Source organism: Kitasatospora sp. NPDC088742 (assembly GCF_055584905.1).
On record NZ_JBVJLD010000048.1, the window covers coordinates 1 to 55,294 of the forward strand.

The window sequence follows — 55,294 nt, forward strand, 5'->3', positions numbered from 1 at the left end:
CGGAGTGGAACAGCAGGTGCAGCCCCAGCTGCCCGGCGCCCAGCGCCCCGGCGATCGAGCCGAGCGAACGCTCCCGGCCGCCGAGCGCGGTGGCCACCGCGCAGACCATCACGAAGCCGAGCAGCAGCGCGGGCAGCGCCACCTCGCCGCCGCCGGCCAGGGTGTGGCCGGCCGCCGCGATCAGCGTGCAGACCACCGCGAACGGCACCGCCCGGACCAGCCGCAGATCCCACGCGGCAGCGGGAGCGGCCTCGGTGCCGGGGGCACGGCGGCCCTCGGTGGCGGCTCCCGGCAGCGGGGCGGGCAGGTGGCTGGTCATGGCGGGGCCATCCTCTCACCGCCTACAAGCACGCCTGGGAGAGGGGCGGAAAATACATCACATTGCCCCGTTCGGCCCCGGCGCGCGCGCCGTGCAGTGCGCTGCTCGGCACACCCCGCTGCACCAGTCCATCCGCCGAACGGGCGGTCCCGGGGCTCACGCACGGTTCACCCGCGAATATGCCGGAGATACCTAGTTGTATGTGGAGCCGCAGCCAGGAGGGACCTCCCGTGGATATCTGGTGGACTCTGCACCTCAAGCGCGACCCGGCCAGCGTGCCGCTCGCCCGCCGCATCCTGCTGGGCGCGATGGACTCGGCCGGCGTCGACCCCCAGATCGCCTTCGACCTGGGCATCGCCCTCACCGAGGCCTGCGCCAACGCCGTCGAGCACGCCACCTCCGCCCGCCCCGACGAGGGCTTCCAGGTGACCGCCTCCATCTCCGGCGACACCCTGCGCATCGAGGTCACCGACTCCGGCCCCGGCCTCCCCCCGGCCGCCGCGCCCACCCGGACCCCGCCCCTCCCCGCCGTCCGCCGCACCGCCTCACCCTCCCCCGCCCGCCCGCGCACCCGCTGCCGCACCCGCCGCGGCCGCGCCACCCTCCCGGCCCCCGCCCTCACCCCCCACCGCCCCCGCCCCGACGGCCGCCCCGCCCCCTACGACACCCACGTCCTCCCCGCCGGCCGCCCCACCTCCGCCCGCCCCCTCGATCTCGAAGCCCTCCCCGACCTCTCCGCCGAGAGCGGCCGCGGCCTCTTCCTGATCCACGCCCTCACCGACCACGTCCAACTCCGCAACCACCCCCTCCGCGGCGCCATCGTCAGCTTCGACAAGGTCCTCAAATGGCAGGACGACGCCCTGCTGCGGGCGGCGTCCTGAGATGACTCGGTGGCGCTGAACCCCTGCGGCTTGGCTGCCGTGTCAGGTATCCAGGTGGTTGCTCGCCATGGCGATACGCCATCTGGAAACCGTCGTGACTCAAGCAGCAGCGGCGAGTTCCCGTGCCCGCTCTGCGAAGTCGACGACGAGGCGGTGGCGGCCGAACGGCTCCATGCGTCGCTGGAGATCCTGGACGGCTTCGACACAGCGGGAGGACTGCACCTGCCTGGCGAGCGAGAGCGTGCGGACGCCGGCGGCGTGGGCGGCTTCGAGGTCGCTGCGCTGAAGGTGGGAGACCGCCAGGGCTGCCTGCGACATCGCGCCGCGGCGGGCGCGCTTCTGCTGCCGGGCGTGGTCGATGGAGAGGCGGGCGTGCTCGGCCGCGTGGTCGGGCCGGTCGAGGTCCCGGAAGGTGTTGGCGTGCTCGCCGTGGAGGTAGGCGGCGTCGATGAACTTCGCCCACTCCTGCTCCTGCTCCGGGCGCACCTGCGCGAAGGCGATCTCGGACCGGTTGACGGCCTGGGCCGCAGCGACCTTGTCGCCGAGCTTGGCGAGGGCCCGGGCCTCCAGCGCCCACAGGTCAGCTAGGCAGGCGGGGGAGGACACCCCGGTCAGTCCGGCTCGGCCGGCCTGGGCGAGCCGACGTCCCTCCTCCGGGTGGCCGAGGAGGGTGGCCTGGTCGGCCATCCCGGCCAGTACGTGTGCGCCGAGCGCGGGGTTGCGCGATTCCTCGGCAAGGCGGAGCGACTGGATCAAGTAGCGCTGTGCGGTGCCGTGTTCGCCGTTGTCGTAGGCCATCCAGCCGAGAAGGTAGGTCTGTTCGGCGGCGGCCTCGCACAGCGCCCGCCGAACCGTCTCGGTGTAGGTGCGCCGAAGGAGCGGGTACACGTGGGCGTTCATGTACTCGGCGAGAGCCAGCCGGCCCGAACCGCCGCCCTGGAAGATGTCCATCTGCTGGAAGGCGCCGAACATGTTCCGGACCGCCGAGACGTCCTCCAGCCGTACCTGAGGTCCGGCCACCGGGGCCTGCTCCAGGGTGTTCAGCAGCCAGTCACGCGAGGGCCCGACGCCGGCGACAGCGGCGAACGGGGCTATGGCCAGGAACTTTCGACGGTCCACGTCAGCTCTCCCCAGGTTGGTGACGGCCTCAACGGTAGCCGTGTAGGAGGAGTTGTACACCAGGGAGCGATCGGCGGACGGAGCGTCAGAGAGCCCGAGATCGTAGGTGGTTACCCGGTAGCCGAACTCGGCGGAGAAGACGTCGGCCAGGATGTCCGGCACAGGCTGGCGCGGAATCTCGCCGCCCAGCCAGCGGCGGACGCTCGTCGTGTCCGGCGCGATGTGGGGCTGGCCCCACTCCTTCGCCTTCGCACGAACTCGCCTGCTCAGCTCGCCTCGGCTCACGCCGGACTGCTCCAGCAGCCGCTCGAGTTTGGTGTTCACCGACTTCATTGCCGTGGCCCCCAGCACGATCGGTAGCGGAAGTGACACTCTTCGACACCCCCACCGACAGTACTCCTGACCATGCATCGGCGGTTACCTGGTTGCCCGAAGTGACCTGCACTGCTTGAGGAGTACTCCGCCATGAGAGCCGAGAGCACCGAAACTGACGTGTCGTCACTCGGCTTTCCGGCACGCTGCACCGCTCATGGGGAGCCGATCTGCACGTCCCGGAGTGTCCCGCCGAAGGGCGGAGGTCGCTACCGGCTGATGCTCCCCGACATCCGACCAGAGCACATGGAGCCCATGCGTGAGATCGTCCGGGCGCACCTGCGGCTCTGGCAGAAAGCCGAGTTGAGCTTCGTCGCCGAACTGGGTGTCACGGAGTTGCTCACCAACGTCTACAAGCACGCCCGCGGCGCGTGCGAGCTGGTGCTGTCGGAGACGGCAGCCGGCGTCTTCGTCGGCGTGACCGACCTCGCCGACACTCTGCCCGTGGTCCGTGAACCGACGGACGACCACGTAGACGGACGAGGGCTGTTCCTCCTCGGGGTGATGACGGACGAGCTTGCAGTCGAGCCACGTGGGATCGGCAAGCAGGTCTGGTTCCACCTCAGCTCAAAGATCACGGCCCCCGACGGAGAGGAGCGCAACCCGTGACACCGGCAACCGTGCGCCCCGCCGTGGTCTACCGCTGTGTGGCCCTCGGGATCGGCGGCTGTACGCGGTCCGAACTCCTCGAGCAGGAGGTACTGCTCGACACGGGCACCGCGCACCAGCGCCTACGGCGGGCCGCCATCGCGCTCAGCCAGGCAGTGATCCGCAGCGTGGCCGTGGAACTCGCGGCCTGGCTCGACGACCGCACAGTCCTACCCACGTTGACCAAGGTGCTCGATGCCGGTCAGGGCTACGAACTGGAGTTGTGCGGCCCCGGAGTTCACGCGGTGCTGTCCGCCCACCGCGTCGCCCTGCTGCCGCTGCTCAGCGGGCGCTCGTCCTTCTTGCCCAGCCCTTCTGCTCCACGGACGTCGCACCTGGGCCGCGGCCCGCGACAGGGCGGGATGAACGACCGCCAGACATCACTCCCTTCCGGAACGATCAGCCCCTTCACGACAGGAGTCATGGCCGATGCACGCCCAGCGCCGTTCTCGTGATCCCCGCTCGTTGTTCCCCGCCCGCTACCGCGACAGCCAGTTCGTCGAACTCTGCGGCCGGGCGTTCGGCACACTCGACCGCCTGATGCCCGAGGCCGACCTGCCCCGAGTGCCGAGCCCGCCTGGCCCCCAGCAGACCCACCTCGATCTCCTGAAGCGGTACGGCCGGCTCCCCGACACCGGTGCCGCCGACCCGCACCAGCTGATCGAGGATATGACCGGCGACTTCCTCGCCGGAGCGGTCAACTGGCGCTGTCCGCAGCTCCAGTACAACCTCGGCGCGGCCGTCAACGTGGTGGCTGCGGCGATGTACGCGGTCTCGCTCGACGTGAACGTCTACCTGATCAACGACGGCCTCGCCGGCAACGCCGTCGCGGCTGAGGCCGCCGTCAGCAGTATCCTCGCGGAGCTCACGGACGTGGACCCGCAGCGGGCGTACGGGCTGTTCACGTTCGGGGGCACCGGCACGATGGCGTACGGCATCAAGTCCGGCTTACGGAAGGCGTTTCCAGACTCGGCTCGCACCGGCGTGCCGAACAGCGCTCGCGTCGTCATCACCGAGGACGCCCACTTCTCGCACGCCACCGCAGCGGACTGGCTCGGCCTGGGCGCCGACCAGCTCGTGGTCCTACCCTCCGGCGATGACCGCCGCACCAGGATGCACGGTGTCGAGACCCTGCTGAGGGCCGAACTCGACGCCGGACACCAGATCGCGACCGTCATCATCAACGGCGGCACCACCTACGACCACGCCATCGACGACATCGCCGCGATGGCCGACCTGCGGAACCGCTTGGTCTCGGAGTACAGCCTGCCCTACCGCCCGCACCTGCACGTTGACTCCGTGGTCGGCTGGGCCTGGCTGATGCTCACCGACGAAGCCCTGGACGACCTGGAGCCCGGCTCTCCCGCCGTAGCCGCTCTGCGCGAGCAGCAGCAGCGCATCCAGGGCTTGCGCCACGCGGACTCCTGGGGTGTTGACTTCCACAAGGGAGTCGGGGCCTGCCCCATCGACTGCAGCTTCGTACAGTTCAACGACCGCAGCGACTGCGCGGTGCTCCGGAGGGGTGGCACGGCAGGCGCCGAACTTCACCAGCTCGCCCAGGACTTCAGCGTCTTCTCGCCCGTCGACTACACCCTGGAGACCTCCCGCGCCGGTGGCAAGGCCATCGCCGCACTCGCGAGCCTGCACAGCCTCGGCCACCACGGCTACGGGACGATCCTGGCCCGTCTGGTCGACGCCGCCTTCCTATTCCGCACGTCCGTCGCCCAGCAGGACGGCATGACGGTGCTCAACCCGCATGCGCTCGGCTACCAGACGATGGTCCGCCTCCACCGGCCCGACCGGCCCACGGCCGACTGGCGGCACGAGATCCTCAACTCGTCGGCGGAGACGGCCTCCCTCGTGCAGGACGGCAACCGCTACCTGCGGGCCTTCTTCGAGTGGGACCAGGAGACCCGGATGGACCACAACGCGGGTGGCGTCGTCTACTCGTTCAGCAGCCGCTACGTCACCACCGCCGGCGGAGCCCCGATCTCCGGCCTGAAGTTCTACCCCACCAGTCCCTTGATCGGCCGTGAGCACATGAAGGCCGCCGTCGACCTGCTCGCCGAGCGCAAGGCCACCTTCGACCGGACCGTGTGGCGCAAGTGATCCACACGGCCACGGCCGTTCCGCCGAGCGGGCCCTCAGCTGAGGGCCCGCTCAGCGGTGCGCTCCAGGATCGGGACAAGGAAGCGGTCCGTCAGCTCATCGGCGAAGGCGAACACTTCGCGCGTCACGGCCTGCCGATGGTCCGCCCGCCAGTCCGTGACCAGCTCGGAGAGCTCGGCGGTGACGTCGCCGAAGTACGCGGCGTTACGGGCTACGCGCTCGGGCCTGGTGATGCACTGCTGGAGCAGGTAGTTCTTCACGACGTACCGGCGCAGAGGTGCCATGTCGAGCCGGTCGGCGAAGTGGTCGAGCAGGGCGTGCTGGTCGCCGTTCTCGGAACGGTAGTTCTCGATCTCGCCCGTGTAGCAGCTGCCGCTGAACAGGGCCTCCGGCTCGTGGAGCATGCGGCGGGCGCTCGTCTCGTACGCCGGGTCCTGGACGTACGCGATGTCGATGCCGTCGAACTCGGCCCGGAACATGAACGGCCAGCCCACAGCAGGGATTTCGTGGGTGCCGGCCTCGTCGTAGTACTCGGGCCTGAAGCCGCCGAGGCGCCGGTAGGTCTGAGACTCCATCACGAAGGCGCAGTCGGAGACGGGACGGCCGAAGTCACGGAACACCTGCTCGGTGAACAGCGGCCGGTCGTCGTCGCGGACGTAGCTGTCGACGATGCTCTGCGGGAAGAAGACGGTCCCGACGTGCTCGATGTAGCGCCGGGTCAGGGCCGGACAGCGGCGCCAGAAGTCCGCCTCGAAGAAGCCGGCCGTGGAGACCACGGTCCTCCCCTGCCCGGTCTCCTTCTCGACAGCGGCCAGCCAGGTGGGCGGGAACAGCGTGTCCGAGTCGCCACTGACGATGTACTGCACGGGAGTTGGCCGGTCGAGGAGGTAGTCGATCCCGGTGTTGCGCTGGACGACCATCGAGCGGGTCGTCTCGGTGACCACCGTGCACCGCAGGCCGGGGAACTTCGCTGCGGTGGCCGCCACGACCTCGGCCGTGCCGTCGTCGCCTGGTGCGTCGGCTATGACGATCTCGTACTCGTCCCGCAGGATGGGCCGGCCGTGCTCGTCCTGCTGGTTTGCGATGCTCTCGATCGTGTGGCCGATGTACTCGGCCTCGTTGAGCGTGGGGATGACGAAGCCGTACCGGGTCACCGGGTACCTCCAGGGTGGTTGGCGTCGTGCAGCGATCGGGGCTGGCCCAGGGCTTCGGCCGCGCCCCAGAACTCGTCGTACGAACGGGTGCTGGCCAGACGGCCGAGAGCTCCTTCGTCGCGCCGGAGAACGTCGGCGAGGGCCTGGTGTCGGCAGTCGACCACCCCGGCGCGAAGGCACTGGGCCAGGAAATGCTCAGGGTCGGCGGCTCGCTGGATGGCGCCGGCCAGAGCTCGGGTGTGAGCGTGCTCGGCCTGGCGGCCGTGGAAGTCGTCCGAACTGGCCCACTGCCCGGCTGCGGTGACGAGGGCAGGGAGGGCCGCGGCCAGTCGGCCCATTCCGTCGAGGTCGATGCCGTACTTCGCAGCGAGCCGCACAGCCCGGTTGAGCAGGAGCAGCGGGTTCTCGCTCTCGATCTCGCTCACCAGCCCGGCGTCCCGCACCGGGAGTGAGGCCAGTACATCGTGCGGGTCGACGTAGGTGGCTGAAGGGTGGTGCCAGCGCACGCACTCCACGTCGAAGTGGCCGATGCCGTCGAGCGTCTCCACGAAGTTGAGGTCGAGCACGCGACCCCGCCACTCCACGTCGAACATTACGACCGGCCGGTCGAGCCGGATCCAGTACTCGCGCGGCGCGGAGAGCTCGCTGACCTCGGGCTGGACGAGGAGCCGGGACCGGCACCGCTCGGCCTGGGAGAGCCCGACGATCGCCACATCGACGTCGTGGCCGGCCTGGTGCGGGTCGGCGAGCAGGTCCAAGGCGGCACCGCCGTAGACGACCAGCTCGTCAGTCTGAAGCAAGTCGGCCAGCTCGGTGAGGAGTTCGGCCTGTGCGGGTGGGAGTTGCCGGGGTAGCGCGGGATCGCTCATGCGGATGCTCCGTCTCGACGTGCTGTCGGACTTCCCAGGGAGCAGTAACCCTCCCACGTGCAGGGCCGCCTTGGCGGTAGTTCATCCAGCTTTGGCCTGATATGTCCCCACTGAGGGCGCAGGGATCCCACCGCAGCAGCACAGCAGCAACGCGCGTCACACCAGACGCAGCAAATGACCACCCAGACGGGTGGGTTACATGTGCAGCGGGTGAATTGACGCCAAGCCGACGTCTTCGGCCCCGGCAGCCGCCTTGATCACGGCCTCATGACTCACGACCACGAGCGGCCCCGCTGCCGGGTGGCACGCCACAACCGCCTTCAGACGCGCGGCCATCTCGGCGTCCGTCTCCCATTGCCGGTCCGCCGGCAGCACGTCTGAGGAGCGCCACAGCTCGTACTCGCTGATTGCGCTCCGCACAGCGTCGGCCGTCACCGGAGTCCGGCCGTCGCGGACCGGCAGCCAGTCGTGCAGCGCGGGATCGACCCGGAGCTCACACCCGAAGGCGGCGGCCAGCAGCGCACCGGTCTGCAGCGTGCGCGTGTACGGCGAGGCGACGACCAGCGCCGGCTGGCTACCCCTCAACTCCGCTGCCGCGGCCTGCGCTTGAGCGACACCACGGGCCGTCAGCGGGGCGAAGTCGCGCCGCGCCCCCTCGTAGACAGGGGCGTGCGGCGCGAGCCTGTCGTAGTCGGCCTCCCCATGGCGAACCAGGAAGACCGTCGCGCCGCCGCCCCCACCCATCTCTCCAACCCCCTCGTGCGCTTACTCGCCGCCGAACCGCGTGCGCCAGGTCTCCAGGTCCTCATCGGTGATCTTGGCGAAGAGCACCGGCGGGACGGTGAAGCCGGTACCGGCCGGCACGAAGTCCAGCGCCTGGGCCTCCTGCGCGCTCACCCACGCCTGCGTGCGAGCCGGAGCGTCCTCGGCGAGCGCGAACGACTGGCGGACGGCCTTGCTGCTGGCCGGGATGAACGGCTCCGAGACGATCGAGTAGAGGTAGATCAGGTTCATCGCCGTGCGCAGGGTGAGCGCGGCGGCTTCGGGGTCGGTCTTGACCTGGAGCCAGGGCGCCTTCTCGTCGAGGTAGGCGTTGCCCGCGCTCCAGAGCGCGCGCAGACTCTGCGCCGCCTTACGGAAGTTGAGCGCGTCGAGGTTGTTCTCGTAGTCCGCGAGCAGTTCAGCGATCTGGGCGCCGAGGCGCTCCTCGGCCTCGCCCGCCTCGTGGCCGGCGGGGACGTCGTCGCCGAAGCGCTTGCGACTAAAGGAGAGCACGCGGTTGACGAAGTTGCCGAGGGTGTCGGCGAGGTCCTTGTTGACGACGGAGGCGAACAGGTCCCAGGTGAAGCTGGAGTCGTCGGACTCGGGGGCGTGCGCCATCAGGAAGTAGCGCCAGTAGTCGGCTGGCAGCAGCTCCAGCGCGACGTCGGTGAAGATGCCCAGCTTCTGGCTGGTGGAGAACTTACCCCCGTAGTAGGTAAGCCAGTTGAACGCCTTGACGTAGTCGACCTTCTTCCACGGCTGGCGCGAGCCGAGGATCGTGGCGGGGAACATCACCGTGTGGAACGGGACGTTGTCCTTGGCCATGAACTCCGTGTACCGGACGGTGTCATCGGCCTCGTACCACCAGGACTTCCAGTCCCGGGTCTCGCCGGCCGGGGCCGCGTCCGCCCACTCCTTCGTCGCGCCGATGTACTCGATCGGGGCGTCGAACCAGACGTAGAACACCTTGCCAGCGGCGGCCAGTTCGGGCCACACGTCGGCGGGGACGGGGACACCCCACTCAAGGTCGCGGGTGATCGCGCGGTCCTGCAGGCCCTCGGTCAGCCACTTGCGGGCGATTGAGGAGGCGAGCACCGGCCAGCTGTCACCGTTGGCGGCGATCCATTCCTCGACCTGCTCAGTCAGCTTCGACTGGAGAAGGAAGAGGTGCTTGGTCTCGCGGACCTCCAGGTCCGAGCTGCCGCTGATCGCCGAGCGCGGCTCGAGCAGGTCGGTGGGGTCGAGGACACGGGTGCAGTTCTCGCACTGGTCGCCGCGGGCCTTGTCGTAGCCGCAGTGCGGGCAGGTGCCGACGATGTACCGGTCCGGCAGGAAGCGCTCGTCGGCGACCGAGTACACCTGGCGGATCGACCGCTCCTCGATGAAGCCGTTGGCGTGCAGCTCGCGGGCGATCTCCTGGGTGATCTCCCGGTTCTGGGGCGAGGAGCTGCGGCCGAAGAAGTCGAACGACAGCTGGAAGCCGTCGTAGACGGCTTTCTGCTGGTCGTGCGCCTGCGCGCAGAAGTCGGCGACCGGGAGGCCGGCCTCCTTGGCGGCGAGCTCGGCGGGGGTGCCGTGCTCGTCGGTGGCACAGATGTAGAGGACCTCGTGACCGCGCTGGCGCAGGTAGCGGGAGTACACATCCGCCGGGAGCATCGACCCGACCATGTTGCCCAGGTGCTTGATCCCGTTGATGTACGGAAGGGCGCTGGTGATCAGGTGCCGAGCCATCCTCGGATGCTCCAATTTCTCCCGCACGCACCCCAGTTGGGGGTGCCATGACAGGCGCAGTCTGGGGGCCGCAACGAGGCACTGACGTGAGGTCAGTTCCTCGGGCTGCTACACAGAGCGAAGGTCTACTGTGGGCAGGCCCATCCTACCGGCACTTGTCTGCGCGCCCGTCGAGGTTTTCACCGTGCTCCGACCTACGGGATAGCGGCGGAAGGCAAGTCCGCCGCCCGGAACAGGCGGCCAAGCGAGTTCCGGGCGGCGGCAACACCAGGGTGAATCACCCACGGCTGCGGGAAGTGTAGCGTCTTGAGGGTCTTCCGAGTCGCTCCGCCAACGCGGGCGGTCGGGGCCAGGAAGGCGGTGATCCACCCGAGCGAGTTGGCCTTGGGCGGTCGGCCACCGTCGGCTAGCGGACCCTGAGGCCGGGAACCCCACCGCAGGGCCACGAAATGGTGATGGGGATGCCGGGTCAGCCTGGCGCCAGTTGCTTGAGATTCTGGCTAATTAGAAGCGGACTGCGAGCTGGCCTTTCGCGACACCTCGTTGCACTGGAGTACCCCAAGTGTGCACCTTGGCCGTGCGCCGCCCGACGTTATAGGCGGTCTTGATTACTTGATCTACTCCCTGGACGACGGTACATCCGGTGCTTGTTTTATAGCCACGCCCCTTTCCGAGAACGCTCGCGGCTCCTCCATCGTGCGCTGTGAGCTTCTTGATCAATTCTCCGTGACTAATTCCTGGGCATGACTCCAGCACCGACGCCATTCCCAGCAGCATGTAAGAGCCGACCCCGTCGGGCTCGTAACCCCATGCCTGTGTAATGATGCTCAGGCAATCCCGTAGCAAATCGCCCTGCGGGCTACTGGAGCGGTAGATAGATGTCATTGCCGAGATTGCTCCGATAGTCCGCGGGCCGGTCCCATTGGTGACCGTCCAGCCTAGCCCCTTGGCAATCTTCATAATTGCAACTGCCTCGGGGCGCTTCGCGGTAACCTCGGCCATAAACTTATACATCGGGGTAACGCGACGATTGTCGTTTAGGCCCAGAAAGAGCTCGGCTTCTTGTGCGAGCGACAGTCCGCGAAATGCCTTGACTGTAATCTTTACATGACCCCTCCCGACGGCCTTTGTAAGTGCGGCGCGGTTCTGTCCGTCGAGCCAGATGATAGAGCCGTCTGGCCTGATTGATACTGTCGGCACCCCGAGTCTGTTCTCGTCGAAACCTTCCTTCTTCTGCTTGGCCACCCAGTTCTTGTCTGCAGGGCGCGTGTTGACCCTGGCATCTCTGCCTACTGAGTCTGGTGCGATCATCTCGATGGTCGCCTTGTGGTGAATCTCCATGACTATCGTGCCATTTCTAGATTTTGCAGCTCTCGGTCTTTTTGTCGGAGCACCTGAAAAACCTTTAGCAGCTCTCTGCGGGCGTATCCGAGATCTTCTTCTGAGATCCCAGATGCGTCGATACTTGCCAGGCCAGTGCAGGCACCAGAGATTGCGTCAATTCCGCGCCGAAGGGCATTTTCTCTCTGCTTTGGTGTAGTCCTTTTTCTTCGTGATCCGTCGGCCCACAGCGTGATGGGTCCAGCGGTGCTCTGACCTTCAGAGGGCACCCTGAATACTCTCGGCCGTGTCGATCCAACGGAAAATTGTGCCCCGCCTAGCTGCCGCCAGATGGCGGTGAACTGGGAATGCATTTGGCGAACTGCCTGGTCGCCGGTCAGCCCATTAGGTGGACTTTCAACGGCTTCAATCATCCTGGCAAGAAAGTCGCGTGCGGCCAGGGTTGCCTGATCGCTACCGTCTGTGCCTTCCTGCGACTTTCCTAGTACTGACCGAATGCGCCAGAGGAGAGAGTGTGTAAGGCCTACCGCTGGTCCCGTGTGGATGCTGTAAGAGAATTTTTGCCCCGCATCAATTGGCCGAGGAAGACCGTGGAGAGCTGCAGCCATCTGGATCTTCTCGCGAACAGTCATTGGCACTAGGTAAGTCATCCGTGGATCATTCTTGTGCCTTTCAAGCTCCTCGCACGCCTCAAGGACGTCGGCCGGGAACAGGGCTAGAACTGTCCGAGCATTTAGGCGTCTGCACGCCTCGAGCCTTCTGCGGCCACTGATAAGCATGTGGTCGCCGGGGCGAACGAGCAGTGGAACGCTAATTCCGATGCTTTTTGCTGAGCCGGTCAGTCGATCCAGTTCGTTCGATGTGCCGCGCACGGGGCGGTCCGTGCCAATGTCACATAGGTTAATGCGCTTAAGTTCCAGTATGATCACCCATTGACTTATCTGAGCCATCTTGCCATGGATAGATCTATATGGAGTGGCGAGGATTGGCAAGAGCGGCACGCGATTTCGCGGGTCCCTTCAAGGCGCTTCGGCGCACTGAAAGCCGGTCATAAGAATGCGCCAAATATGCGACAATCGAGTGCCGCTATTAATTCGATCTCATTACCCGAATATTCCAGTATTGGCCGGTTCCCGACTGTTGGCCGCGCTGTCTTGTCGGTCCGATGCGGTAGGGGGCCTGGCTCGTTTTGACGTCGTGAGAGTGAACTGGCGGGGAGCGCGCGGCACTTGTCGCTGTCGATGCAGGGAGCGTCGAGGCTACGGGCGGTGGGAGCGCTGATGGAGTGCCGGGAGCGAGGGCATGTCGGGGCGATGGTCAAGGGTCTTGCTGAAGGTTGTGGCCGACGGGTGGGCGAAGTGGCTTGGAGGCGGAAGCACGATGCCAACCGGCCGTCCGCGCGGCTGGCGGATCGGACAGCGATAGTTACCGGCCGCCGGCCCTCGCGGGCGGCCGGGCAGATGTCACACGTCAGGTGACCTCATCGCGGCCAGCGATAGCTGATCCCCGCAGGGCACATCTGGGTCACATGAGGGTGAGAAACGCCGCCGACCAGTGTCAACTGCCGAAGGTAGCTTTCCCTGGTCAGCGGCATTCCGGCGACAAACCCGCAGGTCACCGGACCATGTCGGTCAATCGGTCCTCAAGTGGCAGGACGACGCCCTCCTCCGCGCCGCCTCCTGAAACTCCCCTGACCGTGCGTCAGCCCGGCCCGTAGGCTGCCCGGATGACGGATGCACAACTGCCCGAGCCCGCAGGCACCCTGGCCCGGATCGGGGAGCGGCTGGCCCGGCTGCCCGGGGTGACCGGGGTGGTGCTGGGCGGCTCGCGGGCCCGGGGTGCGGCCCGGCCGGACTCGGACGTGGACATCGGCCTGTACTACGACCCCGCCGCCGCGCCCGAGTTCGGGCAGGTACTGGCGGCGGCCGCCGAGCTGGACGACCGGGGCGCCCCGGCCGGGCACGGCGGGTACGGCGAGTGGGGGCCGTGGATCAACGGCGGGGTCTGGCTCACCGTGGACGGGCTGAAGACCGATGTGCTGCTGCGCGACCACGCGCGGGTGGAGCGGGTGGTCCGGGAGGCGGCCGCCGGCCGTTTCACCGTCGACTACCAGCCCGGCCACCCGCACGGCTTCGTCTCCACCGTCTACGCGGGCGAGGTGCGGCACAACCTGCCGCTGCACGACCCCGAGGGCCGGCTCGCCGCGCTGCGCGCCCTGGTCGACCCGTACCCGGAGGCGCTGGCGGCCGCGGTGGTGGCCCGGTTCGGCTGGGAGGCCGGCTTCTCGCTGGACGGGGCGCTCTCCCCGGCCCGCCGGGGTGACCTGCACCAGGTCACCGGCCTGCTGCACCGCGCGGTGGCCTGCCTCAACCAGGTGGTCTTCGCCCGCAACGGCCGCTTCCTGCTGAACGAGAAGGGCGCCCTCGCCGAGGCAGCCGCGCTGCCCCGCACCCCGCCCGGCTACCGGCCCCGCGCCGAGGCCGCCCTGAGCGGGCTCTCGGTCGACCCCGGGACGCTGCGCTCCGCCGTGGACGCCGTGCGCGGGCTGCACCAGGAGCTGGTGGAGCAGCAGCCGTAGGAGCTCAGACGGCCCCCTGCCGGAGCACCCCGCCGAGGTCGGCCGTGATCTGACGGACGATCACCTCGCGCTGCTCGCGCAGGTAGAAGTGGTCCCCGGGGTGGAGGTGCAGGCCGGTGAGGTGCGGCAGCCGCCCGGCCAGCTCCGTCACCGCGGTGGCCGGCGTCACGGGGTCGTCCTGGCCGGCGAAGAGCGACTGCGGCAGTTCGGCCAGCGGCGCGCGCAGCGGGGCGGGGGCGGTGTCGACCAGCTGGAAGTCGCCCCGGATCGCGGGGGAGAACATCTTCCACAGCTCCGGCAGGCCCAGCACCTCCGCCGGGGTGCCGCCCATCGCGACCAGCAGCTCCCGCAGCGCCTCGTCGGAGCGCAGGTAGCGCGGCTCCTCCTCGTCGCCGGGCCGGGCCAGGTCCGCCGCCCAGGCCGAGATCCCGAGCCAGCGCGGCCCGGGCTCCCCGGCGGCCCGTATCCGCCGGGCGAGTTCGGTGGCGACCAGGCCGCCCATGCTGTGCCCGAAGAAGGCGTACGGCCCCTCCAGGCGGCCGCGCAGGTCCGCCCGGAAGCGCTCGACCAGCGCGCCCAGCTCGGTGTACGGCTCCTCGCTGCCGCCGAAGCCGCGCCCGGGCGCCTCCATCAGCACCACGTCCCAGTCGGCCGGGAAGAGCGCGCACCACTCCCGGAAGAACAGGTGCGAGCCACCGGCGTGGTGGAAGAGGAAGAGCCGCACGGCGGGCGCGTCGACCGGACGGGGACGGATCACGGTGTGGGCGGGGCGGAGCGCGGCGGTCATGCGTGGGTCCTCCGTGGTCGGGCGGTCGCCGGGATGGCGGGTGGACGGGTACCAGTCTGGCCCCGGGGCCTCCCACGGCCGGGAGCCGGGTCGGCGGTCCTGACGGGCGCTCAGGAATTGCCGGTCCGGGGCGGGCGGAGCAGCCTTGGGGCATGGAGCACCAGATGCGGGCCGAGTACGGCCCTGACGGTCAGTCCGGTGGCGTGAAGAGCTGGCACATCACCACGGTGGGCGCCCCCACCGCGATGTGCGGCCACGAGCTGGAGAGCGACGCGCAGACCCGGGAGCCGACCCGGTGGTCGGAGCAGCCCGACCTCAACTGCCACACCTGCGGAGCCCTCTTCCTCCGCGAGGTGCCGTACCTGCCGGCCGAACACACCTACACCGAGCAGCCCTAGCCCGCCGCCCCCGTGGACCCGTCAGGCGTGGAAGCGGCGCTCGTGGATCCGGAGGGCGTGGTCGAGGAGCTGTGCGCCCGGATCGACCGGCTCGACCCGCTGCTGCGCTCCTTCACCCCGGAGCCCGGCCGCTACGACCGGCTCGCCGCCGAGGCCCGCGCGCTGGCGCACCGGTACGCCGCCCACCCGCCCACCGCCCACCCGCCCACCGCTCACCCACCCACCGCGCACCCGCCCCACCCCGACCGCCCCCCGCTGTACGGGATGCCGGTCGGGGTGAAGGACGTCCTCCACGTGGACGGACTGCCGACCCACGCGGGCTCCGCCCTGCCGCCCGGCGTGCTGGCCGGGCCGGAGGCGACGGCGGTGCGGCGGCTGCGGCGGGCGGGCGCGCTGGTCGCCGGCAAGACCGTGACCGCCGAGTTCTCCCTCGGCGCCCCCGGCCCGACCAGGAACCCGCACGATCCGACCCGCACCCCGGGCGGCTCCAGCAGCGGCTCGGCGGCGGCGGTCGCGGCCGGCCTGGTGCCGCTCGCCCTCGGCACCCAGACCCTCGGTTCGGTGATCCGCCCCGCCGCCTACTGCGGCGTCGTCGGCTTCCGTCCCACGTACGGACGCATCCCCTCGGACGGGATGGTCGCCTGCGCCCCCAGCCTGGACACCGTCGGCGTCCTGGCCTCCGGCCTCGCGGACGTGGCGCGCGCGGCGGCCCTGCTCTGCGACGGCTGGGCACCGGTGGACGGGCCCCTGCCCGCGCCGGTGCTCGGCGTCCCCGAGCCCTACCTCGCCCCGGTGGAGCCGGCCGCGCTGGCGGCCTTCGAAACGGCGCTCCGGGAGCTGGGCCTGACGGTCCGTCGACTCGCCCCGCCCGGTGACCTGGCCGCGCTGGTCGAGGCGGTGGAGATCGTCACCCGGTACGAACTGGCCCGGGTGCACGGCGAGTTGTTCCCCCGCTTCGGCCGCCTCTACCGGCCCGAGACGGCGGCCGCGATCCGGCACGGGCAGGAGATCACCACCGCGGAGTACGCCGCCGCCCAGCACGACCTCACCCGCCACCGCCACCGGCTCACCGAGTTCACCACCACCGAGGGCATCGACCTCTGGGCCACCCCCGCGGCCACCGGCCCGCCCCCACCCGGCCTGGAGTCCACCGGCGACCCCGTCATGTCCACCCCCTGGAGCGCCCTGGGCTGGCCCGCCCTGACCCTCCCCACCACACCCCTCGACGGCCTCCCCCTCGGCCTCCAGCTGATCGCCCCGTCCCACCACGACGAACAGCTCCTCACCTGGGCGGGATCCGTCGCACCGGCGGCCCGCGGCACACGGTGACGTCCCCCGGGGTACGCACTGCCGTCCGTCCGTCCGCAGCGCCCCGCGCCCCGGCACGGCCACCCCGGCACGACCGCCCCGGCGAGCCCCTACCCTGGAGGGCCTGATGCGGAGTGAGGTGGGAGCCGTGGCCGACGGCCGGGTGGAGCGGGGCAACGAGACCCGCCGGGCGGTGCTCGGGCGGGCCGTCGAGGTGGCCTCCGTCGAGGGGCTCGGGGCGCTGTCGATCGGACGCCTCGCCACCGACCTGGGGCTGAGCAAGAGCGGGGTGTTCGCCGCCTTCGGGTCGAAGGAGGAGCTCCAGCTCGCCACCGTCCGGGCCGCCCGCCGGATCTTCTACGACGCGGTGATCGCCCCGAACGAGGAGGCCGCCCCCGGCCTCCCGAAACTCCGTGCCCTCTGCGCCGCCTGGGTCGGCTACGCCCGCGACCGGGTCTTCCCGGGCGGCTGCTTCTTCCAGTCGGTCTCGGCCGAGTTCAACACGCAGCCCGGCCCGATCCGGGACGCCCTCGCCGAGGCCGCCCGCGACTGGGAGGGCCTGCTGGTGGAGCTCGCCCGCACCGCCCGCGCCGCCGGCGAACTGGCCCCCGCGGCCGAACCCGAACAGCTGGCCTTCCTCCTGGTCGCCGCGATGGAGACCGCCAACGCGCAGAGCCTGCTCCTCGACGACCCGGCCCGCTTCGACCGGGCCGCCGCCGTCATCGACCAGTCCCTGAACGCACTCACCGCCTGACGCCTCATCAGCGCTTCCCGAAGCCGGCCTCGTCCCACAAACTGCACGAACGGTCGTGCTAATATATTTCCATCGAGCGGCCGCACGCCCATGCCGCGGCCCGACCGGGGAGTGCCCATGGACCTGTCCGTCGCCCTGATCCGCACCGCCTTGAACGCCACGGCGTCCGTCTCGCCCCGCCTGGCCGGCCGCGCCGCCTTCGCCCTCTTCGTCCGCCCGGTCCACCGCAGCCGCCTCCGCTCCGAGGAGCGCGAGCTGCAGGCCGCCGCCGTCGAGGAGCGCATCGAGGTGCACGGCACCGCCGTCACCACCTACCGCTGGGGCGACGGCGCCCGTCCGGTGCTGCTGCTGCACGGCTGGCAGTCCCGCGCCTCCCGCTACGCCGCCCTGGTGCCCCGGCTGCGCGCCCTCGGGTTCACGGTGCTCTCCTTCGACGCCCCCGGCCACGGCGAGTCGGCCGGCCGGACGGTCACGATCCTCGACTACCGCGAGGCGATCCGTCAGTTGCACGACCGCCACGGGCCGTTCGAGGCGGTGGTCGCCCACTCCCTCGCGGTGCCGGCCGCCGTGCTGGCCCTGCGCGACACCGTCAAGGCCGGCCGCCTGGTGGCCATCGCCGGGCCCGGTGACTTCGACCTCTTCCCGCGCGCCTTCGCGGCCGGCCTCGGGCTCGGTGGCTGGGCGGTACCCGAACTGCGCCGCCGGATCACGGCGGTGCTCCCGCCCGGCCTGGACTACCCGGGCCTCAGCCCGCTGCACCGCCCGGAGGAGCTCGCCCTCCCCCTCCTCCTGGTGCACGACGAGGGCGACCGCGTCATCCCGTACGACCAGTCCGGCCCGCTCCACGCGGCGTACGAGCCGTATGGCGCCCGCCTGCTGACCACCCGTGGGCTCGGCCACAACCGGGTGCTCACCGAGCCGGCCGTGCTCGACAACGTCCTCGGCTTCCTCACGGAGGCCGCCCCCACGCCGTGACGCCACCGGCCGGCGGCAACGCGAAAGGCGGCCCTCCCGGGAGGGGAGAGCCGCCTTCGGCGGGCCGTCAGCCGCCGCTCTTGCGACGGAAGTTCCGCTTGCCACCGGCCGCCGCGTGGGTGCCGTGGATCTTCGACTCGCCGCCCGGGCCGCCGTTGCCGCCGCCCTTGGCGCCCTGCTTGCGGGCGAGCGCTTCGAGGAACTTCGCCTTCTGGTCGTCGGGCTCGGCGACGGGCTCCTCGCCCTCCGTCGGCTCGACGGGTTCGGGTGTGGCGCTCATGTGTGACCTCCAGGAACCGGTACCGGTGTTACGGGGCCACCCTGTCACGCCCGAGGCCCCCCGGCTGGCCATTTCCCCGCCGGGGCGCCGGTTCGGGACGGCCGGTTCGGTGCGGCCGGTTCAGTGCGGCCGGTCCCGGTACTGCGGGCCGCCCATCAGGTAGAGCAGGACGAGGGTCGGGAAGCCGATCGCGGCGATCAGCAGGACGAAGAACTGCAGCACCATCACGTGAGGCTCCTGAAAAGGTCACAGAACAGGACATTCACGACGCTATCCCGCCGGTACCCTGTCCGCTCGTCCGCTCCGCCGCCACACTGTCGGGATGCAGGTAGAGCTCGCGGGCGAACCGCAGAAGCCGGGCCGGGAGAGCGAGGACTTCGCCGCCGCCAGCCCGGAGGCACTGGTACTGCTGGACGGGTCGAGCAGTCCGGAGGACTTCGAGTCCGGCTGCCGGCACGGCACCCCTTGGTACGTACGGCGCCTCGGAGTCCACCTCCTGGCCAGACTCACCGACCGGGCCGACCGCTCGATCGCCGAGTGCCTGTCCGACGCCATCGTGGAGACGGCCGCGCTGCACGGCGGCCGCTGCGACCTGGCCCACCCCAACACCCCGGCCGCCATGGTGGTGGCGGCCCGGGTGCACGGCAGTTCGCTGGAGTACCTGGTGCTCGGCGACTCGCTGCTGGTGCTGGACCTCAAGGACGGCCCGCCCCGGGTGATCGGGGACAACCAGCGCTTCCCGGCCGGTGAGCTGCTGCGGCGTCAGATCTGGTCCACCGTCCCGGGCTCGGCCGAACGGGCGGAGCTGCACCTGCGCTACTCGCTCGCCGTCCGGGCGGCCCGCAACACCGGCCACGGCCCGTGGATCGCCGCCGCCTCCCCGCGCGCGGCCGGCCACGCCGAGACCGGCTTCGTCCGGCTCACCGCCCTGCGCGCCGTCGCCGCGCTCAGCGACGGGGCCTCCCGCTGGACCGAGCGCTTCGGCCTGGGCAGCTGGTCCGACGCCGTCCACCTGCTCGCCGAACAGGGGCCCTCCGAACTGATCGCCCAGGTCCGCGCCACCGAACGGACCGACGCGCACTGCCGCCGCTGGCCCCGAGGCAAGGCCCACGACGACGCCTCCGCGCTCTACGCCCGGATCTAGTGCCGTGCCGGAGGCCCGGCCCCCGAACAGGGAACCGGGCCTCCGAGGTGACGGCGGGTCAGTCCGTCGGCTGCCCGAAGGCGCCCGACTGGAAGTCCCGCATGGCCTGCTCCAGCTCGCGGTGACTGTTCATCACGAACGGCCCGTAGTGGGCCACCGGCTCCCGGATCGGCTGCCCGCCCAGGATGATCACGTCCAGGTTGGGGTGCCGGGAGTCCTGCTTGGCGTCGGCCGCGATGGTGAGGGTGTCGCCCTCGCCGAAGACCGCCGACTGCCCGGTGTGGATCGGCCGGTGCTCGGCGCCGATCGTCCCGTCGCCGTTGAGGACGTACGCCAGCGCGTTGAAGTCCTTCCGCCACGGGATGGTGATCTCCGCGCCGGGCGTCACGGTGGCGTGCAGCAGGGTGATCGGGGTGTGGGTGACGCCGGGGCCCTCGTGGCCGTCCAGCTGACCCGCGATCAGGCGGAGCACCGCGCCGCCGTCCGGCGTGGTGAGCAGCTTGACGTGGCCGCCGTGGATGTCCTGGTACCGGGGCTGGGTCATCTTGTCCGCGGCCGGCAGGTTCACCCAGAGCTGGATGCCGTGGAACAGGCCGCCGGTCAGCACCAGCGACTCCGGCGGGGTCTCGATGTGCAGGATGCCCGAGCCGGCCGTCATCCACTGGGTGTCGCCGCCGCCGAGGTGGCCGCCGCCGCCGTGCGAGTCCTTGTGGATGAACTCGCCGTCGATCAGGTAGGTGACGGTCTCGAAGCCGCGGTGCGGGTGCCACGGGGTGCCCTTGGGCTCTCCGGCGGCGTACTCCACCTCGCCCATCTGGTCCATCATGATGAACGGGTCGAGGTACTTGGTGTTGATCTTCGCGAAGGCCCGGCGGACCGGGAAGCCCTCGCCCTCGAAGCCCTCCGGGGCGGTGACCACCGCGAGCACCGGTCGAGGGGTGTTGGTCGCGGCGTCCGGGGTGGCGACGCGCGGAAGGGTCAGCGGGTTCTCGACGGTCACGGCGGGCATGTCGGCCTCCTTCTTCGGGGTTCTCTGGCCTACGTCGGCCAATGTAGTTCAACTCTCAACAACAATCAAGTTGAAAGTTGAACCATCGGGTCATGGGTCTCCCCTGAGGGGTTCCCGGGGGGTCTCAGCCGTACATCCGCCGCATGGTGAAGTCGACCATCTGCTCCACGGCCTTGGCGTCGAAGACCATCCGGTGCTCGCCCTCCATGTCCAGGGCGAAGCCGTAGCCGGTCGGCAGCAGGTCGAGCACCTCGGCGCCGGAGACGCTGAAGTGCTTGGAGTCCTTGCCCGCGTACCGGCGTAGCTCCTTGAGCGAGCTGAACATCGGGATCACCGGGGTCGGCGTGTTGTGCAGCGCCAGGAAGCCCGGCCGGTCGCCGCGCGGGCAGTGCACCTTGGAGGTGATGAAGATCGCCTGGAAGTCCTCCACCGGCATCGCGCCGGTGGTGAAGGCCCGGACCGCGTCCGCGAGGGATGGCGGCGAGGGTTCCGGGTAGAGAGACTGCTGGGGGGCGGCCTGCGGGGGCTGTTCGCCGTACTGGCCGGGGCCCGGCATGCCGTTCATCCCCTGCTGCTGGGCGTGCTGCTGCTGCGCCTGCTGCTGGTAGGGGTCGCCCTGATACCCGGTCTGCTCGTAGCCGTACACGGGGTCAAGGTTATCGGCGGACGTGACCCTGTTCATAGCCCTTTCGGCTCCAGGGGCTTGAACATGTTACTTACGGGTAGCATCATGGTGCCTACTGGTGGGTAAGTGGGGCGCTCGAAGGCGGCGGACCCCCGGAAGCGACGAACCGGAGAAACGGTCATGGGTCACTACAAGTCCAACCTGCGCGACGTGGAGTTCAACCTCTTCGAGGTGTTCGGTCGTGACCAGGTGTACGGCACCGGTCCGTACGCCGACATGGACGTCGAGACCGCGAAGAACATCCTCAGCGAGATCTCCCGGCTGGCCGAGAACGAGCTCGCCGCCTCCTTCGCCGACACCGACCGCAACCCGCCGGTCTTCGACCCGGAGACCAACACCGCTCCGGTCCCGGAGACCTTCAAGAAGAGCTACCAGGCGTACATGGACGCCGAGTGGTGGCGGCTGGGCATCCCGGAGGCCATCGGCGGCCAGGTCACCCCGTCCTCGCTGATCTGGGCCTACGCCGAGCAGATCCTGGGCTCCAACCCGGCGATCTGGATGTACTCCTCCGGTCCGGCCTTCGCCGGCGTCGTGTACGACGAGGGCACCGAGGAGCAGCACAAGATCGCCAAGCACATGGTCGACCGCCAGTGGGGCGCCACCATGGTGCTGACCGAGCCGGACGCCGGTTCGGACGTGGGCGCCGGCCGCACCAAGGCGGTCAAGCAGGAGGACGGCTCCTGGCACATCGAGGGTGTGAAGCGCTTCATCACCTCGGGCGAGCACGACATGTCCGAGAACATCATCCACCTGGTGCTGGCCCGCCCCGAGGGCGGCAAGCCGGGCACCAAGGGCCTCGGTCTGTACATCGTCCCCAAGTTCGACTTCGACTGGGAGACCGGCGAGCTGGGCGAGCGCAACGGCGCCTACGCCACCAACGTCGAGCACAAGATGGGCCTCAAGGCCTCGAACACCTGCGAGATGACCTTCGGCGCCAAGCACCCCGCCAAGGGCTGGCTGGTCGGCGAGACCGTCGACGGCATCCGCCAGATGTTCAAGATCATCGAGTTCGCCCGGATGATGGTCGGCACGAAGGCCATCGCCACCCTCTCCACCGGCTACCTGAACGCGCTGGAGTACGCCAAGGAGCGCGTGCAGGGCGCCGACATCTCGCAGTTCCTGGACAAGACCGCGCCGCGCGTCACCATCACCCACCACCCGGACGTGCGCCGCTCGCTGCTGACCCAGAAGGCGTACGCCGAGGGCATGCGCGCCCTGGTGCTGTACACCGCCTCGGTCCAGGACGACGTGATGGCGGCCCGCCTGCGCGGCGAGCACGACGACGCGGCCGAGCGCCTGAACGACCTGCTGCTCCCGATCGTCAAGGGCTACGGCTCGGAGAAGTCCTACGAGCAGCTCGCCCAGTCCCTGCAGACCTTCGGCGGCTCCGGCTTCCTGCAGGAGTACCCGATCGAGCAGTACATCCGCGACGCCAAGATCGACACCCTGTACGAGGGCACCACCGCGATCCAGGGCCTGGACTTCTTCTTCCGGAAGATCGTCAAGGACGGCGGCCAGGCGCTCACCGTGATCTCCGAGCAGATCAAGAAGTTCCTGGCGGCCGGCGAGGGCGGCGAGGCCCTGGCGGGCGAGCGCGAGCTGCTCGGCAAGGCGGCCGGTGACCTGGAGGCGATCGTCGGCAAGCTGCTGGCCGACCTCTCCTCGGTCGAGCAGGACGTCAAGAACATGTACAAGGTGGGCCAGAACACCACCCGCCTGCTGATGGCCTCGGGCGACGTGGTGGTCGGCTGGCTGCTGCTCCGTCAGGCCTCCGTCGCGCTGGCCAAGCTGGAGGCCGGTGCCACCCCGAAGGACGTGTCCTTCTACCAGGGCAAGGTCGCGGCCGCGAAGTTCTTCGCCCGCAACGTCCTGCCGACGGTCACCCCGCAGCGCCTGATCGCCGAGGGCATCGACAACGAGATCATGGAGCTGGCGGAGGAGGCCTTCTAGGCCTCGCCCCGATGACTGCCTGACACACCCTCACACCGCGGGGCCCGGTCCGACTGGACCGGGCCCCGCGGTGCGTTCCCGCACCTCGCGCTCGGGGTCAGCCGCCGCCGCGCAGGGCCTTCAGCGGGTCGGTGCGGGCCGCCCGCAGTGACGGGTACAGGCCGGCCAGCAGGCCGATCACCGAGCCGATCAGCGGAGCGGGCAGGGTGGTGGCCGGGTGCATCACCGCCGTCCAGTCCCGGGCGGCCGCCACCACCAGCACCGTCAGCACGCCGACGCTGGTGCCGACCAGGCCGCCGAGGGTGCCCAGCACGGTCGACTCGGTGAGGAACTGGGCCGCGATGTGCCTGGTCCTGGCGCCGAGCGCGCGGCGCAGGCCGATCTCCTCGGTGCGCTCCAGCACCGCCACCAGGGTGGTGTTGGCGATGCCCACCGCGCCCACCAGCAGGCAGATCGCGGCCAGCGCGAGGAAGAGCCCGGTCAGGTCGGAGGTCACCCGGTCGCGCAGGCCGTGCGGGTCGGGCGGCGGGGTGACGGTGAAGGAGCCGGGGGAGTCCGGGCGCAGGGCGGTCGCGACCTGCTCGGCCACCACGGTGGCCGCGCCCGTCCTGGTGGCGATCAGCCCCTGGGCGCTGCGGTCGGGCTCGGTGCCGGGGTTGCCGTACCGCTCCAGCGCCGTGCTGGCCGGGACGATCACCCCGAGCAGGGTGGCGGGCAGCCGCTGGACGTCCGAGTAGATCCCGATCACCGTGTACGGCAGCCCGTCCAGGAAGACGGCCGGCTGGACGTCCAGCCGGCTCACCCCGAGCCGCTTGGCGGCGGCCTGACTGAGCATCACCACCGGCTGCGCGGTCTTCTGCGCGAAGGCGTCCATGGTCACGCCGCTCACCAGGGTGGGCGCCATCGCGGTGACCGCGCCGGGGGTCGCGGCGAAGACGGTGAGGCCGGTGCCGGCGTTCTGCGCGTCGGTGGGGCGGGCCGAGAGCACCGGATTGGCGGGGAGCGGCCACCAGACGCCGGCCGCGGTGACGCCGTCGATCCGGGAGAGCCGGGCGTCCGCGTCCTCGGGGAAGCTCGGCGGCGGATTGGACCCCGGGCGGACGCCCTCCGTCCGCGGGCGGTCGGCGACGTTCACGGTGGTGGCCCTGGTGAGGTCGAACTGCTCGCCGATCTGGCCGGAGGCGGTCGCGGTCAGGCCCAGCACCGCCACGAAGGCGCCGATGCCGAGCACCGTCCCCAGCATGGTGAGGACGGACCGGCCGGGGCGCTGGAGGATGCCGGCCAGGGCCTCGGCGCACAGGTCCCGCGGGCCGAGCCGGGAGCCCGGCTCCGGCAGTACGTGACGGGCCATCAGTGCGCCACCTCCGAGGTCTCGGACAGCACGCCGTCCCGGATCGCCACCTGCCGGCCGGCCCGGGCCGCCACCGCCGGGTCGTGGGTGATGACCACCAGGGTGTAGCCCTGGCCGTGCAGCTCGTCGAACTGCGCGAGCACCGCCTCGGCGTTGGCGGAGTCCAGGTTCCCGGTCGGCTCGTCGCACAGCAGCAGGCTGGGCCGGTTCACCAGGGCCCGGGCGATGGCGACCCGCTGGCGCTCGCCGCCGGACATGGTGGTCGGCAGCGCGTCCAGCCGGTGGCCGAGCCCCACCAGGTGCAGCGCCTCCCGGGCCGCCCCCGCCCGTACGGCGCGGGGCACCCGGTTGTAGACCTGGGCCAGCACCACGTTCTCCTCGGCGGTGCGGTGCGGCAGCAGGTGGAAGGACTGGAAGACGAAGCCGATCCGGCGCCCGCGCAGCGTGGACCGGTCGCGGTCGCGCAGTGCGCCGGTGTCGATGCCGTCCAGCTCGTACCGGCCCTGGCTCGGGGTGTCCAGCAGCCCGAGCAGGTGCAGCAGGGTGGACTTCCCCGAGCCCGAGGGCCCGGTGATGGAGACGTACTCGCCCTGGCGGACCGTCAGGTCGGCGGGCCGGAGCGCGACCACGGGCGGCTGCCCGGGGAAGCTGCGGCCGACCGCGGCGAGCCGGATGACGGGGGCCCCGGGGGTCTCAGCGGTTTCGGTCACGAGCCGACCACCACCTGGTCGCCGGGCTTGAGGGCGCCCTCGAGGTTGGGGACGACGCCGACCAGGCCGTCGGCGGTGACGCCGGTGGTGACCGACACGTTGGTCCGCAGGCCGCCGGCGCCCACGGTGGTGACGGCGGTCCGCCCGCCCGCGTCGGTGAAGATCGCCGCCACCGGGACGGCGGTCACCGGCTGGACGGCGGTGTCCTTGAGGATGGTGATCCGGACGTTCTTCCCGCTCAGCGCGCCGGGCAGCGGGCTGTCGGGGGTGATGGTCACGGGGATGTACGAGGGCCCGGCCGGGGCGCCGCCGCCCTGCGCCGGGGCCGGGGCCGCGCCGCCACCGGCGTTCTGGCCGGCGGCGGCCCCGCCGAGCGAGATCACCTTGCCGGCCGGCGGGGCGGTGGTCGGCGTGCCCAGCTCGGTGACCCTGGCGGTGAGCTTGGTGCCGGTCTCCTCGTCCAGGACCTCCACCGCCATCCCGGCCTTGACCGCGGCTGCCTGAGCGGGGGTCAGCTGGCCGGTGACGGTCAGTCCGCCGCTGGTGAGCGAGAGCAGCGCACCCGAGGCCGGCGCCCCGACCGAGCCGTTCACGGCCGTGACGGTGGCCGGCAGCGCGGGCAGGAAGACCACGTGGGCGCCCGGCACCATCGGGCCGTTCACCGTGACGGCCTGGGCCAGCGCCGCTTGGTCGGCGGTCAACTGCCGTTTGGCGGCCGCGATCTGCTGGTCTATGCCGAGCCCGGCGGGCGGCTGGTCGGGCGAAGTACCGTTCGGCTGGCCGGAGTTCTTCTGGGCCAGCAGGCCCTCCACGGTCTGCTTCCCGGTGTCCACCGCCTTCTGGGCGGCGCTGACCGCCTGTTGGGTGGCCGCCCCGGTGACGGGCACCGGGTAGCCGAGGGCGCGGTAGAAGCCGGTGACCGCCTGCTTGGTGCCGGGGCCGAAGATGCCCTTCTCGTCGGAGCCGCTCGGGTACCCCAACTCCCTCAGGGCATCCTGGAGTTCGACCACGTCGGGGCCGCTGGAGCCCGGCTTCAGGTCGCGGTAGGCGGGTACCGCCCCCTTCAGGACGTACAGCGGCTGGCCCGACACCTCCGCGAGCAGCCGCCCGCTGGCCACCGCGTCGCCGGCCTTGGTGCCCAGCTTCGACAGGAACAGCTGGGTGATTTCGGTCGAGGCGGCGGTGGGCACCACGTCGTACCTGGTCGGCGGGTACACCGAGGCCCGGGCGGTCACTGAGGGGTTGAGCACCCGGCTGACCACCGAGGCGGTGAGCAGGGTCCGCGGCGGCGGGGCCGTCCGGGCCGCGCGCTCCGCCGGGGACTTCACCAGGGTGGTCGCCGCCAGGCCGCCGGTGGACAGCACGGCGGAGACCACCGCGACCACCAGCACGACCCGCTGCCGCCGGGCCGCCCGGGACCGCCCCGGACCCTGTGGCTGTTCACCGTCCTCGGTGGCGTCCAGGAGGTTCTTCCTACGCATCACGAGCACCGTCGTCCCCCCGTGCGGCCGCGGTCGAGTGCGGGCCGTCTCGGGTGAATTGTTGTTGATGGCTTGTCAGTTGGTGGTAAGAGGCCGGGTTTCAGCTGGAGGAAGGCGCGGCGGCGGTGAGCTCCGCGGCCTTGCGGAGCATGTCGTCGGTGCGCTGCCGGTAGGCCGCGAGCTCGGTCGCGTTGGCCTCGACGTACCGCTTCGCGTAGGCGGTCTGGACGGCCACCGCGACGCCCACGGTGTTGCCGGCGAGCTTGCAGGCGATGTCGGCGGAGGCGGTCGCGATCTCCTGCGGGCTGGGCTGCGTGGTCTGCTGCTGCCAGGCCGGGTCGCCGATCGCTGCGCCGGGGTCCTTGTACTCGAACCCCTTCTCCTTCATGCAGGCGGACCACTTGCCGAAGGCCTCGACCAGCCGGGGGTCCGTGGTGGGGACCTTCGGGCCGCCGTTCGGCAGGTCGCCGGCATCGGGGTTGGGGGTGGCACCGCCGAGCGCCTCACGGCTCTTCTGCTGGCACCCGCCCGCCGGAACGGGCCTGCCGTCCAGGGTGGTCACCGGCTGGCCCGTGCGGGGGTCGGCTCCGGTGAGCGCGATGTGGTTGCGATCGGCCGTGGCCTCGTCCAACGGGGCGCCGGGCGGAGGAGGGGGCGTGGTCCGCACCGTCGCGTACCCCTTGGACCCGGCGTTCGCCACGTCGAAGTAGCCGTAGACCGGACTGCGCGTCAGGCGCCCCGCCACCATGTCCTCCAGGCCGACCAGGACGGTCGGCCGGGCGGTGAGCCCGTACCCGCGCAGACACTCCGCCGCGAGCAGGTCCTGGGCCTTCACGATCTGGCGGACCTGGGCGGTGGTCACCAGGTAGTCGTCGATCGGTAGCGCGATCTGGCCCGGCTCCGTGACGGTCGCGACGGCACCGAGCACCGGCGGCGGATCCGCGGGCCGGTCCGCGCCGGAACTGCTGCAGCCGGCCGCGGTCAGGCCGGCCAGGGCCGCGGTGATGACTCGGACTCGGGTCGCCACGACTGTGTCCTCTCGTCCGGTGGTTCGACGTGGCGAACGACCGGGCCGCCGTTGCGCGACCCGGACCGGGCCGCGCAGGAGTTGATCCTCCGTCAGGTGCGGGTCGTGCGGACAGGAACTTAGACCGGAAGTTCTCCGGCCCGCGTGGTCGGCGCCCGCCCGCGGCGGTCTGTCCCCTTGATGTCCATATGGCCCTGTGGCGTGCGTCACATCACCCTTGTGTGGTGGGCGAGTTACCTATGGTGATGGGGTAGCGGATCCATCTGCGTCCGGGGGGACGGATTGATGCACGAGTCGGAGGAGCGGTTCGGCCGACTACTGCGCAGGTCGAGGGAGGCCGCCGCACTGAGCCAGGAGGAGCTCGCCGACCGGTCGGGGCTCAGTGCCAGGGCGATCGGGAACATGGAGCGCGGGCGGAGCCGGCCGAGGGCGGGGTCGGTGCGGCGGATCGTGGTGGCGCTCGGTCTGGACGGGAGTGCCGCGGTGGCGATGACCTTGGCGGCCGGCTGGGCCGAGTGGCCGGGGGAAGTGCCGGAGGAGGAGGGTGTCGGTGCCGGCCGGGTGGCGGCCCAACGGGGCGGTGGGGAGGGGCGGTTGTCCGACACCGAGGCGCTGCTGCTCCTGGGGGTGCTCGGCGGGGTCGACCCGGGCAGCTGGGATCCGGCGGTCAGGAACGCGCTGCTGAGGGCCTGCGCGGGCTCCGCGGCGGCGGTGCGGGTGGCCGGGGCCGTGCTGGCGGTCGAGCCGGGCCTGCCGCTGCGGGAGTTGGCCCGGCGGTTGGACGGTCGCTGCGTCCTCTCCTGACGGGCGGACCGGCGGATTCCGGAGGGCGGTCCGGGGGAAAGGCAACGAGCGCTTCACCGTTGTGTCACCGTTGTTGAGTTCACAGCGTCATGTCCGTGTACGGGCATATGCTCGGGTGCGAAGACCGGTCCCCACCGGGCTTCAGCCCTCCCTCGACCCAGGAGCAGCATGTCGACCGCCGTCCGCCCGGCCTCCTTCGACCGAACGCACACCGACGACCTGATCGCCTTCCTCAGCGCATCGCCGTCGCCGTTCCACGCGGTGGCCAGCGCGGCCGAGCGGCTCGAGAAGGCCGGCTTCCGCCGGGTGGCCGAGACCGACGCCTGGGACGCCGCGGCCGGCGGCCGCTACGTGGTCCGGGGCGGTGCGCTGATCGCCTGGTACGTGCCGGAGGGCGCGGGCCCCGAGACGCCGTTCCGGGTGGTGGGCACCCACACCGACTCGCCGAACCTGCGGGTCAAGCCGGTGCCGGACACCGGCGCCGCCGGCTGGCGGCAGGTCGCGGTCGAGATCTACGGCGGCGTCCCGCTGAACACCTGGCTGGACCGCGACCTCGGCCTCTCCGGCCGGCTCGCCCTGCGCGACGGCAGCGTGACGCTGGTTCAGCTGGACGAGGCGCTGCTGCGCGTGCCGCAGCTCGCCATCCACCTGGACCGTCAGGTCAACGAGGGCATGAAGCTCGACAAGCAGCGCCACCTCACGCCGATCTGGGGCCTCGGCAAGGTCACCGAGGGCTCCCTGATCGAGTACGTCGCCGAGCGGGCCGGTCTGGCCGCCTCCGACGTGATCGGCTGGGACTTGATGACCCACGACGTCCAGCCGCCCGCCTACCTGGGCAAGGACCGCGAGCTGCTGGCCGCGCCCCGGCTGGACAACCTGCTCTCGGTGCACGCCGCCACCGCCGCGCTGGCCGCGGTGGCCACCGCCGGCGGCGAGCCCGGCTGCATCCCGGTGCTGGCCGCCTTCGACCACGAGGAGACCGGCAGCGAGTCCGACACCGGCGCCCAGGGCCCGCTGCTGGGGAACGTGCTGGAGCGCAGTGTCTACGCGCGGGGAGGGACCCCGGAGGACCGCGCCCGCGCGCTGGCCGGCACCGTCTGTCTCTCCTCCGACATGGGCCACGCCGTCCACCCGAACTACACCGAGCGCCACGAGCCCGGCCACCAGCCGATGCCCAACGGCGGGCCGATCCTCAAGGTCAACGTCAACAACCGGTACGCCACCGACGCGCTCGGCCGCGCCGTCTTCACCGCCGCCTGCGAGAAGGCCGGCGTGCCGTGGCAGACCTTCGTCTCCAACAACTCGATGCCCTGCGGCACCACCATCGGCCCGATCACCGCGGCCCGGCTCGGCATCACCACGGTGGACTGCGGCATCGCCGCGCTCTCCATGCACTCCGCCCGTGAGCTCTGCGGCGCCGAGGACCCGTACCTGCTGGCCGCCGCCCTCAAGGCCTTCCTGGAGGGCTGACGGAGCGACAGAACCCCCCTGGAGCCCGGCTCCAGGGGGGTTCCGCGCAGGTGGGATCAGGCGATCGAAGCGGCGATGATCGCGGCCACCGCGAGGTTCATGCTGGCGGTCACCCAGACCGCCGGGTGCGGCTCCGGGTCGACCAGGATGGCGCCCAGCTTGCCCGGCGTCAGCACGTCCAGCAGCCAGAAGGCCACCGCCATCAGCACCAGGCCGAGCACGCCGAACAGCGCGGTGGTGGCCAGGCCCTTGCCGAAGTCGTCGTAGGTGGACATGATCGCGGTGAAGACGATCCCGCCGATCCCGAGCAGCGCGGAGCTGAGCACCACGGCGGCGTTGCGGTTGCGGTCGACCCAGATCTGGTGGCTGAGCTTCCCGGGGGTCAGCACGTCCACCAGGCCGACGCCGAGCAGCAGCAGGACCACGCCCACCGCCCCGAAGACGGCGGCGGCACCGAGGCCGTTGACGATGTCGTTCACTGGGTGGCCCCCGATGGAAGAAGTCGGAATCCCTGCTCAAGGATCGGCAAAAGATATCCCATCAGGTTCCCCTGCGGGCCCTTCCCAGTAGCATCTCCCGCCATGAGCTCCACTCCCGCTCCCGACCGCCGTAGATCGGGCTTCGTCGCGCTGGGCATGGTCGGCACGCTGGCCCTCGCACTGACGAGCTGCTCCTCGAACAGCAGCGCCCCCCGTCGCTGCGTCGACCCGGGCAGCCTCAAGGTGCTGGACAACCACTCCTGCACCGACAGCAAGACCTCGGCCGGCCGCTGGTACTACTGCGGTTCCGGCTCGCTCAGCGCCATCGGCGGCACCTTCGTCAAGGCCGACACCAAGCGCGGCGGCTTCGGCTGCCCGTCCGGCTCCTCCGGCTCCGGCGGCGGGTGAACCACTGATGCGCCGTCACACCCTCACCCCGCGCCCCGACTGGCAGCCCACCGTGGAGTCGCAGGGCCTGATCTACGCCGTCTGCCAGGACCCCTGCAACCAGGGCGGCCCGCACGCGTACTGGGACGAGAGCGCCTACTACGAGTTCTCGCTGCCCGAGGTGGAGGCGCTGGAGGAGGTGGTCGAGGAGCTGCACGAGCTCTGCCTGGAGGCCGCCGACCACGTGGTGCGCACGGAGCGGTACGCCGACTACGGCCTGACCGACCCCCGGGTGACGGCGATGATCGCCGAGTCCTGGCGGCGCCGGGACGAGCAGCCCTCCGTCTACGGCCGGTTCGACCTGGCCTACGACGGCACCGGCCCGGCCAAGCTGTTCGAGTACAACGCGGACACCCCGACCTCGCTGATCGAGGCGGCCGGCCCGCAGTGGTTCTGGATGGAGCAGCTCTTCCCCGGCGCCGACCAGTGGAACTCGCTGCACGAGCGGCTGGTGGCCTCCTGGGAGCGGCAGAAGCACCTGCTGCCGCCCGGCCCGGTGCACTTCGCCCACTCCCGGGGCGACACCGAGGGCGAGGACTGGATGACCACCCTCTACCTCCAGGAGACCGCCGAGCAGGCCGGGCTGGAGACGGTCGGCATCGCGGTGGAGGACATCGGCCTGGACGGCCTGAGCGGCCGCTTCGTCGACCTGGAGCAGCGCTACATCCGCTCGCTCTTCAAGCTCTACCCGTGGGAGTGGCTCACCGAGGAGGAGTTCACCCCGGCCCTGCTCTCCGGCGTCGACCTCGGCGGCTCCACCGGCAACACCATGTGGATCGAGCCGCCGTGGAAGATGCTGCTCTCCAACAAGGCCCTGCTCGCCGTCCTCTGGGAGCTCAACCCCGGCCACCCCAACCTGCTCCCCGCCTACCTGGACGGCCCGCGCGAACTCGCCGCCACCGGCTACGCGATGAAGCCGCTGCTCGGCCGGGAGGGCGCGGGCGTGCGGATCGTCGAAGCCGACGGCCACGAGACCAGGCTGGCCGAGTGGGCGGGCGACCCGGACCGCTACGGCAAGGAGGGTTTCTGCTACCAGCAGCTCTGCCCCCTCCCCGACTTCGACGGCAACCGCCCGGTCCTCGGCACCTGGGTGGTCGACGGCGAGGCCGCCGGCCTCGGCATCCGGGAGACCGACGACTCCCCGATCACCCACCAGGGCGCCCGCTTCCTCCCGCACCTGATCCGCTGACGAGCCGTCACCACCCGCACCGGGAATCCGGCCGTACCCCCATGAGGTTGGATGGGGGCATGGCTACTCGTGCTCGTGTCCGCGCCCCCGAACTCGTGGGGAAGGGCGGCTGGCTGAACACCGGCGGCAAGGACCTGTCGCTGGCTGACTTCCGCGGCAAGATCCTGGTCCTCGACTTCTGGACCTTCTGCTGCATCAACTGCCTCCACGTCCTGGACGAACTCCGGGAGCTGGAGGAGAAGCACCGCGACACCCTGGTGATCGTCGGCGTCCACTCGCCCAAGTTCGTCCACGAGGCCGAGCACCAGGCCGTGGTGGACGCGGTGGCCCGCTACGAGGTGCACCACCCGGTGCTGGACGACCCGGAGCTGGTCACCTGGAAGCAGTACGCGGTGCGGGCCTGGCCGACGCTGGTGGTGATCGACCCGGAGGGGTACGTGGTCGCCCAGCACGCCGGTGAGGGGCACGCGCACGCGATCGCCCGCCTGGTCGAGGAGCTGGAGCAGGAGCACGCCGCCAAGGGCACCCTGCGCCGCGGCGACGGCCCGTACGTGGCGCCGGAGCCGGTCGCCGGAGACCTGAAGTTCCCGGGCAAGGCGGTCCGGCTGCCGAACGGCCACTACCTGGTCGCCGACTCGGGCCACCACTCGCTGGTCGAGCTGGCCGAGGACGGCGAGACGGTGGTGCGCCGGATCGGCGACGGCGAGCGCGGCTTCACCGACGGCGCCGCGCCCCGGTTCAGCGAGCCGCAGGGCCTGGCGCTGGCCCCGGAGGGCCTCGGCTACGACGTGGTGGTGGCCGACACGGTCAACCACGCGCTGCGCGGGGTGAAGCTGGCGGACGGTTCGGTGACCACCCTGGCCGGGACCGGCAAGCAGTGGTGGCAGGGTTCGCCCACCTCGGGCCGGGGCCGCGAGGTCGACCTCTCCTCGCCCTGGGACGTGGCCTTCTTCGACGGCCGGGTCTGGATCGCGATGGCCGGGGTGCACCAGCTCTGGGCCTTCGACCCGGCCTCGGGCGAGGTCGCGGTGGCGGCCGGCACCACCAACGAGGGCCTGGTGGACGGCCCGGTGGCGGAGGCCTGGTTCGCCCAGCCCTCCGGCCTGGCGGTCTCCGCCGACGGCGAGAAGCTCTGGGTCGCGGACTCGGAGACCTCGGCCGTGCGCTGGGTTTCACGTGAAACGCAGACCGTGCACACCGCCGTCGGCACCGGACTCTTCGACTTCGGTCACCGCGACGGCGAGGCCGCCCAGGCCCTGCTCCAGCACCCGCTCGGCGTGACCGTCCTCCCGGACGGCTCCATCGCGATCGCCGACACCTACAACCACGCGCTGCGCCGCTTCGACCCGGCCACCGGCGAGGTCTCCACCCTGGCCACCGACCTGCGCGAGCCCTCCGGCGCCGTGCTGGCCGGCAACGACATCGTGGTGGTCGAGTCGGCCCGGCACCGGCTCACCCGGCTCAGGCTGCCCGAGGAGGCCGTCCGGGTCGAGGCGGTGGCCCACCGCACCCAGCGCGCCGCCACCGAGGTGGCCCCCGGCGCGCTCCGGCTGGACGTGGTCTTCCAGGCCCCCACCGGCCAGAAGCTGGACGAGCGCTACGGCCCGTCCACCCGGCTGCTGGTCTCCTCCACCCCGCCCGAGCTGCTGCTCTCCGGCGCCGGCGCGGAGAGCGACCTCAACCGCGAGCTGGTGCTCAACGGCGAGCTCACCGAGGGCGTGCTGCACGTCTCGGCGATGGCCGCCTCCTGCGACGACGACCCGGAGATCGAGTACCCGGCCTGCCACGTGCACCAGCAGGACTGGGGCGTCCCGGTGAAGCTGGTCGCCGGCGGCGCCACCCGGCTGCCGCTGGTGCTGGCCGGGATGGAGTAGCCGGCCGAGCGGACGGACCGTCAGCCCGCCAGCAGACGGTCCGTCAGCCGGGCCTTCGCGGCGGGCCACTCGCCCGCGAGCATCGAGAACCAGACGCTGTCCCGCCAGCTGCCGTCCCGGCGCTGCCGGGCCCGGCGGAAGGTGCCCTCGTACTGCGCGCCCAGGCGCTTGATGGCGTTCTGCGAGCGCTCGTTGAGGTGGTCGGTCTTCCAGCAGACCGTGCCCGCGCCTAACTCCTCGAAGGCGTGGGTCAGCAGCAGCAGCTTGGCCTCGGTGTTCACCGCCGTCCGCCACACCGCGCGGCCGTACCAGGTGCCGCCGATCTCCAGGGTCTCCTCCCGGGCCGCGACCGCCAGGTAGCAGGTCACCCCGACCGTCTTCCCGGTCTCCGGCAGCACCACCGCGAACGGTACGACGTCGTCCCGGCCGAGGTCCGACCCGACCAGCGCCAGCATCTCGTCCGGGGTGGACGGCACCGGCCCGATGATCCAGCGGAACACCTCCTCGTCGCCCCCGGCCGCCTCGAAGAGGTCGGCCGCGTGCGCGGTGGTGAGCGGCTCCAGCCGGACGTGCCGGCCGGTCAGGACGGTGGGGGAAGGCAGCTTCGCGGTCATGACCCAGTACGTTAGCCCCGCTTTGCACTAGCAGCAAGAGCCATATGCACTAGTACAAAAGCAGAAGGCCCCACCCGAAGGTGGGGCCCTGCGCTCAACTACCCGATCAGATGAAGGAGTTGATCTGGATCGTCTCGGTCCGGCCGGGGCCGACGCCGATCGCGGAGATCGGGGCGCCCGACATCTCCTCCAGTGCCTTCACGTACGCCTGCGCGTTCTTCGGCAGGTCGGCGAAGGTCTTCGCCTTCGAGATGTCCTCGGTCCAGCCGGGGAAGTTCTCGTAGATCGGCTTGGCGTGGTGGAAGTCGCTCTGGTTGTACGGGAGTTCCTCGACGCGCTTGCCGTCGATCTCGTACGCGACGCAGACCGGGATCTGCTCCCAGCCGGTCAGCACGTCCAGCTTGGTGAGGAAGAAGTCGGTCATGCCGTTGACCCGGGTCGCGTAGCGGGCGATCACCGCGTCGAACCAGCCGCAACGACGGTCACGGCCGGTGGTGACACCACGCTCGCCACCGATCCGGCGCAGCGCCTCGCCGTCCGCGTCCAGCAGCTCGGTCGGGAACGGGCCCGAGCCGACGCGGGTGGTGTACGCCTTCAGGATGCCGATGACCCGGTCGATCTTGGTCGGGCCGATGCCGGACCCGGTGCAGGCGCCGCCGGCAGTCGGGTTCGAGGAGGTGACGAAGGGGTACGTGCCGTGGTCGACGTCGAGCAGGGTGCCCTGGCCGCCCTCCAGCAGGACCACCTTGTTCGCCTTCAGCGCCTCGTCCAGGACGAGGGTGGTGTCGGCCAGGAACGGGCGGAGCTTCTCGGCGTAGCCGAGGTACTCCTGCACCACCAGGTCGGCCGGGATGGCGCGGCGGTTGTAGAGCTTGACCAGCAGCTGGTTCTTGTCGTGCAGCGCCGCTTCGACCTTCTGGATCAGGATCGACTCGTCGAAGAGGTCCTGGACCCGGATGCCGACGCGGTTGATCTTGTCCGCGTAGGTCGGGCCGATGCCGCGGCCGGTGGTGCCGATCCGGCGCTTGCCGAGGAAGCGCTCGGTGACCTTGTCCAGGGTCCGGTGGTACGGCGTGATCAGGTGGGCGTTGCCCGAGATCAGCAGCTTCGAGGTGTCGATGCCCCGCTCGTTCAGGCCGTTCAGCTCGGAGAGCAGTACGCCCGGGTCGATCACGACGCCGTTGCCGATCACCGGAACGACGTTCGGGCTGAGGATGCCGGAGGGCAGCAGGTGAAGGGCGTACTTCTGATCGCCGATGATCACGGTGTGACCGGCGTTGTTGCCGCCCTGGTAGCGGACGACGTAGTCGACGGAGCCGCCGAGCAGGTCCGTCGCCTTCCCCTTGCCCTCGTCTCCCCACTGGGCACCAACGATCACGAGTGCCGGCACAGGCGTACACCCCTTCGGGTTGGGGCATCCTGCGTAGGCCGCAGTCTGCTCCGAGATAGACGAAGCCCCTGGCGCAATAGCGCAAGGGGCTCTTGCACCGAGAGATTACCTGAGGAAGGACGGGTCGTGTCGTCGCTGTCCACGCCCGAGGGCCGTGCCGTCTGCCCAGACGCGCCGGGCCAGCTGCTGCTCCTCCTCGACCCGGCCGCCCGGCGGGCCGACGGCGAGTCGGTCCGGATCGCCCGGGACGTGCTCGCCGGGGGAGCGGACGTGAAGCTGGCGCTGCCCGAGAGCCCGTCCGAACTCGACCGGATACTGGCGCACCGTGGCCGCCGACGACCGGTGGTGATCGGTTCCGACCTGGCCCTGCAACGCGTGCTCCAGGCCCTGCACCGCCAGCGCGACCTGGGCTCCGACCCGCTCGGCGTGGTCCCGGTCGGCCGCCCGGAGGCGGTGGCCTCGGCCCGCGCGCTCGGCGTGCCGGCCCAGCCGGTGGCGGCCGCCCGGGCGGTGCTCGGCGGCAGCGCCCGCAAGCTCGACCTGCTGGTGGACGACGGTGGCGGCGTGGTGCTCGGCGAGGTCCGGGTGCGCGGCGGCTGGTCCGGCCGCCCCGGCGCACTGCGTTCGCTATGGGCGAAACTGGCTACGGCCGAGCAGGGGATCTCCCCCGTTCCGGACGCCCACCGCCTGCGGATCGAGGCCGACGGCCGCCTGCTGGCCGACCTCCCGCACGCCGTGCACCGCCTGCGGGTCAGCCTGCCCGCCGGGGCGGGCGAGATGGAGCTCCGCCTGCACACCCCCGAGGGCCCGCACGTCCTGCGCGCGGCCCGCCTCACGGTGGCCGGCCGCGGCTTCGGCTACGAGGCCGACGGCTGCCGGGTCGGCCCGGTCCGCGCCCGGGTCTGGACCGTCCATCCGGGCGTCTGGCAGCTCCTCGTCCCCGCCGCGTGAGCAGCGTCACGTCCGGGCGCCGCCCCGGCGGCCGCGGCGGTGCCCGGGAAAGGCCACGGTCCGCGTACGCCAAGGCGAGCCGCGCATTCAACGAATTGTGCGCGGGAAAAGCCCCACCCCGGTAAGGGGTTTTGTCTACGCGCGTTGCTGTCCGATTCCCCAATAACCACGCCGTCCCTCGTTCGAGGAGGCGTACGGAACTGCCCTAGACTCGTTGACGTGCCACGTGGTGACGGAAGACTCAACCACGATCTTCTTCCCGGCGAGAAAGGCCCTCAGGACGCTTGCGGCGTCTTCGGGGTCTGGGCTCCCGGCGAGGAGGTCGCCAAGCTCACGTACTTCGGCCTCTATGCCCTGCAGCACCGCGGACAGGAATCCGCGGGCATCGCAGTGAGCAACGGCTCCCAGATTCTCGTCTTCAAGGACATGGGGCTTGTCTCCCAGGTCTTCGACGAGACCTCCCTGGGGTCGTTGCACGGGCATATCGCCGTCGGACATGCCCGCTACTCGACCACCGGGTCCTCGGTCTGGGAGAACGCCCAGCCGACCTTCCGGGCGACCGTGCACGGCTCGCTCGCGCTCGGTCACAACGGGAACCTGGTCAACACCGCGGAGCTCGCCGCGATGGTCGCCGAGCTGCCCGGGGAGGAGCACGTCTCGCGCTCCGGCCGGTCCGCCGCGACCAACGACACCGACCTGGTGACGGCGCTGCTCGCGGGCTACCCGGAGCTCTCCATCGAGGAGACCGCGAAGCAGGTGCTGCCCAAGGTCAAGGGCGCCTTCTCGCTGGTCTTCATGGACGAGCACACCCTCTACGCGGCCCGTGACCCGCAGGGCATCCGCCCGCTGGTCCTCGGCCGCCTGGAGCGCGGCTGGGTGGTCGCCTCGGAGACGGCGGCGCTCGACATCTGCGGCGCCTCCTTCATCCGCGAGGTGGAGCCCGGCGAGCTGATCGCCATCGACGAGAACGGCATGCGGACCTCCCGCTTCGCCGAGGCCAAGCCCAAGGGCTGCGTCTTCGAGTACGTCTACCTGGCCCGCCCGGACACCACCATCGCCGGCCGGAATGTGCACCTCTCCCGCGTGGAGATGGGCCGCCGGCTCGCCAAGGAGGCGCCCGTCGAGGCCGATCTGGTGATAGCCACTCCCGAGTCCGGCACCCCCGCCGCGATCGGGTACGCGGAGGCCAGCGGCATCCCGTACGGCTCCGGCCTGGTGAAGAACGCCTACGTGGGCCGCACCTTCATCCAGCCCAGCCAGACCATCCGCCAGCTCGGCATCCGCCTCAAGCTCAACCCGCTGCGCGAGGTCATCCAGGGCAAGCGCCTGGTGGTGGTGGACGACTCCATCGTCCGCGGCAACACCCAGCGCGCGCTGGTCCGGATGCTCCGCGAGGCCGGCGCGGCCGAGGTCCACATCCGGATCTCCTCGCCGCCGGTCAAGTGGCCGTGCTTCTTCGGCATCGACTTCGCCACCCGCGCGGAGCTGATCGCCAACGGCATGACGGTGGAGGAGATCGGCCGCACCCTCGGTGCGGACTCGCTCGCCTACATCTCGATCGACGCCATGATCGAGGCCACCACGATCCCCAAGGACCGGCTCTGCCGGGCCTGCTTCGACGGCGAGTACCCGATGGAGCTGCCGGACCCGGCACTGCTCGGCAAGCTGCTGCTGGAGGCGGAGATCGCCGGCAGCAAGCAGCAGCCGGCCGTCCGGGGCAAGTCCACCGGCTCCGACCTGGACGGCGTCCAGTCGCTGCTCGGCGGCCACGGCGCGGCCGACGCGCTCCGGCGCCCCTGATCCACCTGCCGCCCCGGTCCTCCCAGGCCGGGGCGGTGCGGTTCCCGTACACCCCCACCCCTGACCCGAAAGGGCCACAGCACGTGACCAGCAACCAGAGCGGTGCCACCTACGCCGCCGCAGGTGTCGACATCGAGGCCGGCGACCGTGCGGTCGAGCTGATGAAGCAGTGGGTCAGGAAGGCCGACCGCCCCGAGGTGGTCGGCGGCCTCGGCGGCTTCGCCGGGCTCTTCGACGCCTCCGCCTTCAAGCGCTACGAGCGCCCGCTGCTGGCCTCGGCGACCGACGGGGTCGGGACCAAGGTGGCCATCGCCCAGGCGATGGACAAGCACGACACCATCGGCCGCGACCTGGTCGGCATGGTCGTCGACGACCTGGTGGTCTGCGGCGCCGAGCCGCTCTTCATGACCGACTACATCTGCGTGGGCAAGGTCGTCCCGGAGCGTGTCGCGGCGATCGTCAAGGGCATCGCCGAGGGCTGCACGCTGGCCGGCTGCGCGCTGGTCGGCGGCGAGACCGCCGAGCACCCGGGCCTGCTCGGCCCGGACGACTACGACGTCGCGGGCGCCGGCACCGGTGTGGTGGAGGCCGACAAGCTGCTCGGCGCCGACCGCGTCCGGGCCGGCGACGTGGTGATCGCGATGGCCGCCTCGGGCCTGCACTCCAACGGCTACTCGCTGGTGCGCCACGTGCTGCTGAACCAGGCCAAGTGGTCGCTGGACCGCCAGGTCGAGGAGTTCGGCCGCACCCTCGGCGAGGAGCTCCTCGAGCCGACCCGGATCTACTCCCTGGACTGCCTGGCGCTGACCCGGGCGACCGAGATCCACGCCTTCTCGCACGTCACCGGCGGCGGCCTGGCGGCCAACCTGGCCCGGGTGATGCCGGCCGGCCTGCACGCCCGCCTGGACCGCGGCACCTGGTCCCCGCTGCCGGTCTTCCAGACCGTGGCGAAGGTCGGCAACATGGCCGCCCTGGAGATCGAGAAGACCCTGAACATGGGCGTCGGCATGGTGGCCGTGGTGCCGCCGGAGTCGGTCGACGTGGTGCTCTCGGTCCTGGAGGACCGGGGCGTCGAGGCCTGGCTGCTGGGCGACGTGGTGGACCGCACCGACGAGCACGCGGACGGCGCGGCGCTGTACAACGCCTACGACGGCTTCGAGCTGGCCTGACCGCAGGTCCGAAGGGCCCCTACGGGGGCCCTTCGGCATGTCCGGGGAGCGCCGCTCCGCCGGTGCCGGGGAACGACGAAGACCGGCTCGGCACCCGGGGGTGACTGAGCCGGTCTTTCGAAGACGTGGTCAGCGACGACCGGGCTGACTGCCCGAGTCCGCTTCTTCGTCGTCGTAGTCGTTGTAGCGATCCGCGTACGCCGCGTACGGGTCGTCGTCCTCCTCGACCGGCTCCGGCTTGACCGGAACGGGCGGTGGAGGTGTCGATACGCCCAACTCGCTGGACAGACGGTTGGCGTCGAACCCGCCGCTGTTGTACTTCAGCTCGCGGGCGACCTTCGTCTGCTTGGCCTTGGCCCGGCCGCGCCCCATGGGTCGACCCCCTCAACGATGGGGCTCATGGCCCCGAGTCTGACACGTATCCATGATCGGGTGCGGTCCTGCCCGAAGTGGGAGAACCGTCCCTTGGAGCATTAACGGTACCTGTTTCCGTCGCCGAACGGTACGTCGCCCGTGTGACGTGGCGCGCACCGAAGCCCCCCGAAACCAGGTCCGTCCAGGTCACGTGGGGGTTTTCGGGCTTTCGCAGGCCGTTCAGAGCCTGCCCAGGTCCGTTGTTCCGTGACCGATTATCCCCCGGCAGGGGGCCCAGGATCGCCCGATCGGGCTACCGAACGAGAATCCGGTTCCACATCGTGACCCTGGGCCCCGGGCGGGTCAGCCCCGGCGGGCGCCGGGCAGCAGCACCGAGCGGAGCGCGCTGATCTCGCGCATCCGCTTCTCGGCCAGGCGGTCGGCCGCCACGGCCGGCGGGACGCCGTCGGAGGCGGCCCGGGTGAAGATCTCCAGGGTGGTGTCGAAGATCTTCGTGGCCTTGTTCTTGGCCCGCTCGAAGTTGAAGCCCTCGATCTCGTCGGCCACCTGGATCACGCCGCCGGAGTTCACCAGGTAGTCGGGCGCGTAGAGGATGCCGCGGCCGGCCAGGTCCTTCTCCACGCCGGGGTGGGCGAGCTGGTTGTTGGCCGCGCCGCAGACCACCGAGGTGCCGGCCGCGCCGAGGGCGGCGACGGTGTGGTCGTCCAGCGCGCCGCCGAGCGCGCAGGGGGCGTAGACGTCCAGCCGCGAGCCGAGCAGGGCCGCGGTGTCCGCGACCACCTCGACGTCCGGGTGGGCGGCCCGGACCCGGTTGACGGCGGCCTCGGAGACGTCCGTGACGACCACGGTGGCGCCGTCCGCGACCAGGTGGCCGACCAGGTAGTGGCCGACCTTGCCGACGCCCGAGACGCCGACCCGGCGGCCGCGCAGGGTGGGCTGGCCCCAGCGGGCCTGGGCGGAGGCGCGCATGCCCTGGAAGACGCCGAAGGCGGTGAGGATGGAGGAGTCGCCGGCGCCGCCGTGCTCGGGCGAGCGGCCGGTGACGAACTCGGTCTCGCGGGCGATCACGTCCATGTCCTGGACGTAGGTGCCGACGTCGCAGGCGGTGATGTAGCGGCCGCGCAGCGACTCGACGAAGCGGCCGTAGGCGCGGAGCATCGCCTCGTTCTTGACCTTGTTGGGGTCGCCGATGATGACGGCCTTGCCGCCGCCGAGGTCGAGGCCGGCCAGCGCGTTCTTGTAGCTCATCCCGCGCGAGAGGTTGAGCGCGTCCTCGAGCGCCGCCTCCTCGGAGGCGTAGGGGTAGAAGCGGGTGCCGCCGAGGGCCGGGCCGAGGGCGGTGGAGTGGATGGCGATGATGGCCTTCAGGCCGGAGGAGCGGTCGTGGCAGAGGACGACCTGCTCGTGGCCGTCGCCGGGGGCGCCGTCCTGCTCGGTGCGGAAGATCCTGCTCAGCACGCCGGGTGCGGGGTGCGGGGCGGACGCGGTCTGTACGTCGGTCACTGTGGTGACTCCAGTATCTGTGGCCCACTGCTGTGGTGTGGGCGCCTGTCCGGAAGCCTAGCTCCGGCGGGGGTGCCCGAGCTGCCCCCCTGCGAGGGTCCGCCGTGCGACGATGCGAGGCGTGACCGCCGTGCGCACATCAGTGCTCCCGCCCTACGCCGCGCACCTGCGCGTGTACGAGCCGCTGGCCGCCTACGCGGGGCCGGAACGGACCCGCTGGCAGTCCTACGCGGCCCGTTACGGGCCGGACGCGGCGGAGCCCGGGCAGACGGTGGCCCCGGCGGTGCTGGCCGAGCAGCGCGGGGCACTGGCGGAGCTGCTCTCTCGGACGCCCAGGCCGCTGCCGGAGCGGGAGAGCGAGCGGGCCTTCGTGCGGGTGGTGGACGGGGTGACGTACGTCTGCCCGTGGGCCACCAGGATGCGCAGCTGGCAGGCGCTGGAGGAGCTGGCCGAGCAGCTTCCGGCCTCGCTGCTGGACACCGTCCTGCCGCCCGCCGTGCGGGCCGCCGCGCAGGCCGACGGGGAGCGCTGGCGGGCCGAGCACCCGGACGCCCGGCCGTGGATCCTGACCAGCCGCTGGGAGGTGCCGGTGCGCTGGTTCCTGCCGTTCGGCACCGAGGACCGCTGCCACCTGCCGGCCGAGCCGGGCGGGGCGCCGGCCGCCCTCTTCTACCTGACGCCGATGGCGCAGGCCCGGCGCCGGGTGGCCCGGGGCTACCGGGCGCTGCGCGAGCGGGTGCCGAGCGCGGCGCTGGCGGGCGGGGTGGAGGAGCTGGGCCGCTGGCTGGAGGAGTTCCACCCGCGCTCGCTGGTGGAGCTGGACTACGGCGGCCTGGTGCACCTGATCGGTGCGGCGGCGCTGGCGGAGGAGGACTCGGTCGGGGAGATCGAGGCGGGGGTGGCCGCGCTGCGGGCCGGGGACGGGCGCGAGGCGGCCCGGATGTACGAGTCGGTGACGGAGCGCTGGCGGCGGGTCCACGCACTTCGGTACGCCAGCTGACGGTAGGTCAGGCCCCGGAGCGGGCAGAGGTGTCAGCAGGACAGGTGATGATGGTTGGGACCTTTGGTGCCGACGGTCGGGACCAAGGTCCCGGTTCGGGTCAATACCCCGCGAACGTGACACTACTCACCGTTGACGCTTACTTACGCCTATGTGTAAAAATGGGACAACCAGCCCAAGTTCACTCAGGTGTGTCCACTTTTGGGTGGATCTGACGGCAGTGCGCTCTTTGCGGGGAATCAGTTGGGTCTGGTCCCTCATAACCGCTTGTCACCGATTGGTGACTGTCCGTTATGAGGTGGTCCATGGCCATCCGTTGCACTTGAACCCGTGAGGGGTCAATTTTGGCGGTTTGGCCGATGGGGCTGGACGAATGGTGTAGTTGTAGACACCAGGACAAGCCGTTCGTCCTATTACCGACTCGGCCCGTCTATGCCATTTCGGGCATCGCGGGCCAAGGTGCAGAATTTGAAGGATAGAACCGCCCTGGTTCGGTTCTCCCGAGGAGGCCGCTCATGACCGCTCGTACCCCTGACGCCGAGCCCCTGCTGACGCCGGCAGAGGTCGCCACCATGTTCCGCGTGGACCCGAAGACGGTCACCCGCTGGGCCAAGGCGGGCAAGCTCACGTCCATCCGCACCCTCGGCGGCCACCGCCGGTACCGCGAGGCGGAGGTGCGTGCCCTGCTGGCCGGTATTCCGGCGCAGCGTACCGAGGCCTGAGAGGGGCCCACAGGGGCCTTTAAAGACGTTCACCGCAAGGGGCCGTGTGCCTGACTCCGCCGGGTCAGGGATGCGGCCCCTTCGGCATGTCCGGAATCGGCTGTTCCTATTGGGGCGCGTGTGGGTGGGGGGAAATGGGGGTAATTACATGTGCAATTTTACATATTAAATTAGGTGCCTCTTGGAGGGGGGCTGGAGTGTCCGGCCTCAAGAAAAGATAAGTGACGACGGTCACAGCGTCGTTACCTTGTGGTCTAGACCTGCCTGACATAGCGGCTGACGCCGGGTCAGGGGAACGCGAAGAGGCCCGGAACCTTACGGCTCCGGGCCTCTCTGTACTGCGATCCTGACGGGACTTGAACCCGCGACCTCCACCTTGACAGGGTGGCGAGCTAACCAACTGCTCCACAGGACCAGGATGTTGCTTGGTCGATCTGTCTTGTTCGCCTGCTCCCGCTTGCGAACAAGACAGATCGTACTGCATGTGCGGGGCCGAGGTAAAACCGGCTCCGCGAGGCCGCTACGGCGTGCTCGCCGCGGCCTCCATCGCCTTGAGGATCCGCTTCTCCGAGACGGGCGTCGGGGTGCCGAGGCCTTGGGCGAAGAAGCTGACCCGGAGCTCCTCGATCATCCAGCGGACCGCCCGCAGGGCTGCCGAGGGCTCCTGGCCGGCCGGGACCTTGGCGAGCTGCTCGCCGTAGGCGTCCTGGAGCTGGTGGACCTTGGACAGGTGCTGGAGGTCGCGCTGCGGGTGGTTGGGCAGCGCCTCCAGGCGGCGGTCGACGGCCAGCAGGTAGCGCTTGAGGTCCGGCAGGCGCTGCCAGCCGGTGTCGGTGACGAAGCCGGGGTGGATCAGCGAGGCCAGGTGCAGGCGGACGTCGTTGACGGCGGTGAGCAGGACCGGGCTGGAGACCGACTTGAGCCGGGTGGAGGCCTTGTGAAAGGCGATCAGGGCGGTGGCGGTCTTCAGGGTGGTGTCGGCGGCCAGCTCGTACAGGTCGGCCCGGACCTTGTCGTAGAGCTTGGTGAAGGCGGCCTCGTCCCAGGCCGGGCCGCCGTGAAGGGTCATCAGACGGTCGGTGGCGGCCGAGACGATGTCCTCGAACAGCGCGGGGACCGAGCCGTGCGGGTTGTGCGAGAGGGCCAGCTTGGCCTGGTTCCCGAGGCGGCCCTGGATGGACTTGGCGGGGGAGTTGACGGTCAGCATCAGCAGCCGCCGGGTGCCCGCCCACATCGCCTGCTGCTGGGCCTCGGGGGTGTCGAAGAGCCGGATCGCCACCGAGTCCTTCTCGTCCACCAGCGCCGGGTAGGCGCGCAGCGAGTGGCCCCGGGAGCGCTGCTCGAAGGTGCGCTGGAGCACCGGCAGGTCCGCGGGCCAGGAGGTCAGGCCGGTGCGCTCGATGCCCTGGCCGGAGGCGGCCGAGGAGAGGGTCTCCTTGAGCTTGGGCTTGAGCTTGAGGCGGAGGTCCTCGAGGTCCTTGGACTCGGCCAGCTTCTTCTTGCCGTCCACCACCCGGAAGGTGATCCGCAGGTGGTCCGGGACGCGCTCGTCGTCCCAGGCCTCCGGCGGGATGGTGATGGCGCTCATCCGCTTGAGGATTCGCTCCAGGGTCGGCAGCAGCGGCTCCTGACGGTCCTTCACCTGGCGCAGCGCGGCGGCGGCGAAGTCCGGGGCGGGCACGAAGTTGCGCCGGATCGCCTTGGGCAGGGCCCGGATGTACGCGGTGACCAGCTCGGCCCGCAGGCCGGGGATCTGCCAGTCGAATCCCTCGGCGGTGACCTGGTTGAGCACCGGGAGCGGGATGTGCACGGTGACGCCGTCGGCGTCGCTGCCGGGCTCGAACTGGTAGGTCAGCTTGAACTTCAGCGCGCCCTGCTGCCAGTAGTCCGGGTAGTCCGCCTCGGTGACGCCGCCGGCCGCGTCGTTGATGAGCATCGACTTCTCGAAGTTGAGCAGGTCCGGCTGGTCGTGCCGGGCCTTCTTCCACCAGGAGTCGAAGTGCCGGGTGGAGACGATCTCCTCGGGCAGCCGGGCGTCGTAGAAGTCGAACAGGGTCTGGTCGTCCACCATGATGTCGCGGCGGCGGGCCCGGGCCTCCAGCTCCTCGACCTCGCTGAGCAGCTTGCGGTTCTCGGCCCAGAAGCGGTGGTGGGTCTCCCAGTCGCCCTCGACCAGGGCGTTGCGGATGAACAGCTCGCGGCAGAGCTCGGCGTCGATCCGGCCGTAGTTGATCTTGCGCTGGGCGACGATCGGCATCCCGTAGAGGGTGACCTTCTCGAAGGCCATCACCGCGCCGGCCTTCTTCTCCCAGTGCGGCTCGCTGTAGCTGCGCTTGATCAGGTGGCCCGCCAGTGGCTCGACCCACTCGGGCTCGATCTTGGCGTTCATCCGGGCCCACAGGCGGGAGGTCTCCACCAGCTCGGCGGACATCACCCAGCGCGGGGGCTTCTTGAACAGGCCGGAGCCCGGGAAGACCGCGAACCGGGCGCCGCGGGCGCCGCCGTACTCGCGCTTCTCCACGTCGTACAGGCCGAGGTGGGAGAGCAGGCCGGTGAGCAGCGCCTGGTGGATCCGGTCGGCGTCCGGCTCGACGTCGTCATGAGGCTCGTCGAAGGTGACGCCGAGCTGCTTGGCGACGGTGCGCAGCTGGGTGTAGAGGTCCTGCCACTCCCGTATCCGCAGGTAGTTGAGGAACTCGCTCTTGCACATCCGGCGGAACGCGGAGGAGGACAGCTCCTTCTGCTGCTCCCTGACGTACCGCCAGATCGCCAGGAAGGCCAGGAAGTCGGAGGTCTCCGAGTTGAACCGGCGGTGCTTCTCGTCGGCGGCCTGGCGCTTCTCGGCGGGGCGCTCGCGCGGGTCCTGGATGGAGAGCGCGGCGGCGATCACCATCACGTCCCGGGCCACGCCCAGGCGGTCGGCCTCCAGCACCATGCGGGCCATCCGCGGGTCCACCGGGAGCTGGGCCAGCTTGCGGCCGAGCGGGGTGAGGCGCTTGCGGTGGTCCTTCTCGTCCGGGTCGATCGCACCGAGCTCGTGGAGCAGGTTGACGCCGTCCTTGATGTTCCGCGAGTCCGGCGGGTCGAGGAAGGGGAAGGCGGCGATGTCGCCGAGGTTGGCCGCGGTCATCTGGAGGATGACCGAGGCGAGGTTGGTGCGCAGGATCTCGGCGTCGGTGAACTCGGGGCGGGAGAGGAAGTCCTCCTCCGAGTAGAGCCGGATGCAGATGCCGTCCGAGGTACGGCCGCAGCGGCCCTTGCGCTGGTTGGCGCTGGCCTGGCTGATCGCCTCGATCGGCAGGCGCTGGACCTTGGTGCGGTGGCTGTAGCGGGAGATGCGGGCGGTGCCCGGGTCGATCACGTACTTGATGCCGGGGACGGTCAGCGAGGTCTCGGCGACGTTGGTGGCCAGCACGATCCGGCGGCTGTTGGAGCGCTGGAAGACCCGGTGCTGCTCGGCGGAGCTCAGCCGGGCGTAGAGGGGGAGGACCTCGGTGAACTTGAGCTTGAGCTTGTTGAGCGCGTCGGCGGTGTCCCGGATCTCGCGCTCGCCGGAGAGGAAGACCAGGATGTCGCCCGGGCCCTCGGCCTGGAGCTCCTGGGCCGCGTCGCAGATCGCCTGGATCTGGTCGCGGTCGCGGTCGATCTCCTCGCCGTCCTCGTCCTCCTCCAGGACCGGCTGGTAGCGGACCTCGACCGGATAGGTACGGCCCGAGACCTCGATGATCGGGGCGTCGCCGAAGTGCTCGGCGAAGCGCTCCGGGTCGATGGTCGCGGAGGTGATCACGACCTTGAGGTCGGGGCGGCGGGGGAGCAGCTGCTTGAGGTAGCCGAGCAGGAAGTCGATGTTGAGGCTGCGCTCGTGGGCCTCGTCGATGATCAGGGTGTCGTACTGGCGCAGGTCCCGGTCGGTCTGGATCTCGGCCAGCAGGATGCCGTCCGTCATCAGCTTCACCAGGGTGTTCGGCCCGGCCTGGTCGGTGAACCTGACCTTCCAGCCGACCGCCTCGCCGAGCGGGGTGTCCAGCTCCTCGGCCACCCGCTCGGCCACCGTGCGGGCGGCGATCCGGCGCGGCTGGGTGTGGCCGATCAGGCCCTTCACGCCACGGCCGAGCTCCAGACAGATCTTCGGGATCTGGGTGGTCTTGCCGGAGCCGGTCTCGCCCGCGACGATCACCACCTGGTGGTCGCGGACGGCCGCCAGGATGTCGTCCTTCTTCTGACTGACCGGCAGCTCGGCGGGGTAGCGGATGACCGGCACCGAGGCGCGGCGCTGGGCCATCCGCTGCTCGGCCCGGTCGATCTCGGTGACCAGTTCGGCCGCGATGGCCTCCCGGGCCTCGGCTTTGCGGACTCGGCGGGCACCGTCCAGGCGGCGGCCGATCCGCTGCTGGTCACGCAACGTCAGCTCGGGCAGCCGGGCGGCCAGCTCCCCGATGCTGGGCGCCTTCGGGGCCTCGGCGGGCTGGGCTACGGGAGAACTCACTGCGGACATCCCTCTAGGTTCGCAAGGAGGAGCGGGCGGGCGCACCTCGGTTTTCGAGCCCCTCCAGTGTCACAGACGGTCCGCCACACCCTCCGCCCGCACGGGCCGCCGCGGTGGGATGGAGCCGGATGGGGCCGGGCTGCGTCCCTTTCGGGTGGACCATCGACCGACGGTAGGAGCAGGTGTGCAGGACTTCGACGTGCACGAGCGGCGGATGTGGGGCGGCGACGGGGTGGCGCGGGCGTACTCCCGGGGGTTCGCCGGGCTCTGCGCCGGGGCACTGCCCGCGCTGCTGGCGGCGGCCGGGGCGGGGCCGGGCGTGCGGCTGCTGGACGTCGGCACCGGCACGGGCAACGCGGCGGCGGCCGCCCTGGCGCTGGGCGCCCGGGTGACGGCGGTGGACGCCGAGCCGCAGATGGTGAAGGCGGCCGCCGAGCGGCTGCCGGAGGTGCCGGTGTCGCTCGCCGAGCTGCCGGAACTCCCGTTCGCGGACGGAGAGTTCGATGCGGTGGTGGCCAACTTCGTGGTCAACCACGTGGCCGATCCGGTGGCCGCGCTGGCCGAGCTGCGCCGGGTCGTGCGCCCCGGCGGCCGGGTGGCGGTGACGCTCTGGCACGCGGAGGGGAACCGCGCGATGGACCTGTTCAACCGGGCGCTGGACGCGGAGGGGGTGGAGCGCCCGTCCTTCCCGCCGGTGCCGGTGGCCTTCGAGCGCACCCCCGAGGGCCTGGCCGGGCTGCTGGCGGAGGCGGGCTGGGCGGAGCCGCACGGCCGGGAGCTGGCCTGGACCCACCGGGCGGACCCGGAGGACTGGTGGGCCGGCCCGGCCGGCGGGGTGGCCAACGTCGGTCTGGTGGTGACCGGCCTGCCGGCCGGACGGGCGGCCGGGCTCAAGCGGGAGTACGACCGGCTGGCGGCGGAGGCGGCCGGCCCGGACGGGCGGCTCGCGCTGGAGGCGGTCGCCGTGCTGGCCTCCGGGGTCCGCTCGTTGTAGGCAGTGCCGGCGCGGCGCCGCGGACCCCCTGCGGGCTCCACGGTGGCAGGGTGGTCCGATAGCCTTTTGACGGATTGTCATCCTTTTCTTTTCGACGTGAGGTTCCGGGGGAGCGGCTTTGAACTTCTTCAGCGAGGCATGGGACGACGCCGTCGGGCTGGTCAGCTCGGGCGCCAAGTTGGTCAAGGACATCGTGATGGCCCCGGCCGAGATCGCCCGCTGGGCGCTCGGCGAGATGTTCGGCGGCGGCGAGGACGAGCTGAACCAGATCGCCGCCGAACTGGCCCAGCTGGGCAAGGAGTTCGACAAGCTCGGCACGGACGTCAACACCGCGCTGGGCCACCTGACCTGGCACGGGCCGGCGGCCGACGCCTTCGTCAACCACGCCCAGGGCCGGGTCCGCGAGATCTCCGGGGTCGCCGACGAGCTCGAAGGGCTGAGCCAGGCGGTCAAGCGGCTCGCCAGCTTCTGACCGACAGCGCATCCACCAGGACGACAGGGGGTACGGGGACCATGGCCGGTGAGCAGTTCGGCGTCCAGTTGCAGGAGCTCGGCAAGATCCAGAAGGACTGGCAGGAGACCAGCCGGAGGATGGCGGAGCTTCAGGCGAAGCTCGGGAAGATCCAGTCCACCCTGGCCAAGGCGGTCGCCGTCGACCTGTCGGTCAGCCCGCTGGCCGGCATAGCCGGCTTCGCCGTCGCGTACGACGTGCTGAGCGACGCGAAGGAGGTGGAGAAGCGGGCTCGGCACCTGATGGAGACCAAGGAGAAGCTCAGCCAGGGCATCGCCCAGGACGCCGAGAGGATCAAGTCGGTCATCAAGGAGTACACCGAAGCGGAGCGGAAGGTGCACGACGAGATGAAGGACAAGGAGAAGAAGCAGCCCCCCGCCCCCACCGAGATCGCCGGCGCCGGCGACAAGGGCAGCGGGAACGGCGGCGGCGGTGGTGGCGGCACCGGCGGTGGTGGCGGCCACGGGAGCGGTGGCGGCGGCGGGGACGGTGGCGGTGGTGGCGGCAGCACCCGCCCCGACGGCAACGGCGACCACGGCAAGTACAAGGACCACACCACCGGCGACAAGAACGTCCGCTACATCAACGGTGACAGCTGGGAGGACTGGGCCCGCGGCAAGGACTCCTACGGCAAGCACCCGCACAACGGCGAGGGCAAGGGCGCCCTGGTCCGTCCCAAGCTGGAGGGCCTCTCGGACGAGCGGCACGACATCCTGGAACGGGCCATGAAGCGCGTCGACATGAAGCTCGGCTACAGCCAGGGCGCCATCACCGACCACTACCGGGTCGACTGCTCCGGCTTCGTCAGCGCGGCCTGGGGCCTCGACCCCGGCTCCTACGGCGGGCTCAACACCACCGCCCTGATGGACCCGAGCGTCTCCGAGAAGATCGGCAAGAACGACCTCAAGCCGGGTGACGCCCTGATCAACGGCGACCACACCATCCTCTTCGGCGGCTGGGCGGACGAGTCCCACACCAAGTACATCGCGATCGAGAACGCCAGCCGCTCCGGCACCGTCTCGCGGGTGGCCACCATGGGGACCGAGTACGGCTTCTACCGCCGCAAGGACCTCTGACGCACCCTCAGCGACCGCGCCACCCCGGCCGGGGCCCTTCGGGGCCCCGGGGCCGGAGCGGGGTGACGGGCAGACAGAAGAGCCCCGGAGCTGCTGCTCCGGGGCTCTTCGCTGTGGCCAGGGCCGGGGTCGAACCGGCGACCTTCCGCTTTTCAGGCGGACGCTCGTACCAACTGAGCTACCTGGCCGTACTGCACCGTCCCTCGCGGGACGAGCGATCCTGACGGGACTTGAACCCGCGACCTCCACCTTGACAGGGTGGCGAGCTAACCAACTGCTCCACAGGACCTGGTCGGACTGACGTCCGTTCTTGCTGCACTGACTGTACTACGGGTACTGCGTGCCCCCAACGGGATTCGAACCCGTGCTACCGCCTTGAAAGGGCGACGTCCTGGGCCACTAGACGATGAGGGCTTGCGGCCCGTCCGGGTGACTCGCACCGGTCGGGGACGTGAGAAGCATATGGGATGCCGGTCGGGAACGCCAAAACGGTTACGGCGGCGGTGTGGGCGGGTCGCGAGGTCAGGACCAGCCGAGTTCGTGCAGCTCGTGGTCGTCGAAGCCGAAGTGGTGGGCCACTTCGTGGATCACGGTGGTGCGGACCTCGGCGACCATCTCCTCCCGGGTGTCGCACATCCGGAGGGTGGGGCCCATGTAGACGATGATCCGGTCGGGCAGCACCCCGGCGTACCACTCGCCGCGCTCGGTCAGCGGCGTGCCCTCGTAGAGCCCGAGCAGGTCGGGGTCGGAGGGGTCGGGTTCGTCCTCGACGAAGACCGCGACGTTGTCCATCATCGCCGCGAGCTGCGGGGGGATCTGGTCCAGGGCATCGGCGACCAGAGTCTCGAACTCGTCCCGGTTCATGTCCACCGGTCCATTGTCGGGCGTGGGGTGACGGTGTGCCAGGTCATCCGCGACGGTGGTTCGCCGGGCTCGCGGCGTGTCGGTGATTCACTGGGGTGGTGCGGGTGAGGGTGTCGAGGCGGGAGTGGCGGCAGGGCGAGGGTCCGGTCGTCCTGGCGGTCGCGCTCGGCGGGGTGCTCGGGGCGCTGGCCCGGTACGGGGCCGGGCTGCTCCGGCCGGCGGCGGAGGGGGCGTTCCCCTGGACCACCTGGTGGATCAACGTGCTGGGCTGCGCCGTGATGGGCGTGCTGATGGTTCTGGTCACCGAAGTGCGGCAGCCGCACCGGCTGGTCCGGCCGTTCCTCGGCACCGGGGTGCTCGGCGGCTTCACCACCTTCTCCGCCTACGCGCTGGACGTGCACCGGCTGGCCGAGGGCGGCCGGCTGCCGCTCGCGGCGGCGTACGCGGCGGCCACCCTGCTGGGGGCGCTGGCTGCGGTCCGGGCCGCGGCCGGGCTGACCAGGTGGGCGGCCGGCCGGGGGAGGGTCTCGTGAACTGGCTGCTGGTGGCGGCGGGCGCCCTGGCCGGCGCCCCGCTGCGGTACCTGACGGACCGTACGCTGCGGGCCCGGTACGGGCCGGCGCTGCCCTGGGGCACCTTCGCGGTGAACGTGGCCGGCTCGCTGCTGCTCGGGCTGGTGGCCGGGGTCTGCGGCGCCCGGGGGCAGCTGCTGCTCGGCACCGGGCTCTGCGGGGCGCTCACCACCTACTCGACCTTCTCCTGGGAGACGCTGCGGCTGGCCGAGGCCGGGCCCCGGCGGGCGGCGGTGCTGAACGTGCTCGGGACGCTGGTGGCCGGGCTGGCCGCGGTCTGGGCCGGGGCGGCGCTGGCGGGGGCGTTCTGACGCCGGGCGGCCCCGGCCGGCCCGTACGCGCGTTCGTTCGGTGACGGGGCGGCAGGTGCTGTGGCGCACGGGTGTTCTGACGGTCGGTCGGATGCCGGTGCCCTGGAGCGGCGTTCGGGAGGTGCCCGTGTCCTGGCCGTCCGGTGCGCGTTGGTCACCGCAGGTGGACCGGGCGCGGCGGGTGCCGCGCCGGCGCGTGCCGCCGAGCAGGGGAGGTGCCCAGGTGACGGCGGATCAGATGGCGGGCCAGGGTGCGCGGATGGCGCGGGCGGTCAGGGTGGCCCGCGCGGGGGCGGTGCTGGCGCTGGCCGGGGCGGGGATGGCCGGCTGCATGTCGGTCGGCGGCTCGCCCTCCTCGGACGCCCAGGTGACCGGGCGCCCCGCCGGCCAGACCGGCGCGCCCGGGAAGAGCGGGGGCGGGACGCACGCCCCGGGGAAGCCGGTGCCCGGCCAGCGGTCGGAGCACGGCGGGGGCGCGAGCGCCCCGGCGCAGGCCGGGGCGCCCGGGGCCACGCCCGGCGCGGAGGCGCCCGGTGCCAGCCAGCCGGCCCCCGTGCCGGTGGCCGTGGCGGTCGGGAGCGTCCAGCCCAGCCCCGGTGCCCCGGCCGGCTCGCCCTCACCCTCGCCCTCCAGGGCCGGTGGCGAGCACGGCCAGCCCAGCCCCTCGCCCACGGCCGCTCCCTCCCCGACCGCCGAGCCCAGCAGCAGCCCCACGCCACCGGCGGCCTCGCCCACCGCGGACCCCACGCCGACCGACCCCGGAACCACTGCCCCCAGCCCCAGTCCGGCTGGCTGATACCGGCCTGGCCAGCAGATTTGCCTTTGATCCGGAGGTTCCCGTATGGTGGTAGATCGTTACTTTGATCCATTTGATTGGCGCCCTATTTCCATCTGGCGCCCTTGGCGCGTTCCGGCGATCCGTGGCTGACCGCATAGAGGCGGTTGTGAACAGAACCCCGGACTTTGGCGCGTGCCACTTCCGGAAGGTTTTGCATGTCTCTCGTTGACGACGACCGCTTCAGCATGCCCGCGAACGGTTCGGACGCCTCCGACACCGCCTCCCTCGAGACCGAGGTCGAGGCCACCGACTCCATCGACACCCCCGACGACGCCATCGACACGGTCGACACCGTCGAGGCGGACACCGAGGCTCCCGCCGAGCCCACCATCACCTTCGGTGACCTCGGTCTGCACGACGACGTGGTGCGTGCGCTGGCCAAGCGCGGCGTCACCACCCCGTTCCCGATCCAGGCCGCCACCATCCCGGACGCGCTGGCCGGCAAGGACGTCCTCGGCCGTGGCCGCACCGGCTCCGGCAAGACCCTGAGCTTCGGCCTCCCGCTGCTGACCCGCCTGGCGGGCGGCGAGCGCACCAAGCCCAAGCACCCGCGCGGCCTGATCCTGGTGCCGACCCGCGAGCTGGCCATGCAGGTCGCCGACGCGCTGGAGCCGTTCGGCTCGGTGCTCGGCCTCAAGCTCAAGGTCGTCTGCGGCGGCACCTCGATGTCGAACCAGATCTACGCGCTGGAGCGCGGTGTCGACGTCCTGGTCGCCACCCCCGGCCGTCTGCGTGACCTGATCAACCGCGGCAGCGCCAAGCTCGCCGAGGTCGAGACCGTGGTCCTCGACGAGGCCGACCAGATGGCCGACATGGGCTTCCTGCCCGAGGTCACCGAGATCCTCGACCAGGTGCCGGCCGGCGGCCAGCGCCTGCTGTTCTCCGCCACCCTGGAGAACGAGATCGACTCGCTGGTCAAGCGCTACCTGAAGAACCCGGTCACCCACGAGGTCGACCCGTCGGCCGGCGCGGTCACCACCATGACCCACCACATCCTCGTGGTGAAGCCCAAGGACAAGGCGCCGATCACCAACGCGATCGCCGCCCGCAAGGGCCGCACCATCATCTTCGTCCGTACCCAGATGGGTGCCGACCGGGTCGCCGAGCAGCTCATCGAGGCCGGCGTGAAGGCCGACGCGCTGCACGGCGGGATGACCCAGGGCGCCCGTACCCGCGTCCTCGGCGACTTCAAGGACGGCTACGTCAACGTGGTCGTCGCCACCGACGTCGCCGCCCGTGGCATCCACGTGGACGGCATCGACCTGGTGCTCAACGTGGACCCGGCCGGTGACCACAAGGACTACCTGCACCGCTCCGGCCGGACCGCTCGCGCGGGCCGCTCCGGTGCCGTCGTCACCCTGGTGCTGCCGCACCAGCGCCGCGGCGTCTTCCGCCTGATGGAGGACGCGGGCGTGGACGCCTCGCGCCACATCCTGGACCACGCCTTCGACGCCGAGGTCGCCAAGATCACCGGCGCCCGCTCGCTGGTCGAGGTGCAGGCCGAGTCGGCCTCCGGCATCGCCGGTGCGGCCGAGCGCGAGGTCGCCGAGATGACCCGTCAGCTGGAGCGCGCGCAGCGCCGCGCCAACGAGCTGCGCGAGGAGGCCGACCGTCTGGCCGCCCGTGCGGCGCGCGAGCGGGCCGAGCTGGGCATCGAGGACGAGCCGGTCGTCGAGGCCGAGGCCGAGGCCGGCGAGGCGTCGGAGGGCGTGGTCGTTGAGGCCGCCGCCGCTCCGGCCGTCGAGGCCGACCGCGCCCCGGCCTACCGCGAGGCGCGCAACGAGCGTCCCTCCTACGGTGACCGGGACCGCGACAACCGTGGTGGTGGCTTCAACCGCGACCGTGACGACCGTGGTGGCCGTTCCTTCGGTGGCGACCGCGACCGCGCCCCGCGTTCCGGTGGTTTCAACCGTGACGACCGTGGCGGCCGCCCGTCCTTCGGCGACCGTGACAACCGCTCGGGTGGCGGCTTCAACCGCGACCGTGACGACCGTGGTGGCCGTTCCTTCGGCGGCGACCGCGACCGCGCCCCGCGCACCGGTGGTTTCAACCGCGACGAGCGTTCGGGTGGCGGCTTCAACCGCGACCGTGACAACCGCTCGGGTGGTTTCAA

The 55,294-nt window shown here is 71.0% G+C and carries 49 protein-coding genes, 4 tRNA genes and 1 pseudogene (1 of these 54 cut by a window edge); 27 read left to right on the forward strand and 27 right to left on the reverse strand.

Features of this window, described 5'->3' with window-relative positions; translation table 11 throughout:
• Nucleotides 1-319, reverse strand: a pseudogene (locus tag ACZ6ZR_RS29800) (hypothetical protein); the annotation flags it as partial.
• Nucleotides 320-549: 230 nt separating this feature from the next.
• Between ACZ6ZR_RS29800 and ACZ6ZR_RS29805 the strand changes: the two are divergent.
• Entirely contained in the window at nt 550-1,200 is a 651-nt protein-coding gene (locus ACZ6ZR_RS29805; RefSeq protein ID WP_465647558.1) for an ATP-binding protein, read from the forward strand.
• A gap of 99 nt (nt 1,201-1,299) precedes the next feature.
• Here ACZ6ZR_RS29805 and ACZ6ZR_RS29810 read toward each other — a convergent pair whose 3' ends face one another.
• Nucleotides 1,300-2,652 (reverse strand): transcriptional regulator, encoded by a 1,353-nt coding sequence (locus tag ACZ6ZR_RS29810; protein ID WP_465647560.1) that lies wholly within the window; start codon nt 2,650-2,652, stop codon nt 1,300-1,302.
• Nucleotides 2,653-2,937: 285 nt separating this feature from the next.
• On the opposite strand from ACZ6ZR_RS29810, the gene ACZ6ZR_RS29815 reads away from it, so the two are divergent.
• From ACZ6ZR_RS29815 to ACZ6ZR_RS29825, 3 genes are read left to right on the forward strand one after another with little or no spacing between them, the layout of a single operon-like run.
• Nucleotides 2,938-3,300, forward strand: coding sequence for an ATP-binding protein (locus ACZ6ZR_RS29815; protein ID WP_465647677.1), 363 nt, complete (start codon nt 2,938-2,940; stop codon nt 3,298-3,300).
• Nucleotides 3,297-3,794 carry a hypothetical protein gene (locus tag ACZ6ZR_RS29820; RefSeq protein ID WP_465647562.1) on the forward strand — a complete coding sequence of 166 codons (498 nt, stop codon included), beginning with the start codon at nt 3,297-3,299 and terminating at the stop codon, nt 3,792-3,794. The genes ACZ6ZR_RS29815 and ACZ6ZR_RS29820 overlap by 4 nt, the downstream gene beginning before the upstream one ends.
• A gap of 10 nt (nt 3,795-3,804) precedes the next feature.
• Nucleotides 3,805-5,448 carry a pyridoxal-dependent decarboxylase gene (locus ACZ6ZR_RS29825; RefSeq protein ID WP_465647564.1) on the forward strand — a complete coding sequence of 548 codons (1,644 nt, stop codon included), beginning with the start codon at nt 3,805-3,807 and terminating at the stop codon, nt 5,446-5,448.
• Between the two features lie 35 nt (nt 5,449-5,483).
• Here ACZ6ZR_RS29825 and ACZ6ZR_RS29830 read toward each other — a convergent pair whose 3' ends face one another.
• From ACZ6ZR_RS29830 to ACZ6ZR_RS29850, 5 genes are all read right to left on the reverse strand, one after another.
• Nucleotides 5,484-6,602, reverse strand: coding sequence for a glycosyltransferase (locus ACZ6ZR_RS29830; RefSeq protein WP_465647566.1), 1,119 nt, complete (start codon nt 6,600-6,602; stop codon nt 5,484-5,486).
• Nucleotides 6,599-7,471: a hypothetical protein gene (locus ACZ6ZR_RS29835; RefSeq protein ID WP_465647568.1), complete on the reverse strand. Its 873-nt coding sequence runs from the start codon at nt 7,469-7,471 to the stop codon at nt 6,599-6,601. The genes ACZ6ZR_RS29830 and ACZ6ZR_RS29835 overlap by 4 nt, the downstream gene beginning before the upstream one ends.
• Nucleotides 7,472-7,666: 195 nt before the next feature.
• The gene (locus ACZ6ZR_RS29840; protein WP_465647569.1) at nt 7,667-8,215 is read right to left on the reverse strand and encodes a histidine phosphatase family protein; all 549 of its coding nucleotides are present in this window, start codon (nt 8,213-8,215) and stop codon (nt 7,667-7,669) included.
• A gap of 21 nt (nt 8,216-8,236) precedes the next feature.
• Nucleotides 8,237-9,964, reverse strand: a complete 1,728-nt coding sequence (metG, locus tag ACZ6ZR_RS29845) for a methionine--tRNA ligase (protein ID WP_465647571.1) — start codon at nt 9,962-9,964, stop codon at nt 8,237-8,239.
• Between the two features lie 504 nt (nt 9,965-10,468).
• Nucleotides 10,469-11,305: a DUF6551 family protein gene (locus ACZ6ZR_RS29850; protein ID WP_465647573.1), complete on the reverse strand. Its 837-nt coding sequence runs from the start codon at nt 11,303-11,305 to the stop codon at nt 10,469-10,471.
• A 1,726-nt stretch (nt 11,306-13,031) separates the two neighbouring features.
• Here ACZ6ZR_RS29850 and ACZ6ZR_RS29855 point away from each other — a divergent pair.
• Entirely contained in the window at nt 13,032-13,883 is an 852-nt protein-coding gene (locus ACZ6ZR_RS29855; protein WP_465647575.1) for a nucleotidyltransferase domain-containing protein, read from the forward strand.
• Between the two features lie 4 nt (nt 13,884-13,887).
• On the opposite strand, the gene ACZ6ZR_RS29860 is transcribed toward ACZ6ZR_RS29855, so the two are convergent.
• On the reverse strand, nt 13,888-14,670 hold the full coding sequence (locus ACZ6ZR_RS29860; protein ID WP_465647577.1) for a thioesterase II family protein: 783 nt from the start codon (nt 14,668-14,670) through the stop codon (nt 13,888-13,890).
• A 152-nt stretch (nt 14,671-14,822) separates the two neighbouring features.
• Between ACZ6ZR_RS29860 and ACZ6ZR_RS29865 the strand changes: the two genes are divergently transcribed.
• The 4 genes from ACZ6ZR_RS29865 to ACZ6ZR_RS29880 all read left to right on the forward strand — a co-directional run bounded on the left by ACZ6ZR_RS29865 (nt 14,823) and on the right by ACZ6ZR_RS29880 (nt 18,105).
• Nucleotides 14,823-15,068: a hypothetical protein gene (locus tag ACZ6ZR_RS29865; RefSeq protein ID WP_465647579.1), complete on the forward strand. Its 246-nt coding sequence runs from the start codon at nt 14,823-14,825 to the stop codon at nt 15,066-15,068.
• A 27-nt stretch (nt 15,069-15,095) separates the two neighbouring features.
• Entirely contained in the window at nt 15,096-16,397 is a 1,302-nt protein-coding gene (locus tag ACZ6ZR_RS29870; RefSeq protein ID WP_465647581.1) for an amidase, read from the forward strand.
• Nucleotides 16,398-16,503: 106 nt separating this feature from the next.
• A complete protein-coding gene (locus ACZ6ZR_RS29875; protein ID WP_465647583.1) occupies nt 16,504-17,130 on the forward strand; it encodes a TetR family transcriptional regulator C-terminal domain-containing protein in 627 nt (208 codons plus the stop codon).
• Between the two features lie 117 nt (nt 17,131-17,247).
• On the forward strand, nt 17,248-18,105 hold the full coding sequence (locus ACZ6ZR_RS29880; RefSeq protein ID WP_465647585.1) for an alpha/beta hydrolase: 858 nt from the start codon (nt 17,248-17,250) through the stop codon (nt 18,103-18,105).
• Between the two features lie 67 nt (nt 18,106-18,172).
• On the opposite strand, the gene ACZ6ZR_RS29885 is transcribed toward ACZ6ZR_RS29880, so the two are convergent.
• Nucleotides 18,173-18,385 (reverse strand): DUF5302 domain-containing protein, encoded by a 213-nt coding sequence (locus tag ACZ6ZR_RS29885; RefSeq protein ID WP_465647587.1) that lies wholly within the window; start codon nt 18,383-18,385, stop codon nt 18,173-18,175.
• A gap of 322 nt (nt 18,386-18,707) precedes the next feature.
• On the opposite strand from ACZ6ZR_RS29885, the gene ACZ6ZR_RS29890 reads away from it, so the two are divergent.
• Nucleotides 18,708-19,529, forward strand: a complete 822-nt coding sequence (locus ACZ6ZR_RS29890; protein WP_465647589.1) for an integrase — start codon at nt 18,708-18,710, stop codon at nt 19,527-19,529.
• A 58-nt stretch (nt 19,530-19,587) separates the two neighbouring features.
• Here ACZ6ZR_RS29890 and ACZ6ZR_RS29895 read toward each other — a convergent pair whose 3' ends face one another.
• Both ACZ6ZR_RS29895 and ACZ6ZR_RS29900 read right to left on the reverse strand, forming a co-directional pair.
• Nucleotides 19,588-20,538, reverse strand: coding sequence for a pirin family protein (locus ACZ6ZR_RS29895; RefSeq protein WP_465647591.1), 951 nt, complete (start codon nt 20,536-20,538; stop codon nt 19,588-19,590).
• A gap of 124 nt (nt 20,539-20,662) precedes the next feature.
• Complete coding sequence (locus ACZ6ZR_RS29900; RefSeq protein ID WP_465647593.1) at nt 20,663-21,184, reverse strand: SseB family protein; 522 nt, start codon at nt 21,182-21,184, stop codon at nt 20,663-20,665.
• A gap of 159 nt (nt 21,185-21,343) precedes the next feature.
• Between ACZ6ZR_RS29900 and ACZ6ZR_RS29905 the strand changes: the two genes are divergently transcribed.
• Nucleotides 21,344-23,173, forward strand: coding sequence for an acyl-CoA dehydrogenase (locus tag ACZ6ZR_RS29905; RefSeq protein ID WP_465647595.1), 1,830 nt, complete (start codon nt 21,344-21,346; stop codon nt 23,171-23,173).
• 97 nt (nt 23,174-23,270) lie between these two features.
• Here the strand turns inward: ACZ6ZR_RS29905 and ACZ6ZR_RS29910 are convergent, their stop codons facing one another.
• The 4 genes from ACZ6ZR_RS29910 to ACZ6ZR_RS29925 form a co-directional block, all read right to left on the reverse strand.
• Complete coding sequence (locus tag ACZ6ZR_RS29910; protein WP_465647597.1) at nt 23,271-24,524, reverse strand: ABC transporter permease; 1,254 nt, start codon at nt 24,522-24,524, stop codon at nt 23,271-23,273.
• Nucleotides 24,524-25,234 carry an ABC transporter ATP-binding protein gene (locus ACZ6ZR_RS29915; protein ID WP_465647599.1) on the reverse strand — a complete coding sequence of 237 codons (711 nt, stop codon included), beginning with the start codon at nt 25,232-25,234 and terminating at the stop codon, nt 24,524-24,526. The genes ACZ6ZR_RS29910 and ACZ6ZR_RS29915 overlap by 1 nt, the downstream gene beginning before the upstream one ends.
• On the reverse strand, nt 25,231-26,715 hold the full coding sequence (locus ACZ6ZR_RS29920) for a peptidoglycan-binding protein (protein WP_465647601.1): 1,485 nt from the start codon (nt 26,713-26,715) through the stop codon (nt 25,231-25,233). The genes ACZ6ZR_RS29915 and ACZ6ZR_RS29920 overlap by 4 nt, the downstream gene beginning before the upstream one ends.
• Nucleotides 26,716-26,815: 100 nt before the next feature.
• Nucleotides 26,816-27,742 (reverse strand): hypothetical protein, encoded by a 927-nt coding sequence (locus tag ACZ6ZR_RS29925; protein ID WP_465647603.1) that lies wholly within the window; start codon nt 27,740-27,742, stop codon nt 26,816-26,818.
• A 285-nt stretch (nt 27,743-28,027) separates the two neighbouring features.
• Between ACZ6ZR_RS29925 and ACZ6ZR_RS29930 the strand changes: the two genes are divergently transcribed.
• Nucleotides 28,028-28,546, forward strand: coding sequence for a helix-turn-helix domain-containing protein (locus ACZ6ZR_RS29930; RefSeq protein WP_465647604.1), 519 nt, complete (start codon nt 28,028-28,030; stop codon nt 28,544-28,546).
• 168 nt (nt 28,547-28,714) lie between these two features.
• A complete protein-coding gene (locus ACZ6ZR_RS29935; protein WP_465647606.1) occupies nt 28,715-30,016 on the forward strand; it encodes a M18 family aminopeptidase in 1,302 nt (433 codons plus the stop codon).
• Nucleotides 30,017-30,072: 56 nt separating this feature from the next.
• Here ACZ6ZR_RS29935 and ACZ6ZR_RS29940 read toward each other — a convergent pair whose 3' ends face one another.
• The gene (locus ACZ6ZR_RS29940; RefSeq protein WP_465647608.1) at nt 30,073-30,495 is read right to left on the reverse strand and encodes a DUF350 domain-containing protein; all 423 of its coding nucleotides are present in this window, start codon (nt 30,493-30,495) and stop codon (nt 30,073-30,075) included.
• A gap of 102 nt (nt 30,496-30,597) precedes the next feature.
• Between ACZ6ZR_RS29940 and ACZ6ZR_RS29945 the strand changes: the two genes are divergently transcribed.
• Genes ACZ6ZR_RS29945 through ACZ6ZR_RS29955 form a run of 3 tightly spaced genes read left to right on the forward strand, consistent with a single transcriptional unit; the run spans nt 30,598 to nt 34,005 of the window.
• Complete coding sequence (locus ACZ6ZR_RS29945; RefSeq protein WP_465647610.1) at nt 30,598-30,903, forward strand: hypothetical protein; 306 nt, start codon at nt 30,598-30,600, stop codon at nt 30,901-30,903.
• A gap of 7 nt (nt 30,904-30,910) precedes the next feature.
• Nucleotides 30,911-32,131, forward strand: a complete 1,221-nt coding sequence (locus ACZ6ZR_RS29950) for a glutathionylspermidine synthase family protein (protein WP_465647612.1) — start codon at nt 30,911-30,913, stop codon at nt 32,129-32,131.
• A 59-nt stretch (nt 32,132-32,190) separates the two neighbouring features.
• Nucleotides 32,191-34,005: an NHL domain-containing thioredoxin family protein gene (locus tag ACZ6ZR_RS29955; protein WP_465647614.1), complete on the forward strand. Its 1,815-nt coding sequence runs from the start codon at nt 32,191-32,193 to the stop codon at nt 34,003-34,005.
• A 20-nt stretch (nt 34,006-34,025) separates the two neighbouring features.
• On the opposite strand, the gene ACZ6ZR_RS29960 is transcribed toward ACZ6ZR_RS29955, so the two are convergent.
• On the reverse strand, nt 34,026-34,619 hold the full coding sequence (locus tag ACZ6ZR_RS29960) for a GNAT family N-acetyltransferase (protein ID WP_465647616.1): 594 nt from the start codon (nt 34,617-34,619) through the stop codon (nt 34,026-34,028).
• A gap of 106 nt (nt 34,620-34,725) precedes the next feature.
• Nucleotides 34,726-36,009 carry an adenylosuccinate synthase gene (locus ACZ6ZR_RS29965; RefSeq protein WP_465647618.1) on the reverse strand — a complete coding sequence of 428 codons (1,284 nt, stop codon included), beginning with the start codon at nt 36,007-36,009 and terminating at the stop codon, nt 34,726-34,728.
• Between the two features lie 126 nt (nt 36,010-36,135).
• Between ACZ6ZR_RS29965 and ACZ6ZR_RS29970 the strand changes: the two genes are divergently transcribed.
• From ACZ6ZR_RS29970 to purM, 3 genes are all read left to right on the forward strand, one after another.
• Nucleotides 36,136-36,960 carry a diacylglycerol kinase family protein gene (locus tag ACZ6ZR_RS29970; RefSeq protein WP_465647620.1) on the forward strand — a complete coding sequence of 275 codons (825 nt, stop codon included), beginning with the start codon at nt 36,136-36,138 and terminating at the stop codon, nt 36,958-36,960.
• 219 nt (nt 36,961-37,179) lie between these two features.
• Nucleotides 37,180-38,760, forward strand: coding sequence for an amidophosphoribosyltransferase (gene purF / locus ACZ6ZR_RS29975; protein ID WP_465647622.1), 1,581 nt, complete (start codon nt 37,180-37,182; stop codon nt 38,758-38,760).
• Nucleotides 38,761-38,843: 83 nt separating this feature from the next.
• Nucleotides 38,844-39,929: a phosphoribosylformylglycinamidine cyclo-ligase gene (gene purM / locus ACZ6ZR_RS29980; protein WP_465647624.1), complete on the forward strand. Its 1,086-nt coding sequence runs from the start codon at nt 38,844-38,846 to the stop codon at nt 39,927-39,929.
• A gap of 129 nt (nt 39,930-40,058) precedes the next feature.
• Here the strand turns inward: purM and ACZ6ZR_RS29985 are convergent, their stop codons facing one another.
• Both ACZ6ZR_RS29985 and ACZ6ZR_RS29990 read right to left on the reverse strand, forming a co-directional pair.
• The gene (locus ACZ6ZR_RS29985) at nt 40,059-40,301 is read right to left on the reverse strand and encodes a DUF3073 domain-containing protein (protein WP_465647626.1); all 243 of its coding nucleotides are present in this window, start codon (nt 40,299-40,301) and stop codon (nt 40,059-40,061) included.
• Nucleotides 40,302-40,646: 345 nt separating this feature from the next.
• Entirely contained in the window at nt 40,647-41,807 is a 1,161-nt protein-coding gene (locus ACZ6ZR_RS29990; protein WP_465647628.1) for a Glu/Leu/Phe/Val dehydrogenase dimerization domain-containing protein, read from the reverse strand.
• Nucleotides 41,808-41,919: 112 nt separating this feature from the next.
• Here ACZ6ZR_RS29990 and ACZ6ZR_RS29995 point away from each other — a divergent pair, with 112 nt between their 5' ends.
• Nucleotides 41,920-42,807 (forward strand): DUF8083 family protein, encoded by an 888-nt coding sequence (locus tag ACZ6ZR_RS29995; RefSeq protein WP_465647629.1) that lies wholly within the window; start codon nt 41,920-41,922, stop codon nt 42,805-42,807.
• Between the two features lie 515 nt (nt 42,808-43,322).
• Nucleotides 43,323-43,529, forward strand: a complete 207-nt coding sequence (gene bldC, locus ACZ6ZR_RS30000) for a developmental transcriptional regulator BldC (RefSeq protein ID WP_014137253.1) — start codon at nt 43,323-43,325, stop codon at nt 43,527-43,529.
• A 341-nt stretch (nt 43,530-43,870) separates the two neighbouring features.
• On the opposite strand, the gene ACZ6ZR_RS30005 is transcribed toward bldC, so the two are convergent.
• Nucleotides 43,871-43,944: transfer RNA gene (locus tag ACZ6ZR_RS30005), tRNA-Asp, on the reverse strand.
• Nucleotides 43,945-44,049: 105 nt separating this feature from the next.
• Nucleotides 44,050-48,024 (reverse strand): ATP-dependent RNA helicase HrpA, encoded by a 3,975-nt coding sequence (gene hrpA, locus ACZ6ZR_RS30010; protein ID WP_465647631.1) that lies wholly within the window; start codon nt 48,022-48,024, stop codon nt 44,050-44,052.
• A 175-nt stretch (nt 48,025-48,199) separates the two neighbouring features.
• Here hrpA and ACZ6ZR_RS30015 point away from each other — a divergent pair, with 175 nt between their 5' ends.
• From ACZ6ZR_RS30015 to ACZ6ZR_RS30025, 3 genes are all read left to right on the forward strand, one after another.
• A complete protein-coding gene (locus ACZ6ZR_RS30015; RefSeq protein WP_465647633.1) occupies nt 48,200-49,009 on the forward strand; it encodes a class I SAM-dependent methyltransferase in 810 nt (269 codons plus the stop codon).
• Between the two features lie 118 nt (nt 49,010-49,127).
• Nucleotides 49,128-49,481 (forward strand): WXG100 family type VII secretion target, encoded by a 354-nt coding sequence (locus ACZ6ZR_RS30020; RefSeq protein ID WP_465647635.1) that lies wholly within the window; start codon nt 49,128-49,130, stop codon nt 49,479-49,481.
• A gap of 41 nt (nt 49,482-49,522) precedes the next feature.
• Nucleotides 49,523-50,596, forward strand: coding sequence for a hypothetical protein (locus ACZ6ZR_RS30025; protein WP_465647637.1), 1,074 nt, complete (start codon nt 49,523-49,525; stop codon nt 50,594-50,596).
• Between the two features lie 114 nt (nt 50,597-50,710).
• Here ACZ6ZR_RS30025 and ACZ6ZR_RS30030 read toward each other — a convergent pair.
• The 4 genes from ACZ6ZR_RS30030 to ACZ6ZR_RS30045 all read right to left on the reverse strand — a co-directional run bounded on the left by ACZ6ZR_RS30030 (nt 50,711) and on the right by ACZ6ZR_RS30045 (nt 51,460).
• Nucleotides 50,711-50,784 (reverse strand) — tRNA-Phe (locus ACZ6ZR_RS30030).
• Nucleotides 50,785-50,811: 27 nt separating this feature from the next.
• A tRNA-Asp gene (locus tag ACZ6ZR_RS30035) sits at nt 50,812-50,885 on the reverse strand.
• A gap of 52 nt (nt 50,886-50,937) precedes the next feature.
• Nucleotides 50,938-51,010, reverse strand: a tRNA-Glu gene (locus tag ACZ6ZR_RS30040).
• A gap of 108 nt (nt 51,011-51,118) precedes the next feature.
• On the reverse strand, nt 51,119-51,460 hold the full coding sequence (locus tag ACZ6ZR_RS30045; protein ID WP_465647679.1) for a metallopeptidase family protein: 342 nt from the start codon (nt 51,458-51,460) through the stop codon (nt 51,119-51,121).
• Nucleotides 51,461-51,558: 98 nt separating this feature from the next.
• On the opposite strand from ACZ6ZR_RS30045, the gene crcB (ACZ6ZR_RS30050) reads away from it, so the two are divergent.
• Both crcB (ACZ6ZR_RS30050) and crcB (ACZ6ZR_RS30055) read left to right on the forward strand, forming a co-directional pair.
• Nucleotides 51,559-51,993 carry a fluoride efflux transporter CrcB gene (crcB, locus tag ACZ6ZR_RS30050; RefSeq protein ID WP_465647639.1) on the forward strand — a complete coding sequence of 145 codons (435 nt, stop codon included), beginning with the start codon at nt 51,559-51,561 and terminating at the stop codon, nt 51,991-51,993.
• Nucleotides 51,990-52,343, forward strand: a complete 354-nt coding sequence (gene crcB / locus ACZ6ZR_RS30055; protein WP_465647641.1) for a fluoride efflux transporter CrcB — start codon at nt 51,990-51,992, stop codon at nt 52,341-52,343. Before crcB (ACZ6ZR_RS30050) ends, crcB (ACZ6ZR_RS30055) begins: the two co-directional genes overlap by 4 nt.
• Before the next feature lie 234 nt (nt 52,344-52,577).
• Here the strand turns inward: crcB (ACZ6ZR_RS30055) and ACZ6ZR_RS30060 are convergent, their stop codons facing one another.
• Nucleotides 52,578-53,090 (reverse strand): hypothetical protein, encoded by a 513-nt coding sequence (locus ACZ6ZR_RS30060; protein ID WP_465647643.1) that lies wholly within the window; start codon nt 53,088-53,090, stop codon nt 52,578-52,580.
• 246 nt (nt 53,091-53,336) lie between these two features.
• On the opposite strand from ACZ6ZR_RS30060, the gene ACZ6ZR_RS30065 reads away from it, so the two are divergent.
• Nucleotides 53,337-55,294, forward strand: the 5' portion of a protein-coding gene (locus ACZ6ZR_RS30065; RefSeq protein ID WP_465647645.1) for a DEAD/DEAH box helicase. 412 nt of this gene lie beyond the right edge of the window; the window shows 1,958 of its 2,370 coding nt (coding positions 1-1,958); the start codon lies at nt 53,337-53,339; its stop codon lies off the right edge, out of view.

What these genes read in the sequence shown, in the direction of transcription:
- ACZ6ZR_RS29885 (WP_465647587.1), bottom strand. Translation starts at nt 18,385, where the DNA reads ATGAGCGCCACACCCGAACCCGTCGAGCCGACGGAGGGCGAGGAGCCC.
- ACZ6ZR_RS29960 (WP_465647616.1), bottom strand. Translation starts at nt 34,619, where the DNA reads ATGACCGCGAAGCTGCCTTCCCCCACCGTCCTGACCGGCCGGCACGTC.
- hrpA (WP_465647631.1), bottom strand. Translation starts at nt 48,024, where the DNA reads ATGTCCGCAGTGAGTTCTCCCGTAGCCCAGCCCGCCGAGGCCCCGAAG.
- ACZ6ZR_RS29920 (WP_465647601.1), bottom strand. Translation starts at nt 26,715, where the DNA reads ATGCGTAGGAAGAACCTCCTGGACGCCACCGAGGACGGTGAACAGCCA.
- ACZ6ZR_RS29995 (WP_465647629.1), top strand. Translation starts at nt 41,920, where the DNA reads ATGCGAGGCGTGACCGCCGTGCGCACATCAGTGCTCCCGCCCTACGCC.
- ACZ6ZR_RS29880 (WP_465647585.1), top strand. Translation starts at nt 17,248, where the DNA reads ATGGACCTGTCCGTCGCCCTGATCCGCACCGCCTTGAACGCCACGGCG.
- ACZ6ZR_RS29950 (WP_465647612.1), top strand. Translation starts at nt 30,911, where the DNA reads ATGCGCCGTCACACCCTCACCCCGCGCCCCGACTGGCAGCCCACCGTG.
- ACZ6ZR_RS29910 (WP_465647597.1), bottom strand. Translation starts at nt 24,524, where the DNA reads ATGGCCCGTCACGTACTGCCGGAGCCGGGCTCCCGGCTCGGCCCGCGG.
- ACZ6ZR_RS29945 (WP_465647610.1), top strand. Translation starts at nt 30,598, where the DNA reads ATGAGCTCCACTCCCGCTCCCGACCGCCGTAGATCGGGCTTCGTCGCG.
- metG (WP_465647571.1), bottom strand. Translation starts at nt 9,964, where the DNA reads ATGGCTCGGCACCTGATCACCAGCGCCCTTCCGTACATCAACGGGATC.
- ACZ6ZR_RS29905 (WP_465647595.1), top strand. Translation starts at nt 21,344, where the DNA reads ATGGGTCACTACAAGTCCAACCTGCGCGACGTGGAGTTCAACCTCTTC.
- ACZ6ZR_RS29815 (WP_465647677.1), top strand. Translation starts at nt 2,938, where the DNA reads ATGGAGCCCATGCGTGAGATCGTCCGGGCGCACCTGCGGCTCTGGCAG.
- ACZ6ZR_RS29935 (WP_465647606.1), top strand. Translation starts at nt 28,715, where the DNA reads ATGTCGACCGCCGTCCGCCCGGCCTCCTTCGACCGAACGCACACCGAC.
- ACZ6ZR_RS30025 (WP_465647637.1), top strand. Translation starts at nt 49,523, where the DNA reads ATGGCCGGTGAGCAGTTCGGCGTCCAGTTGCAGGAGCTCGGCAAGATC.
- ACZ6ZR_RS29835 (WP_465647568.1), bottom strand. Translation starts at nt 7,471, where the DNA reads ATGAGCGATCCCGCGCTACCCCGGCAACTCCCACCCGCACAGGCCGAA.
- ACZ6ZR_RS29855 (WP_465647575.1), top strand. Translation starts at nt 13,032, where the DNA reads ATGACGGATGCACAACTGCCCGAGCCCGCAGGCACCCTGGCCCGGATC.
- ACZ6ZR_RS29840 (WP_465647569.1), bottom strand. Translation starts at nt 8,215, where the DNA reads ATGGGTGGGGGCGGCGGCGCGACGGTCTTCCTGGTTCGCCATGGGGAG.
- ACZ6ZR_RS29860 (WP_465647577.1), bottom strand. Translation starts at nt 14,670, where the DNA reads ATGACCGCCGCGCTCCGCCCCGCCCACACCGTGATCCGTCCCCGTCCG.
- ACZ6ZR_RS30045 (WP_465647679.1), bottom strand. Translation starts at nt 51,460, where the DNA reads ATGAACCGGGACGAGTTCGAGACTCTGGTCGCCGATGCCCTGGACCAG.
- ACZ6ZR_RS29955 (WP_465647614.1), top strand. Translation starts at nt 32,191, where the DNA reads ATGGCTACTCGTGCTCGTGTCCGCGCCCCCGAACTCGTGGGGAAGGGC.
- ACZ6ZR_RS29930 (WP_465647604.1), top strand. Translation starts at nt 28,028, where the DNA reads ATGCACGAGTCGGAGGAGCGGTTCGGCCGACTACTGCGCAGGTCGAGG.
- ACZ6ZR_RS29850 (WP_465647573.1), bottom strand. Translation starts at nt 11,305, where the DNA reads ATGGAGATTCACCACAAGGCGACCATCGAGATGATCGCACCAGACTCA.
- ACZ6ZR_RS29895 (WP_465647591.1), bottom strand. Translation starts at nt 20,538, where the DNA reads ATGCCCGCCGTGACCGTCGAGAACCCGCTGACCCTTCCGCGCGTCGCC.
- bldC (WP_014137253.1), top strand. Translation starts at nt 43,323, where the DNA reads ATGACCGCTCGTACCCCTGACGCCGAGCCCCTGCTGACGCCGGCAGAG.
- ACZ6ZR_RS29810 (WP_465647560.1), bottom strand. Translation starts at nt 2,652, where the DNA reads ATGAAGTCGGTGAACACCAAACTCGAGCGGCTGCTGGAGCAGTCCGGC.
- ACZ6ZR_RS29985 (WP_465647626.1), bottom strand. Translation starts at nt 40,301, where the DNA reads ATGGGGCGCGGCCGGGCCAAGGCCAAGCAGACGAAGGTCGCCCGCGAG.
- ACZ6ZR_RS29890 (WP_465647589.1), top strand. Translation starts at nt 18,708, where the DNA reads ATGCAGGTAGAGCTCGCGGGCGAACCGCAGAAGCCGGGCCGGGAGAGC.
- ACZ6ZR_RS29875 (WP_465647583.1), top strand. Translation starts at nt 16,504, where the DNA reads ATGCGGAGTGAGGTGGGAGCCGTGGCCGACGGCCGGGTGGAGCGGGGC.
- ACZ6ZR_RS29865 (WP_465647579.1), top strand. Translation starts at nt 14,823, where the DNA reads ATGGAGCACCAGATGCGGGCCGAGTACGGCCCTGACGGTCAGTCCGGT.